Origin of the sequence: Streptomyces sp. NPDC057682 (genome assembly GCF_042799575.1) — a bacterium.
Classification (GTDB): domain Bacteria; phylum Actinomycetota; class Actinomycetes; order Streptomycetales; family Streptomycetaceae; genus Streptomyces.
The window spans coordinates 1-57,671 of record NZ_JBHVIN010000017.1; the positions used below are offsets into that span (position 1 = coordinate 1).

Genomic DNA, 57,671 nt, shown 5'->3' on the forward strand with positions numbered 1-57,671 from the left:
ATCCAGCACCGGGCCGGGATGCAGACCTCGAAGACGATCGTCGCGATCAACAAGGACGCCGAGGCGCCGATCTTCGAGCTCGTCGACTACGGCGTGGTGGGCGACCTCTTCGACGTCGTGCCCCAGCTCACCGAAGAGATCAACAGCCGCAAGGGCTGACACCCCACCCGGCAGACAGTGCGGGGCCGCACGGTGACACCCACCGCGCGGCCCCGCACGCGTGTCACCCCGCGTCGGTCCCCCGGCCGAGCATGCGCTCGATCAGGTCGGCGGCGCGGTGCGTTCCGCCTTCGGACCGGACCTCGGCGCGCAGGCGCCGCGATCGCGCGGCGACCTCCGGGTCGTCCACGAGCGCGGTCAGGGCCGTCCGCAGCGCGTCGGCGGTGGCGTCCTCGGTGTCGATGCGGCGGGCCACGCCCAGCTCCACCAGCCGGTCGGCGTTCATGAACTGGTCGGTGGCCTGCGGGACGGCGATCATCGGCGTGCCGGTGGAGAGCCCCTCGGAGCTGCCGCCCATGCCCGCGTGCGTGACGAAGGCGTCGGCCTGTTCCAGGATCGCCAACTGCGGGACCCAGGAGTGGACTTCTACGTTGTCCGGGATCGTGCCCAGCGACGCGCGGTCGGTGTGGCGGCCCACCTGGAGGACCACGTGCCAGCCCGGCAGCCCGCCGAACGCTGCCAGGCACCGGCGGTAGAACTTCGGACGGTCGGTGTACGCCGAGCCCAGCGAGACGAGCAGGACCCGCTCGGCGCCGGCCGGACGGGTCCAGTCCTGTCCTTCGGTACGCCCGCCGAAGCAGGGTCCGACGAACGTCACCGTGTCCGTGTCGACGTCGTCCCCGTGCGGCTGCATCGCGCGCGGGATCAGCGCCAGGGTGTCCGCGGGCCGGCCGCAGAACGCGTCCATGGCGGTGGTCGTCGCACCGCACCGGGCCAGCCAGCCGGTGAACCGCTCCCGGTAGGCGTCGGCGCCCGGCAGCGCCCACAGATGTGCGGCGACCTGTTCCTCGTACCCCTCCCAGCCGACGAAGGTCGGGGACAGCTGCATCAGGGGGCGCTTCTGCGATTCGGCCAGGACGCGCCCGGCGTACGCCCCGATGTCGTAGAGATAGAGGTCGGCCGGGTCCTCGTCGTAGAAGGCGCGCAGTTGGGGCAGCGCCTGGACGGCGTCGTCGAGGAAGAGGCCCATGGCGGCGATCGGGTCGTCGGGCCAGTTGTTGTCGGCGACCGGCAGGACCGAGCGGTACGGGACGAGCGTGGCGCCGGTGGTTTCGATGCGGTCGGCCACCTGGGGGCCGTTGGCACAGGTCACGCGGTGGCCCCGGGCCACCAGTTCGCGGACGACTTCGAGGCTGGGCAGGACGTGGCTGACGGCCGGGATGCCGATCACGGCGATATGGGCACGGCGTCGTGACATGGAGGATCACTCGATTCAGGTCTACGGCGGGAGGGAAGGGCGGAGCGGCGCGTCGCCACCCGTGGGATGCGGGTCAGGGGCGCGCGCGGTTCCGCCGGACGGGGTCGGGGCGTTGCCCCTGCCGCGTCAGCCGTAGAGCTGAAAGAGGTTCATGGCGGGCACCCTAACGGGTGCCCGGTTCCGCCGCACGGGGATTTCGGCGGAACGCGCACCGCCGGGCGGCCCCCGAGGGGTCCGCCCGGCGGTGCGGGAAGGGTGCCGGTCAGGGCTGGATCGGCATCGTCCAGCAGTTGGACGAGGCGCCGCGGCCGGACAGCCGGTCGGTCAGCCAGGAGATGGCGTCGCCCTGGTCGGTGATCAGCGGGACCATGTGGTTGGTCAGCAGCTTGTCGCCGAGGTTGGGCAGGATGATCGCGTCGTAGGTGACGTTCGCGCCCTTGCGGCACCAGTCGACGGCCAGTTGGCGCGCCTGGGCGTGGGGCACGATGTCGTCCTGCACCCCGGTGGCCAGGCGCACCGGGCCGGAGGGCTTCAGGTTGCCGATGCGCTGGCGGTCGAGGGCGGCCTTGGCGCGGGGTTCGGCGGCTATGACGTCACCGAGGGAGGCACCGCTGTTGGTCCACTTGGTGCTCTTGGTGAAGCCGTAACCGAGGATCGCGTCGCCGACGCACATGGTGGAGGCGTCGTTCAGCGCGGCCCGGCCGGCCGCGTTGACGTTGGCCTCGACGACGGCCCGCAGATCGGGGTCGGACTGGGCGAATCCGTTGATCGCCCAGGCCAGGGCCCCGGCGAGGGCGCTTCCGTCGATGCCCTTCATGACGGCGGTCAGATCGGCGGGCGGGGCGCCGACGTAGGTGCCGGAGAGCGTGACCTCGGGTGCGTAGGACGGCTGGAGTTCGGCCGCGGAGGCGCTGGCGCCGCCGCCCTGGCTGTAGCCGTACAGGCCGGTGCGCGAGTCGGCGGTGACGGACGCGCCGGGCACCTGGCGGGCGGCTCGGACGGCGTCCAGCAGCGCGTGCCCCTGGTCGACGCGGTTGACGTAGGTGTGCAGCCGGTCCGTCGTGCCCAGGCCGACGTAGTCGGTGACCACGACGGCGACACCGGCGGACAGCAGCCGGTAGATCGACAGGGTCTCGTAGCCGATCGAGACGGTCTCCGGGGTCACGGCCAGCGGGTGCTGGAGGCTCAGGGAGGGGGCGCACTGGTCGCCCTGGCCCACCGTTCCGGAGGCGAGCGCCACGAGCGGGCGTGCGCCGGAGCCCTTCCACGCGGCGGAGGGTTCGATGTAGGCGCCGGTGACCGCGACGGGCTGCCCCGCCGCGTCGGTGGAGCGGTACATCAGCCGGGTCGCGGTGCCCGGCATCGGGCGGCCGTCCAGTCCGGGCAGGCTCAGCCCGAGGGGCAGCGGTTCGTGCCGGATGACCTGGCCGTTGACGGCGGGCAGATCGGCGGGCGGGTTGTAGAAGTCCGGGACGGTGACCCCCCTGGACACCACGGGCTCCGTTCCGCCGGCCGCGTTCGCCGGTACGGCGTACGCCGTCAGACAGGCCGCCGCGGTGACGGCGACGGCCACCGCGCGCACACCGCCGGACCGGGTCCGGCGGGTGGGGGGCTCCTGGGGGGACCTCGTGGGGAAGGGGATCGGCGAACGGGTGCTCGTGCGGCTCACAGCTCACTCCTCGCTCTGCTCCGAATAGCGGGTGAGCGCAAGCTAGCAGCGCGACTTACCGAAGGTAACCCATGAGTAAGTTACGCTCTGGTAACTCCCTTGCGCGGCATCCCTGCCCCCGAACGCCCCGGCACGGAAACCCTCTTCGACCGTTGACAGCGGGGTTCCGCCATGCGAGCGTCGAAGCGCTTCGACGATTGTGGTGGCGCGCCCTTCCCTCCGCACCGCCACCCGCACCACCTGGGACGGACATGGCGCTCTTCGACAACCCCGTGATACCCGGCTTCAGTCCGGACCCGAGCATCTGCCGGGCGGGCGACGACTACTACGTGGCGACGTCCAGCTTCGAGTACGTGCCCGGGGTGCCGATCCGGCACAGCCGCGACCTGGTGCACTGGCGGCTGATCGGGCACGCGCTGGACCGCCCGGGGCAGTTGGAGCTCGCGGACACCGTGCCGGCCTCCTGCGGGGTGTACGCGCCGACGCTGCGGTACCACGACGGCCGGTTCTGGATGATCACCACCGTGGTGGACGGCATCGGCAGTCTGCTGGTGACCGCGAAGGACCCCGCCGGACCGTGGTCCGACCCGGTCCCCGTCGGCATCCCCGGCATCGATCCCGATCTGGCCTGGGACGAGGACGGCACCTGCTGGTGCGTGTTCTCCGACGACGGGATCCGGGGGGTGCGGCTGAACCCCGAAACCGGCGAACTGCTGGGCGAACCGGTGTCCTTGTGGTCGGGCAGCGGGCTCCAGTACCCCGAGGGGCCACATCTGTACCGGATCGGTGAATGGTGGTACCTGCTGCTCTCGGAGGGCGGCACCGAACGCGGCCACGCGATGTCCGTGGCCCGCGCCCGCACCCTGCCCGGACCCTTCGAACCGCACCCCGACAACCCCGTGCTCTCCCACCGCAGCACCGGCCACCCCGTGCAGAACATCGGCCACGGCGACCTGGTCCGGGCGCACGACGACAGCTGGTGGATGGTGCTGCTGGGCACCCGGCCCCGGGGCGACACGCCCAAGTTCCACGGCCTCGGCCGGGAGACCTTCCTCGCGCCGGTGCGCTGGGAGGACGGCTGGCCGCTGCCCGGGCCGGTCGAACTGCGCGCCGAGGCACCGGCGCTGGAGCCGCACCCCTGGCCCGGCGAACCGGAACGCGACGACTTCGACGCCGAGGCGCTCGCCCCGTTCTGGGTGGCCGTCCGGCGGTGGCAGCCGGAGACCGTCCGGCTGGACGAGCGGCCGGGGCACCTGGTGCTGCACGCCCGCGCGGACTCCCTCGACGCCACCGGCGCGGTCTTCGTGGGACGCCGGCAGCGCGACCCGGACTGCTCCGCCCGCACCCGGGTCGAGGTCGCCCCGGGAGGTCTGGGCGGACTCGCCGTACGGATCGACGAGGCACACCACTACCGGGTGGAGACGGACGGCGCCGGTACCGTCCGGATCGCCGCCCGGATCGGCCCGCTGGGCCACACCGTGGCCGAACGCGCCGTGCCGCCCGGTCCGTTGACGCTGCGGATCGACGTCACCTCGTCCGTCGTCCTGCCGCCCTCCGTCACCGCGCCCGACGCGGCCGTCCCGCCGGGACTGCGCGTCGGCGCCCCCGACACCCTGCACCTGGGGTACGAGACGGAGGACGGCGCCTTCGAGGTCCTGGCCGCGCTCGACGGCCGCTACCTCACCACCGAGGTCACCGGAGGCTTCACCGGCCGGGTCCTCGGCATGTACGCCACCCGGGGCAGTGCCGCGTTCGACTGGTTCGGACTGCGGTCCGCCTGACGGCCGGTCAGTAGACGTCCCTGACGTACCGCTTGTCGGCGGCGAGCTGTTTCACGTAGACGGCGGCCGCGTCCTCGTCGAGGCCGCCGTGCGTGACCGCGATGTCGCGCAGCGCCCGGTCGACGTCCTTGGCCATCCGGGAGGCGTCTCCGCAGACGTAGAAGTGGGCGCCGTCCCGGAGCCAGGACCAGAGCTGGGGACCGCGCTCGCGCATCCGGTCCTGGACGTAGACCTTGGCGCGCTGGTCGCGGGAGAAGGCGGTGTCGAGACGGGCGAGGCTGCCGTCGTCGAGGGCCCGGTGCAGTTCCCGTTCGTAGTAGAAGTCGCTCGCGCGGTGCTGTTCGCCGAAGAAGAGCCAGTTGGGCGCCCGGTGACCGCGCGCCCGGCGCTCCTCCAGGAAACCGACGAACGGGGCGACCCCGGTGCCCGGCCCGACCATGATCATGGGGGTGTCGGGGTCGGCCGGGGGCCGGAAGTGCGCGGAGCGCTGGACGAAGACCGGCACCGGGGTGTCCTCGGGCGCGTCCGCGAGGAAGGCCGAGCAGACGCCCGTGCGGGGGTGGCCCTTGAGGTTCTCGTAGCGGACGACGGAGACGGTCAGCGCCACCTCGTGGGGGGCGGTGAGCGGGCTCGACGCGATGGAGTACAGACGGGGCTGGAGCTTCTTCAGGACCCCCGCCCACTCCTCGGGGGTGGCCCGTACGGGGTGCTCGGTGAGGACATCCACAGCCTGCCGGCCCCAGGACCAGCGGGCGAGTTCGCCCTTGTTGTCGGGGCGCAGCAGTTTGCGCAGCTCGCGGTCGCCGGTGCGTTCGGCGACGAAGCCGAGCAGGGCCGGGGTGAGCCGGGTGATGTCCAGGTGCCCGCGCAGGGCCTCGGCGAGCGGAAGCGGTCCGCTGCCGGTGACCTCGACCGGGGCGGCGGGGTCGAGCCCGGTGACGGCGAGCCATTCGGTGACGAGTTCCGGGTCGTTGACGGGGTGGATGCCGAGGGCGTCCCCCGCCTCGTAGACGAGCGGAACGGCGCTGTCGCGGGTGTCGAAGGTGAAGCGGCGCACCTCCTTGCCGGAGCCGGGGCGGCTCAGCAGCAGATTGCCGGTGAGCCGGGCGGTGGCGGGGGCCGCCCGGCCGCCGGCGCGCGGGGCCGGCGCGGGGCGCGGGGCGACGACGGGCGCGGACGGCGCGGTGAGGCTGCCGAGGACCAGGTCGAGCCAGGCCTGCGCGGAGGGTTCGTAGTCGGGCTCGCAGTCGGTGCGCGGGGCGAGGCGGACCGCGCCCAGCTCGTCCAGACGCTGGTCGAGCCGGCGGCCGTGGCCGCAGAAGTCGTCGTACGAGGAGTCCCCGAAGGCGAGGACGGCGTACCGGCGGCCGTCCATGCGCGGGGTGTCGGCGGTGGTCAGGGCGGACCAGAAGCCGGCGCCGTTGTCGGGGGCGTCGCCGTCGCCGAAGGTGCTGGTGATCAGCAGCAGATCGGCTCCGGGCGGCAGCGAGCGGAGGTCGGTGTCGTCCATGCCGAGGAGGGCGGCGCGGTGTCCGGTGGCGGTGAGCCGGTCGGCGGCGGCCGCCGCGAACTCCTCGGCGGTGCCCGTCTGCGAGGCCCACAGGACGAGCACGTCGCGGCCGGGGGCGGGGGCATCGGCGGCGGGCGGCGTCTCGGGCCCGTGCGAGGCGCGCGAGTACATCCCGGCGAGCACCCCGTTGACCCAGCGGGCGTGCTCCTCGCTGAACGGGGCGCCGGCGGGCAGGACCGGGACACCGGGGGCGCCGCTCTCCAGTCCGGCCAGGAAGCCGACCAGGTACTGCCGTTCGTGCTCGGCGAGGACCGGGGGCGGGGTGCCGGCCACGCCGAGCGCGGTGGCCGCCGGGGAGGGGACGGCGGGGGCCGGCACGGTCGCGGGGAGGGCGGCCGGGGCGGCGACGGGTCCGGGGGCCGGGGCGAGCGGGGTGGCGGACTTCGCCAGGGTGACCGCGCAGACCTTGAATCCGGGCTGGAAGGAGATCGGGTCGACGGCGTCGTCGGTCACCGCGTTGACGCAGCGGTACTCCCCGAACAGGTCGTTCCAGTGGAACGGGGCGAAACAACAGCCGGGGCGCACCCGGTCGGTCAGCACGGCCGGCAGGACCGCCCGGCCGCGCCGGGAGGCGATCTCGACGGGGTCGCCCTCGGCGATGCCGAGCCGTGCGGCGTCCTCGGGGTGCACCTCGACGAAGGGGGCCGGGGCGAGCCGGTTGAGCTTGGCGACGCGGCCGGTCTTGGTGAGGGTGTGCCACTGGTGCTGGAGGCGCCCGGTGTTGAGGACGAACGGGTAGGCGTCATCGGGCATCTCGGCGGGGTCGATGTGCGGGCGGGCGAAGAAGACGGCCCGGCCGCTCGGCGTCGGGAAGAGCGGGGTGCCGTCGGCGGTCAGATAGCGGATCGGGTTACGGTCCGGTCCGCCGGCGGTGGGCGCGGGCCACTGGACGGGGGTGGCGCGCAGCCGTTCGTAGGTGACCCCGCGCAGGTCGTAGCCGGTCCTCGGGTTGGCGGCGCGCCTGATCTCCTCGAAGACCTCCTCGGCGCTCTCGTACGCGAAGGCGTCCTCGTACCCCATCGCGCGGGCGATCCCCACGATGAGCTGCCAGTCGGGAAGGGCCTGGCCGGGGGGTTCGACCGCCGGGCGGGCGAGGGTGAGGGAGCGTTCGCTGTTGACGAGGACGCCCTCGGTCTCGGTCCACAGGGCGGCGGGGAGCACCACATCGGCGTACGCGTTGGTCTCGGTGTCCGCGAAGACGTCCTGGGTGATGACGAGTTCGGCCCTCTCCAGGGCCTCGATCACGGTGCGGCGGTTGGCGACGGAGGCGACCGGGTTGGTGCAGATGATCCAGCAGGCCTTGATCTCTCCGTCGGCCATGCGGCGGAACAGGTCGACGGTCCCCTGTCCGGAACCGTCCTCGCGCAGGGTGCCGGGGACCAGCCCCCACAGTTCCTCGGTGAAGGCGCGGTCCTCGTCGACGAGGACCGAGCGCTGGCCGGGCAGTCCCGGTCCCATGTATCCCATCTCGCGGCCGCCCATGGCGTTGGGCTGCCCGGTGAGGGAGAACGGGCCGCTGCCGGGGCGGCATATCGCGCCGGTCGCCAGGTGGAGGTTGATCAGGGCGTTGGTGTTCCAGGTGCCGTGCGTGGACTGGTTGAGCCCCATGGTCCAGCAGCTCGTCCACTCCCCTGCCGCGCCGATCCACCCGGCGGCCCGGCGGATGTCCTCCTCGGGCAGCCCGGTGATCCCCGCGACGGTCCCGGGCGGGTAGTCGGCGAGGAACTCCGGCATCGCCTCCCAGCCCTCGGTGTGCCGGGCGATGAAGTCGGGGTCCGTGTGTCCGCCGGCGTGCAGCAGGTGCAGCAGGCCGTTGAGGAGGGCGAGGTCGGTGCCGGGGCGGATCGGGAGGTGGAGGTCCGCCTTCTCCGCGGTGGCGGTCCGGCGGGGGTCGACGACGATCAGTTTCGCCCCGCTCTTGACCCGCTCCATCATGCGCAGGAAGAGGATCGGGTGGCAGTCGGCCATGTTGGAGCCGATGACGAGGAAGACATCGGCCCTGTCGAGGTCGTCGTAGGAGCCGGGCGGCCCGTCGGCGCCGAGCGAGAGCTTGTAGCCGCTGCCCGCGCTGGCCATGCAGAGGCGGGAGTTGGACTCGATCCGGTTGGTGCCGATGAATCCCTTGGTGAGCTTGTTGGCCAGGTACTGCGCCTCCAGGCTCATCTGCCCCGACACATAGAGGGCGACGGCATCGGGCCCGTGCTCGTCGACGATCGCCCGCAGCCGCCGCGCGGTGTCGGTGATCGCCGTGTCCACGTCCACGGGTACCGGTTCCGCGCCGCGTTCGGGGCGGCGGAGCGCGGTGGTCAGTCGGCCGGGGGCGGCGAGGAGGTCGGCGGTGGTCGCGCCCTTGGTGCAGAGCCGGCCGGCGTTGGCGGGGTGCGCCCGGTCCCCGGACGCCTTGAGGACCGTACGACGGCCGTCGGGTCCGGCCCCGAGGTCGAGGACCAGCCCGCACCCCACTCCGCAGTACGAGCAGACGGTCCGCACCTGGGCGCTCGCCGCCCGGGACTCCTGTGTGGACACCGGGTGCCCTCTCTGTGGATCGGATCGTGCCCCCGACCGTACGAATTGCCCGTTACGCCGATGTGCCCCGGCCGATCATGGGCGGTAACGCCCTTCACACACCGGGCGGCTCGGCGCTGTGAGATCGGCCGCCGGGCGGGGGAGGGCGGCGCGAGGTGCCCGTTCGGCGCCAACAAGCCCTGAAGCACCGCGAATGCCCTGTATTTCCGGCGGTGGAAGGCGAAGATTTCCCGGGTCACATCAGGGGTCGGCGCGATATGCTGATGCAGAATGTGCAAGCGATTTGCAAAGAACGAGGAGGGTCATGGTTACTCGGGCGACCGATGCCGGGACGAACCAGAGCGTCGAACGAGCGGTCTCCGTGCTGCGCGCACTGGACTCGGGCCGCGCCGAGCTGCGTGTCTCCGATGTCGCCGAGATCACCGGACTCGGCTCGTCCACCACGTCCCGCCTGCTCTCCACCCTCGAACGGCTCGACATGGTGGAGCGCGACCCGGTCAGCAATCTCTACCGCCTCAGCCTGGGCATCCTGCCCCTCGCGGCCACCGCCACCAACCGCCACCCGGTCCACCGGGCCGCGCGCATGGTCCTCCAGGACCTCGCCACCCGCACCGGCCTCGGGGCCAATGTGGCCGTCCGGCGCGGCGACGAGCTGATGTTCCTGTGCAATTTCGAGGGCACCCGCACCCCGAAGTCGTACACCCAGGCCGGGCACACCGCCCCGCTGCACGCCACGAGCATCGGCAAGTGCCTGCTCGCCGGCCTCACGCCCAAGGAGCGGCGCACCCTGCTCCCGGAGCCGCTGGCGGCGCACACGGACTTCACCACGGTCAGCCACGACCTCCTGGACACGGAGATCGAGACGGTCCGCCGCACCGGCTACGCCGTCGAGGCCGAGGAGCGCGCCCTGGGCCGCGCCTCGCTGGCCGCGCCCGTCCGCGACGCCTCGGGGGACGTGGTGGCCGCGATCTCGCTGTGGGGCCCCACCTCGCTCCTCGGCGGCCACACCGAGAGCCAGCGGCAGGCCCTGACCCGTGACGTCATCGAGGCCGCCGACGCCATCAGCCAGGCGCTCGGGGCCATCTGAACCACCGCTGAAGCACCGCTGAAGGCCCGGTACGGGATCCCTCCCCCGTACCGGGCCTTCAGGCGTGCCCGGCGCCGGTGCCCCTTCGCACCGGCGCCGGAGTCCGGTTACGCCCCGAACGCCTTGAAGGCGCTCACATGGGCGTGCGGTGCGCCGTGGGTGGCCTCCACGACCAGCCGCAGCGCGGTGGTGCGCAGGGGGCCGCCGTCGGGGCCGGCCAGGGCGTGGACGCGGTGGCGGCGGCGGTTGCCGGTCACCGCGTGCAGGGTCCGCCAGGTGCCGTCCGGCTCCGCGGCCTCGATCCGGTAGTCGCGGACCAGCTCCGGCATGATCTCGAACGGGGTGCGGTGGCGGTGCAGGTTGTTGAGGTACTCGTCGACGTCGTCGTCGAAAACCACCCGCGCCTCGCCGAGCTCGCGCTCCTCGTCCCAGTCCAGGCGCAGCCACTCCCCGGCGGCATCCGGGTCCGCGAGCGGGGCGGAGGACCACATCTGCGGGCCCCCGTAGGGCCGCTGGTAGCCGCCCACGGCCCGCTCGGGCAGGAAGGCCGCGGTGTCCGGAGCGGCCCGGAAGGCGAAGGTGCGGCGGCGCAGACCGCGGGCCTGCCACTCCAGGACGAGCTGGCCGTCCTCCTCCGGGATGTCGTGGTCGACGGCCGCGTCGCCCTCGGCGCGGCTGCGCAGCGCGAGGACGCCGTCGGTGCGCTCGGGCACCAGGACCAGGGAGGTGCCGGGGCACGCCCGGACGATCAGGACGGCGTTGCCCGGGGTCTCCGGGCGGTGGCCGAGCGCGGCGGTGACCCAGTGGGGTCCGCCGGCCGGGACGGCGACCGTGGTGGTGAGCAGCCGGTCGGCCGGGACGGCGTTCTCGGGGCGGCCGGTGCCCCACAGCTCGACGGTCAGCTCGGCGGGCTCCTCGCCGCCGTGGACCAGGAGGTCCACGGTGTCGAGCGCCGGGTCGACGGGGAGCAGCAGGCCGAGGTCGCGGGTGAGCGGGTACGGCTCGCCGGGGGCGGCGTCGGAGGGCTCGGCCGCCAGGCGCTCCAGATGGGACGAGGCGGTGACGCGGGCGGCGCGGGCCAGGTTGTCGGGGTCGTCGTCGCTCAGCCCGATGACGGAGGCGTCCTGGCGCAGCAGGGCGCGGCGCACCAGCTCGGGGCGCTTGGCGGCCAGCTCGCGGGGGCGGACGCCCTCGGCGACGCACAGGGCGGCAGCGGTGCCCGCGGCCTCCCCGAGGGTGGCGCAGGTGGCCATGACCCGGGTGGCGCCGAAGGCGATGTGGGTGGCGGAGATGTTGCGCCCGGCGAACAGCAGGTTGGTGACGTTCGCCGAGTACAGGGAGCGCAGCGGGATGTGGAAGATGCCGTCGGCGTAGCGCTGGCGGGCGCCCGGCTCGTCGGCGTACATGCCCTGGACGGGGTGGAGGTCGACGGACCAGCCGCCGAAGGCGATCCGGTCGTCGAAGGGGCGCTGCTCCAGGATGTCCTGCTGGGTGAGGACGTAGTCGCCGAGGAAGCGGCGGTACTCGCGCTTGCCGGGGAGGCTGCCGACCCACTCCATGGTGAGGTTCTCGGCGTCCGGGAACTCGCCGGAGTTCTTGATGTGGTCCCAGATGCCCATGATCACGGCCTGGAGCTCGTCGCGGATGCGCTCGTTGTCGTGGACGGTGTCCAGCTCGCCGCCCCACTCGATCCACCAGTAGTCGCAGCCGTTGTCGCCGGTGCGCAGGACGCGGTTGCGCAGGATGGGCGTGGTGGAGAGGTCCTTGGCGTAGGCGGGCGGGACGAACTTGACGGGGTGGCCGAGGTCCTTGGTGTGGAACAGGATCGTGGAGCCGAGCAGCGCCTCGTCGGCCTCCTCGGGCGCCCAGGGCTCGCCGTACTCGCCGACGGCCTCGCGGCCGATGCGGTACGCGGCGCCCGCGAGGTGGCCGAGGAGGCCGTCGCCGGTGCAGTCCAGGAACTGCTGGGCGCGGAAGGTGATGCGGCGCTCCGAGCCCATCGTCCAGCCCGTGCAGGAGTGCAGCTCGCGGGCGTCCTCGGGGCCGCTCGCCTCGACCTCGCGGACATCGGTGTTCAGGTAGAGGTCGATGTTGGGCTCGGCCCGTACGGCGTCCAGGACGACCTGGTCCCAGTAGTACGGGTTGCCCTCGGGGTTGCGGAACTGGTTCTCGGTGTACAGCTCGCCCATGATGCCGGTCTCGCGGGCCCAGCGGTGCACCCCGTGGGCGGTGGCGCCGCAGACCCAGACGCGGACCTCGCTGCTGGCGTTGCCGCCGAGCACGGGCCGGTTGTTGACCAGGGCGACACGCCGGCCGAGCCGGGCAGCGGCGATGGCCGCGCAGGTCCCCGCCAGGCCCCCGCCGATGACGGCGATGTCGTAATGGACCTCTTCTTCCCGCACGGAGCGGCCTCCTTGGTGTGAAGCACGGATTCTCTCCGCCGAAGCGGAGCGGCCTCGAACGTACATCACATCCATATTGTGCAACCACTGTTCAGCCAGTGGGATCTGTTGTAAGTTTCCGGCGCAGCCGATGACACCGTCGCCGTGGGCCGAGAGCACTGCTCATGACGCATACGCCGACGTCACGGTCCCGCACAGAACCGGTGATTCACCGACCAAAAGGGTTGACGGCTTCGCACGATATGGAGAACGATCCCGCATGCTGCAACCTGCGTTCCATGGAGCATGCATGGCACCTGCCGGCACCCACCGGCACCGGGCTCAGCGCACCAGGCCCTGCATCACCGCTCCCGCACCGTTCGAGAGGACAGATCCATGAGTACGGCCGCACCTCCCCAGAAGGCCGCTCCCCGGCGTGAGCGGAACGGCGGACGGCTCTCGAACGGCGCGTTCGCACTGCTGCTCACCGCACCGGGGCTCGCCCTGTTCGCGACGATCATCATCTATCCGCTGGTGTCGGCCCTGATCACCGGCTTCTTCAAGCAGGACCTGCGGCTTCCGGGCCGGGAGTTCGTCGGGCTGGAGAACTTCACCTACTGGCTCGACGGCGACTTCCTCACGATCTTCAAGCAGACCCTGGTCTTCACCGTCGGTGCCACGGTCGTGCCCTTCGTGATCGGCTTCGCGCTGGCGCTGGCGCTGAACTCGGGGCTCAAGGGCAGCGGCTTCCTGCGCGGGCTCTTCCTGTTCCCGTGGGTGATCCCGGGCGTGGTGGTCTCCTTCCTCTGGATGTGGATCTTCAACGCGAACTACGGCGTGCTCAACGGCATCCTCATGGACCTCGGGATCATCGACGAGTCGGTGTCCTGGCTGGGCCAGCCCGGCACCGCGATGCTCGCCGTCATCATCACCAAGACCTGGGCGAGCTTCCCCTGGATGATGGTGATGCTCCTGGCCGGTCTGCAGACCGTGCCCAGGGAACTGCACGAGGCGGCCTCGATGGACGGGGCCGGCGCGATCCGCCGCTTCTTCGCCGTCACCTGGCCCCAGGTCCGCGGCGTGGCCTCCATCGTGCTGCTGCTGGAGTTCATCTGGAACTTCCAGCACTTCGACACCATCTACGTGCTCACCGGCGGCGGCCCGGCCGGCGCCACCGAGACCTTCGCGACCGCCGTGTACCAGACCGCCTTCAAGGGCTTCGACATCGGCCGGGCGACGGCACTGGGCGGCCTGTGGATGCTGCTCCTGCTCGTCCTGGTCGTCGTTTACCTCAGGATCACCGAGCGGAAGAGCGACGCCTGATGACCACCACGACCTCCACCCCGCTGACCGGCACCGACCGGCACCGCGCACCGGCCCGGCACGCCGGACGCACCACGCGGCGCAGGATCCGCAAGGACCTGCTGCGCTCGCGGATAGCGGCCTGGACCGCCGTCCTGGTCATCGGCGCCTTCGGCATGCTGCCGGTCTACTGGCTGCTGGCCACTGCCCTGAGCAGCCCCGACGCGGCGTTCCAGTTCCCGCCGAAGCTGATCCCCACCGAGATCACCTTCGACAACTTCACCGCGCTCGCCGACAACGACCAGCTGATCACCTACCTGGTGAACAGCCTGATCGTCGCCTCCATCACCGCCGTGCTGAGCGTCGTCGTCGCCACGTACATGGGCTATTCGTTCTCCAAGTTCCGCTACCGCGGCCGGCGCTCGCTGATGCACATGGTCCTGGCCTCGCAGATGTTCCCGCAGGCGCTGCTGCTGGTGACGCTGTACGCCGTGTTCTCCAGCTTCGGCCTGCTGAACACGTACACCGCGCTGGTGCTGTCCTTCACCACGTTCACGATGCCGCTGTGCGTGTGGATGCTGAAGGGCATCTTCGACACCATCCCGGACGCCCTGCTGGAGGCCGCCTCCATCGACGGCGCCTCGCGGTGGCGGACCCTGCACTCGATCGTGGCACCGCTGGCCGCCCCCGGGATGATCGCCGCCGGTCTGTTCGCCTTCGTCCGCGGCTGGAACGACTTCATCTTCGCGGTGACGCTGGCCGACAAGGAGAAGCAGACCCTGCCGCCCGGCCTCGTCTCGACCTACATCGGCGAGTTCCAGGCCGCCTGGCCGGAGCTGATGGCCGCCTCCCTGGTGGTGTCGATCCCGGTCGTCGTCGCCTTCATGTTCCTGCAGCGCTACCTCGTCGGCGGGATGACCGCCGGATCGGTCAAGTAGCCGCACCCGCGGGACGCGCCGGTCCGGGCACCACCGGGCCGGCGGGTCCCGTACGCACCCTCTTCCCCTTCCGTCCCATCCCTCTCCCACCCTCTCTGGAGACATCCATGACCTCCTCCGGCATCAGCCGCCGCGGCGCCCTGCGCATGTTCGGCATCGGCGCCCTCGGTGTGGCCGGCGTCGGCGCCCTCGGCGCCTGCGCCCCGTCGCCCGCCGGTTCCGGCTCCGGCTCGAACGGCGGCGACACCAAGTCGAAGGACTTCGACTTCACCTCCTGGTCGCTGAACGAGGAGGCCGCCAAGCCGTCGATCGAGAAGATCATCGCGGCCTGGGAGAAGGCCGAGGGCTCCAAGATCCGCGCCGTCTCGTACCCGTACAACGAGTACCTGAGCCAGCTCACGCTGAAGCTGGGCGGCGGCGAGACGACCGGCGCGGTGCACCTCGACATCGCGTGGCTGGCCGCGGTGGCGCAGATGGGCAAGCTCGCCGACCTGGGATCCGTGGCCATGAAGGGCGGCTACACGGAGGTCGCGCTGAACAGTGGCGTGTACGACGGCAAGCAGTACGGCCTGCCGTGGAACACCGGCTCCATCGGCGTGATAGCCAACTCCAAGCTCCTGACCAAGGCGGGCATCAAGAAGCACCCGACCACGATCGAGGAGTTCGAGGAGGCGCTGCGGGCGCTCAAGGGGCTCGGCGGCGGTGTGGTGCCCTACGCCGCGGCCACCAAGGTCGCGCAGCTGAAGGACATCTTCCCGTGGATGCAGACCTTCGGCTGCAGCCTCATGGAGGGTGACAAGGTCACCATCGGCGACGACGCCTCCGTCGACGCCGTCACCTGGTACAAGAAGCTGCACGACGAGAAGCTCATCGCCTCGGACGTGGACCGCTTCGACGCCCGCGCCCTCTTCAGCCAGGGCAAGGCGGCCTTCTACGACGACGCCATCATCGGCAAGGGCGTGACCTCCGCCCAGGCCAAGGACAAGACGCTGGCGGACGCCATGCAGCCGATGAAGCGTCCGGTGGTCAAGGCCGGCGACACCCCGCAGGCGCTGCTCTGGGGCGGCGTGATCGCCGTCGTCAAGGGCAAGGGCCAGGACGCGGCCTCGCAGTTCGCGCTGCACACCACCTCGGACGTGGCCACGACCACGGAGTACTTCGCCTCCCGCGCGCTGCCGCCGTCCACCTCGGCCGGTCTGGACGCCCCCGAGGTCGCGAAGGACACGTTCACCGCGGAGTGGACCGACAAGATCACCGCGACGGCGACCGGCAGCCCGTTCTGGCAGTTCGCGCAGAACGCCCAGATCGAGGAGGCCGTGGCCAAGCAGGTCCAGGCCGTCCTGGTCGGCAAGTCCAAGCCGAAGGACGCCATGAAGAAGGCGAACGAGGAGATCACGTCGCTGCTCAAGCGCTGATCACCGGCTGATCCCGCGCAGCGGGGCGCGTTCGGGGCCCATGGCCGGGGCCCGGTGGGAGGTTCACCCCTCACCGGGCCCTTCGCCATGCCCGCACACAGATCCCCTCTTGCGTATGTGGAATCCTCATTGTGCAAACTCTGTTCGCGATATGGGATCTGTTGTAGGTTTCCGGCGCAGTGAAGGCGCTGCCGGGCTCCGGGCCCCGCGGTGCCTCCCCCTCACGCCCTGCGAAGGAGCTCACCTTGCGACGTCCCACAGTCCGCGCCTGCGCCGCCTCGGTCGCGGCCCTGGCCGCTCTGCTCGTGCCCGCACCGGCGGCCCAGGCCGACGGCACGGCCGCCGCGGCGGCGACGGTGATCGAGAAGGTCCCGTACGCGATGGACACGTCGAACCAGGCCGCCTGGTGGTCCCCCGCGGCCACGTACAAGGGCCGGGGCCAGTACACGTACTTCGCGTTCAACGAGCCCGGCGCCACGGCCGCCACGCACCGCCCGGCCATCGCGCGGCGCGACCCGGACGGCGTCTGGAGCCGGCTGCCGCTGCTCGACGCCGACGGGCAGCAGGCCGAGTTCGCGGACGACAACGGCCACAACCAGCCGTCCGTGGCCCGCGACGGCAGCGGCCGACTGCATGTGTTCACCTCCATGCACGCCAACCCCTGGCGCTACTACCGCACCGACGCCCCCGGCGGCGCCGTCACCGACCACGCCGCCGAGATGCCCGACCAGGGCGTCGCCATCACCTATCCGGTCGTCACGACCGCGCCCAACGGCGACCTGTATCTGGCCGCCCGCGTGGGCGCCGGGTCCGACCAGCGCCCCGGGCGGCTGTACCGCTGGGACAACGCGGCCTCGACCTGGAGCACCGTCGCCACCTTCGCCGGGGCGCTGAACCGCTCGGTCTACCCCGACGACCTGGCCGTGGACGCGCAGGGCCGGGTCCATGTGCTGTTCGAGTGGGCGAAGGCCCCGGCGACCGGCTTCCGCCACCAGCTCTCCTACCTCGTGTACGACCCCGCCACCGGTGCCTTCGCGGACAGCTCGGGAGCGGCCGTCACCACGCCGGTCACCCCCGCCACCTCGGACGTGATCCAGGACCTCACCGAGGGCGAGGAGTGGAGCATCGACAACGCGTACACGGGCCCGGCGGTCCAGAGCGCCAAGCTCGCCCTGGACGGCTCCGCCCCGAAGATCGCCTACCGCTACCGCTCGGCGGACAGCAACGGCAACTTCCGCGTGTACTACGCCTACCCGAGCGGCAGCAGCTGGATCCGGCAGAGCGTCTACTCCGGCGTCCAGACCACGGCGGCCATCGGCATCACCTGGGACGCGGCGGCCGGCGGCAGCCGGGTGTACTACGTGACCGCCAGTGGCACCGACCGCGTCTTCGCCGCGACCCGCCCGGCCTCGACCTGGACCCCGGAGTCCGCTGCGCCCGGCATCACGGCGGACCGGCTGGCGGTCCGTCAGGACTCGGACGGCAAGGACGTGCTGTACCTCCCGGACACCGCGCACACCACGCTCTACTACGGACTGCGCTGACGCCCGGGGATCTCCCACGGGCCGCGCCGACGGCTCACACCGGGCGGGGAGGGAGGCTGCGGCCGGGTGCCAGGGCCGCCCTCCACGGCCGCAGCTTCTCGGGGTTGCGCACGGCCCAGAGATGGGTGATGCGCTCCCCCGCGAAGCCGAACGCGTAGACGGTGACGACGGTTCCGTCCTGTTCGGCGACCAGCCCGGGGCGGCCGTTGACGGCCCGTTCCCGCAGCACCAGCCCCGGCTGACGCTCCCTCAGCCACAGGAGTCCGCGCGCGAGGTCCCCGGCGCCCGTCACCGGGTGGGGCAGGGTGGGCGCCAGACCGCCACCGTCGCCGGTCGCCCGGACCTCCGGGTCGAGCAGCCCGACGAGGGCCCCGACGTCCTTGGCCTCCCAGGCGATCCTGAACTCCCGGACGACGGCGGCCTGTCCGGCCTCCGGGCGGCCGCCGGCCACCGGTGAGGCGCGGACCCGGGCGCGGGCCGAGACGGCGAGCTGCCGGCAGGCCGCCGGGGTGCGGCCGACGATCCGGGCGACCTCGGCGAAGGGGTAGCGGAAGACGTCGTGGAGCACGAGGACGACGCGTTCGGCCGGGGTCATCGATTCGAGGACGACGAGGAACGCCATGGTGACGGTCTCGTCGAGCGTGACCCGGTCGGCGGGATCCGCGGCCTCCACGGCCGGACCGCCGGGCCACCGCGCGGGGCCCGGAATCGGCTCGGGCAGCCACGCGCCGACGTAGTTCTCGCGCCGCGCGCGGGCCGAGCCCAGCACGTTGAGGCAGACGCGGCCGACGACCCGGGTCAGCCAGGCGGCGGGACGTTCGATCGCCCGTCGCTGCTGCGGGGTCATGGCGTACCAGCGGGCGTACGTCTCCTGGACGGCGTCCTCGGCCTCGGAGAGGGAACCCAGCAGCCGGTAGGCGATGTTGACGAGCTGCCGCCGTTCGCGCGCGAACGTGCTCGGCACCGGGGGGACGGGAAGCGGACCGGGCCCGGACGGGCGGTCCCTCTGCTCGATCGGGTCGGTCATGGCGGTCTCGGCTCCCTCGGTCGCGGGTCTCCTCACCCCTTTGACCGGACAGCGGTCCCGGATGTGACATCGCCCCGGGCGCGGGGCGGTCGCGGAGGGGGCTTCCTCCGGTCGGAGGCACGTGCGCTCCGGCCCCGGGCGCACGGTGATCGTGGCCCGGCCTCACATTCCGGGGTGCTGCGCGGTCGTAGGGACACGAACGTCCCGCAGCCGCCCGGCACGTCCCGGACCCCGGGCGGCCCGACCCGAGGGGAACACCCCATGACCCCGTCCACGCACACGACCACGGCCACGCACACCACCGCCTCCGACGACGGAGTGCGCTCGCGGCTGCCCGATCCCCGTGATCTCGTCCCCGACCTGGCGAAGCTCTCGGGTGCGCTGCGCGGCGCCCTGCGCGACGGCCCCGTACCGGAGACCACCCTGACGCTGATGCAGCTGCGCGCGGCGCAGATCGTCGGCAGCACCTATCACGCGCTGCCGCTGACGGAGGCCCTGCGCAGGTCCGGTGAGAGCGAACTGCGCATCACGGCCGTCGCGACCTGGCAGGACGCGCCCTGCTTCAGCGAGGGCGAACGGCTCGCCCTGGAACTGGTGGAGGCGGTCCTCACCCCGAACCCGGCCGGGGAGCGGGTGACCGACGCCCTCTTCGCGCGGGTGTCCGCGCTCTACGGCGACGAGGAGATCTGGACGCTCACCCTGGCGATCGGGCACTTCTGCCTGTTCGTGCCGGTCGCCCTGATCGGCAAGCCCATTCCGGGCCGGCCGCTCGGGAAGAACTACAGCAGGTAGCACCGGCACGGAGGTGCGAGGGAGGGGCCCGGCGGCCGGGCCCCTCCCGTTCCGTCCGCCCGGATCAGCGGCTGCGCAGCTCCGCGAGCGTCCGGTCGAGATCGGCCGCGCGGGGCCGGTTGTGCGGGAGCTTGGACAGTATCGCGGCCATGCCGCAGGTGTTGGTGAGGGCCGAGAAGACCAGTCCGGCCGCGATGCCCGCCGAGAGGATCTGGAAGGCGGGGTGCACGACCAGTCCGAGCAGGAGGCCGAGGAGCACGACGGTTCCGGCCGTGAGCCGGACCTGCCGCTCCATGCCCCAGACGGCGCGGGGCGCGCCCTGGGGGCGGTCCAGCGCGTGGCCGTCGGCGGCCCAGGCCCCGGTGCCGCCGGTGAGCGTGATGGTCTCTATGCCGTTCTCGGCCAGGATCCGGCAGGCGTTCTCCGAGCGGGCGCCGGAGGCGCAGACCACCAGGACGTCGCCGCGGCCCGCCGCGTGACGGATGTCGGGCAGCGCCCGCCGGACCTGGTCGAGCGGGATGTTGAGCGCGCCGGGAAGGTGCCCGCCCGCGTACTCACCGGGCGTACGGACGTCGATGACGGTCAACTCGTGCAGCCGGGAGCGGGCTTCGCCGGTGCCGAGGGCGGTGGGGGTGGTCATGGTGTGGATGCCATCCTTTTCTTTCGAGGGGTTCCGAGGGGGAGAGTAGATTACCCCTGGGGGTATCCCATCGGGTGTGGGACGTGAAACTGAAGGGGCGAGGGGCGACGTGATGGATCTCGAACTGGCGGGGGCGGAACTGAAGGCGGTCCTGAACCGGCTGCGCCGGGCCCAGGGGCAGATATCCGGGGTGATCCGGATGATCGAGGAGGGACGGGACTGCGAGGAGGTCGTCACCCAGCTGGCGGCCGCGTCCCGCGCGCTGGACCGGGCCGGTTTCGCGATCATCGCCACCGGTCTGCAGCACTGCCTGACCGGTACGCAGGACGGGCCCCGCACCCCGGAGGAGCGGGACGAGATGCGCGCGAGGCTGGAGAAGCTGTTCCTCTCCCTGGCCTGAACGGTCTCCGTCAGACGATCACGTCGACGAGCATGAATCCCGCCACGCCCAGCAGGACGAAGGCGAAGATCCGCTGCAGGGTGCCGCCCGCGAGCTTCGCGGCGAGCCGCTTCCCGTCCCAGGCGCCGAGGATCGCGGCGCCGGTGAACGGGGCGATCACCTCCCAGCGCAGATCCCCGCCGCCCGTCCGCGCGGTGAGCGCGGCCAGCGAGTTGACGGTGATGACCAGCAGGCTGGTGCCGACGGCCTGCCGCATCCGCAGTCCGAGGACGCTCACCAGGGCCGGCACCGCGAGGAAACCTCCGCCGACCCCGAGGAAGCCGGTCACCGCGCCGAGTCCCGCCCCGACGCCCGCCGCCTTTCCCGGACGGACCCGTTCCGGCGGCGCGGAGCGCGCGGGGCGCAGCATCCGCAGGGCGGCCAGCGCCGCGATGACCGAGAAGGCGGCGGTGAGCACCGCTGCGGGAATCCGCCCGGCGGCGGCCCCGGCGAGGTACGCGGGGACGATCCCCGCGGCGGCGAACAGCGCCCCGGTCCGCCAGGCGACGTTGCCGTCGCGGGCGTGGGCGTAGAGGGCGGTGGCCGAGGTCGCGGTGACGATGATCAGGCTGGCGGTGGTCGCCGAGGCCGGGGAGAACCCCAGCAGGTAGATCAGCGCGGGGACCGCGAGGACGCTGCCTCCGCCGCCGAGCGCGCCGAGGGCCAGTCCGATGACGGTGCCGGCGACCAGGGCGAGGATCAGGACGCTCACGCTATCGAGCCGGGGTTTCCGCGTCCGTCGACGACCGGGTGTCCGGCGGCGGCCCACGCGTTCATGCCGCCCTTGACGTCCACCGCGTCCGCGCCCCGTCCGAGGAGCAGCGCCGCGGCCCGCTGCGAGCGGTGGCCGCTGCGACAGATCACGACGAGGGGGCGGCCCTGGGCGGCGGCGGGCAGCGCGGCGCCCGCAGCCAGTCCGCTCAGCGGGGCGAGCACGGCGCCGGGGGCGTGCCCCGCGGTCCACTCCGGCTTCTCCCGCACATCCAGCAGAACGGCCTCGGGCCGCTCCCCCTCGGTGCGGGTACGTGCCTGGTCCACCCGCAGACGCGGTGCGGCCTTACGGAAGAGGGACATGGCTGACGGGACCTTTCGTTGTGCGTGTTCACTGGTCGCTCCGGGGAGCGGGACGGACGGACGGGTCCGGTCCAGGGGGGGTTCAGCCGGTGACGACCGGCAGTCCGGCGCCCTCTGCGGCGTCGAAGGAGTCGTCCACGGCGACGACCTCGCGGCCGGCCGCGTCGAGCACGGAAGCGGCGATGGCTGCACGCATGCCGCCCGCGCAGTGCACCCAGACCGTGCCCGCGGGCACCTCGGCGAGACGCCGGTGCACCTCGTGTACGGGGATGTGGACGGAACCGTCCACCCGGCCCCCGGCGCGCTCGGAGTCGCGGCGCACATCGAGGACGACGATGCCGTCACGGTCCTGCGCGGCCAGGTCGGCGAAGGTGGCGCGGCGGAAGGACGCGGGGCGCTCGCCGTCGCGCAGCCAGTCGGCCGGGCCGCCGGTCGCCGCGGCGGCCGGACGGTCGATGCCGACCCGGACCAGCTCCCGCTGGGCGGCGGCCAACTGCTCCGCCGACTCGGCGAGCAGGGTGACCGGGCGGCCCCACGGGATCATCCAGGCCAGGTACGTGGCGAGCTTGCCGTCCGCCTCGAAGTTGAACGAACCGGCGACGTGCCCGTCCGCGAAGGCGATCCGGTGGCGCAGGTCCACCACCCACTCCCCCGCCGCGAGCCGGGCGGCTATGCCGTCCGGGTCGGCCGGGGCGGGCGGGGTCAGGTCGACGGGGGCCGGACCGGCGGCGTTGGCCGGTGCCATGTGCGCGTAGTACGCGGGCACGTCCTCCAGACCCGCGAGCAGGTCCGCGACGAAGGTGTCGACATCGGCGGTGAGGGCCGTGTTGGCGGTCTTCTCCCTGCCGATGGTCGTGGCGTCGCCGTCGGCCTGCGCCGAGGAGCAGAAGCTCCCGAAGCCGTGGGTGGGCAGGACGGAGGTGTCGTCGGGCAGCGCGTCGGCGAGCCGGTGGGCCGAGGCGTGCTGGGCGCGGGCCAGTTCCTCGGTCAGCCTCGGCTCGACCAGGTCGGGGCGGCCCACCGTACCGATGAGCAGCGAGCCCCCGGTGAACGCGGCGACCGGCCGGCCGGCCTCGGCGAGCACGTACGCGGTGTGGTGCGGGGTGTGTCCGGGGGTGGCCACGGCGGTCAGGGACAGCGCGCCGTCGATGTCGACGGTGTCGCCGTCGGCGACGGCGACCCGGGCGTACGGGACGCGCGCACCTGCCGGCACGAGATAGGCGGCCCCGGTGATCCGCGCCAGCTCCAGACCGCCGGTCACGTAGTCGTTGTGCACATGGGTCTCCACCACATGGGAGATCCGCACACCGCGCCGGGCGGCGGCGGCGATCACCTGGTCGATGTCCCGGGGCGGGTCCACGGCCACCGCCGTGGACGTCCCGCCGGCGAGGTAGCTGCGATTGCCCAGGCCCTGGATCTCGATGGTCTCGACGAAGAACACGGATACTGCCTTTCGCGTGAAAATTACCCCCCGGGGTATGTCAATCACCTTAACACTCGTACCCCCGGGGGTATATTTCGCGCTGTGGTGACCGCCACACCCCCGCCACCGGACCGGGCCGAGGACGCGCCGGAGCTCCGGCCGCGCGGGAGCACGGGCCGGATCCCCGGCCGTACGGGAGAACGAGGTGGGAGAACATGGCATACGACCGCACCGTGACGCTGACGGCGCCGTTCGAGCGGGTGGAGCAGGACGTGCGGCGGGCCCTGGCCGATCAGGGCTTCGGGATCCTGACCGAGATCGACGTCCGTGCCACGCTGAAGGCCAAGCTCGACCACGACATGGAGCCGTATCTGATCCTCGGCGCCTGCAATCCGCCCCTGGCGAAGCGCGCCCTGGACGCGGACCGCTCCATCGGGCTGCTGCTCCCCTGCAATGTCGTGGTGCGCGCCGACGGCGACCGCGTCGTCGTCCAGGCCGTCGACCCGGGCACGATGGTGACGCTGACCGGGCTCGCCGCGATGGTGCCCGTGGCCGAGGAGGCCACGCGCCGTCTGGACACGGCCCTCGCCGCCCTCCGGGACGCGTACGCCTGACGACGCACCGCCCCGGCGACGGCACCCCTTCCGGCCGGGGCGGCCGGGGCCCGGAAGCCCGGGGCGGCCGCGATCGGGGGCGGTCAGGCCGCGGCCGGTGCCGCCGTCGCGGCCCAGGCGCCGTAGCCGCCCAGGACGTCGGAGACGTCCGCGAAGCCGTGGTGGCGCAGCAGGCTGGCGGCGATGGAGGAGCGGTGGCCGCCGGCGCAGTGCACGACGACCGGACGGTCCCGGTCGATCTCGGCCATCCGGGAGGGAAGCTCCCCGAGCGGGATGTGCAGGGCGGCGTCGATGGTGCCGTTCTCGCTGCGCTCACCACAGCCGCGCACATCGACGACCAGCGGCGCCGCCTCGCCGTCCAGCGCCTCGCGGAGCTGCGCCGCGGTGAGCCGGCTCGCGGGAGCGACCTCGTCCCCGGCCGCGGCCAGGGCGTCGTCCGGGGAGCGGAGGTAGCCGCCGACGCGGTCGAAGCCGATGCGGGCCAGGCGCGTGACGATCTCCTCCTCGCGGTTCTGCGGGGCGACCACGAGGAGCCGGTCGGTCGGGGCGAGCACCGTACCGGCCTGCTCGGCGAACCGGCCGTCCGCCGGCACGTTGACCGCGCCGCGCAGATGGCCGGCGCCGAACTCCTGCGGATCGCGCGCGTCCACGACGACGGCGCCCTCGGCCCGGCGGGCCAGGAACTCCTCGGCCCCGAGGGGGCGCGGCGCGGACGCCGGGTCGTGCAGCGGCCGCTCCCGCCGGTTGAGGTCGGCGTCGTAGGCGAAGTAGCCGGGGGCGGCGGACTGGCCGGCGGTGACGAGGGCGACGAAGTCCTCGCGGCTCATCGGCGCGCAGGCGTAGTTGGTGGCCCGCTGCTGCCCGATCGTCGACTGCTTCTCGGACGAGAGGTTCTTGCCGCAGGCAGAGCCCGCGCCATGGGCGGGGAAGACGCGCACCTCGTCGGGGAGGCCCATGAGCCGGCCCTGCACGCTGTCGTACAGCATCGAGCCGAGCTCCTGCGCCGTGACGCCCGAGGAGGCGAGCAGATCCGGGCGGCCGACGTCACCGATGAAGAGCGCGTCGCCGGTGAGCACGCCGTACGGGACCTCGTCATCGGCGTCGCCGCGGACGAGCACGCTGACCGACTCGGGCGTGTGGCCCGGGGTCTCCATGATCTCCAGGCTCACGTCGCCCAGCCGGATCACCTCGCCGTCGGCGAGGTGGCGCACCGGGTACTCGGTCTCGGCGCGGCGGCCGTAGCCGATCCAGGCGCCGGTCCGGGCGGCCATCTCCAGGTGCCCGGCGACGAAGTCCGCGTGGAAGTGCGTGTTGATCACACCGACGACGGTGAACCCGTGGGCCTCCGCGTCCGCCAGGTATTCGCTGACGTCACGCCGGGGGTCCACGACGACGGCCTGACCACTGACCTCGTCGGCGATCATGTACGACGCCTGGGACAGGCAGTCCAGGTAGTACTGGGCGAAGAACACCGAAACCTCCGAAACGACCGACGGGCGCACACCGACCCGCGGCCGGCACCGGCACCGCCGTGAGCCATATACCCACTGGGGTATGTCCCCGACACCGTAACCAGACGGGCCGACGCCGGTCAAATACCCCCCTGGGTATCCCCTTCACCACTCTCGTTCACTCGGCGGAGTGGAGTCCGGGCCCCTGCGCGGCCTCCACGGCCTCGCGTGCTTCGGCCCCGCGACGGCCTGCCCAACGATGAGGCGCATGTCATCCCACAGCCTGCGCTCGCTGGCCCGCCGCGCCCTTCCCACGCTGCTGGCCGCCCAAGCCGTCCTGCTCCCCCTCCAGATCTCCCCCGCCACCGCCGCGCAGCCCTCCCGCGCGTGCGCCGCGCCCGCCGGCTGCGGCTCGGTCGTCGTCGCCCCGCTCTCCCAGGCCGCGCCGGACGACGGCCCGTGCACCAGCCCCGAACCGGTCGTGTGCCAGATCCGGCGCGAGACCCCCGAGGAGCGCGAGGTCGCCCGCGAACAGCGGATGCGCTACCACCAGCTCCTGGAGGACATGGAGCGCACCGAGTGCGCGATGCGCGCCGAGGGCCGCCCGGAGGAGGACATCGCCCGCGCCCTGGTCCGGATGCGCAACGACGCCAAGGACATCGTCCGCGCGGGCATGACCCCGGAACAGGTCGCCGAGCTGGAGGCCCGCAACGAAAAAAAGTACGGCAACCCGCTCGGCCCGACGGCCGACCAGCTCTATCTGAAGTACGGCTCCTGGGAGAAGGTCTCCGACGCGGCGACGCGGTCGAGTTCGGCGGTGGACCATGAACTCGGCCTGGAGTTCCGGCACTGCTCGTGCGAGGTGCTGCTCACGGCGTGAGCCCGGCTCACGCCCGTCCTGGGCCGTCGCCCGGGGACGGCCGGTCGGCGGTCCAGGACGCCAGGATGCGCAGCCCGTCGTACGCGGGCGTACCGGCCTCGGCGGTCCAGACGACAAGGCGCTGCGCCGGGTCGCCGACGGCGGTGAGGACCTCCTGGTCCAGGGCGAGTTCGCCCGCCACCGGATGCCGGAGGACCACGGCGCCCCCAGCGGGTGCCACGAGGTGCCCGTCCGCCCACCACTGCCTGAAGTCGGCGTCCCGGACGGACAGTTCACCCACGAGGGCGGCGAGCCGGCGGTCGTCCGGATGCGTCACGGCCGCCGTCCGCAGCTGCGCGACGGCGGCACGGGCCGCCCCCGGCCAGTCGGCGTGGAGTGTGCGCAGGGCGGGATCGGTGAAGAGCAGGCGCACGTAATTGCGCCGCTTTTCCGGAACGGCCCCGAAATCCGTGACGAGTGCCGCGGCCAGCGCGTTCCAGGCCAGGACATCCATACGCCTCCCCAGGACGACGGCCGGGGAGAAGAGAAGATCGGCGAGAATTCTCCGCAGGGGCGGCCGCACCGTGTCCCGGGCCCGGCGGCGCGGCCGGACGGTGTCCTTGCCCGCCAGGCGGAAGAGATGGCGGCGCTGTTCCTCGTCCAGCCGCAGCACGTCGGCGACCGCCGCGAGCACCGGCCCGGAGGCCGGTATCCGCCCCTGCTCCATCCGGGTGTAGTAGTCGGTGGAGATCGCCGCGAGCCGGGCGACCTCCTTCCGCCGCAGTCCGCCCGCGCGACGCGGTCCGTCACGGTCGGGCAGCCCCACCGCCCCCGGGCTCAGCTCGGCCCGGCGCGCCTTGAGGAATTCCCCCAGCTCATTGAGGTGCGGTGCCTGACTCATGGTTCCAGTCTGGGCGGCGGAAGGGGTGCGGGGCGAGCCGGGGAACGTCAGGAGAAAATGGACAGAATGGTCCACACGACGGACCTCGACGAGCAGCTGTCGACCAGCCGGTGGGAACGCGGCGCATAGGTTCCCGAGAGATTCGCCATGCTGTTGACGGCATTGCACCCGGTGCGCTGCGCCATTCGGCGCCGGTCTTTCCCGGCGGGCGAGAAATCCTTGCCCCGGAAGAATTCCACGTCCCGGAGTTTCCGGTCCTGGGAGAGATTGTTGTAGCCGGACCGGACAGGGTGGTCGAGGGCCCAGGCGCACGCCTCGTCGCCCGAAAGCCAGTCGTCGTCGTTCCCCTTCCAGCTGCACATCTCCCCGTGTCCGAACCGCTCGCTGAAGAAGCAGACGGAGTCCGTGGGGCAGCGGTCGTATCCGTAGACGATCTTGCCGGTCGCGTCGGTGGGGACCGGGGCGTCGGGGCCGAGCGCTCTGAACACCGGCACCCCCTCGTCGTCCTGGTTGATGTAGACGTGGACGCCGATCGGCAGCCCCATGATCGTCGCGAGGACGAGGGCGGCGGCCGAGGCGAGCACCGGATGGCGGCGCCAGAACCGGGGGCGCAGCCTCGGCAACCGGTCCGAGGCGGTGACACCCGCCGCCCGCTCCACGCGGGGCAGCAGGGACGCCGTGCTGTGCCGTGCCCGTTCCTTGTGCGTACGCCCCAGACAGTCGGTGATGATCTCGCGCCAGCCGTCGGGGAGTTCGGGCGAGAGCCGCAGTTCCTCGTGACCGCGTGCGTAGCGCACGGCCGCTTCGGAGCGGGCTTCCGGCGAGTTGCCGGGCAGGGGGTGGACACCGGTCAGGACGAGGTGCGCGAGGACGCCGAACGCCCACACGTCCGTGGTGGGCCGCACGCGGACACCCCGTTCGTGCGTCTCCGGCCAGAGCAGTTCGGGCGGTGTGGAGTCCGGGGTGAAGAAGGCGTGCGTGTACGCGTGGGTGCCCTCCATCTCGGCCGCCATGTTGAAGTCGGCGAGCCGGGCGGAACCGTCCTCCATGAGCAGGATGTTGGCGGCCTTCAGATCGCCGTGCACCCAGCCGGCGTGGTGGAGCTGGTGCAGTCCCTCGCAGACGTGCGCCATGATCGCCGGCCCCGACGGCGGCACGGTCGTACGGCTCAGCAGATCGTCGAGCGAGAACATCGCCTGCTCCAGGACCAGCACCGTGACCCCGTCGAGCTCGGGCCGCTCGGGGTCGTCGACGGTCAGGACCTCGTACAGCCGCACCAGCCGGGGCGTGCGCAACCGGCTGAGCAGGGCGATCTCCTGCTCGGCCAGCTCCCGGAGGTAGCGCAGCCGGCGGGGCGTTCCGGTGGGCAGGAACTTCAACGCGGCACGGGCGGGAAGCGGTTCGGACCCCGCCCCGGTCCGGGAGCCGGGGGCGGGCTTCTGGGAACCGGGGGCTGTCCGCGAGCCGGGGGCGGGCCTTCTGCGGGCCGCGTAGACCGTGGCGAACGCGCCGGAGCCGAGCGGTTCGCGTACTTCCCAGTCCCCGACCCGGTATCCCGCCGGGACGGGAACGACCTGCGTCCCCGCGGTCATCTCCCCACCCGGCTGCCAGCGGGGGCGAGCACGACCAGATCGTCCTCGCGCACCAGGTCGAAACGGAGGGCCAGGGAGGCGAGGGACTCCTTCTTGCCGTGTGCGCGCTGCTTCTCGTCCGCCGTGTCGGCCTCGCGGCGCATCCCCAGCTTGACGGCGAGGTAGTCGATGTTCCACGCCACGGACGACCGGCTGACCGCGGGCCAGCACGGCCGGAGCCGTTGCACCATCTGGTCGATCGTCGGCAGCGGCGCGTGGGGGACCGATCGCAGTCGCGGTTCGCACAGGGCCGCCAGAACGGCGAAGTAGCGCGTCGTCCGGTCGAGACTGAACGCGGGTGCGGTGACGGCGGCCCCGGGAGCGCCCCGTCGCACGCCGTGGACGTGCCGCGGCGCCCAGACGTCGAAGCTGAGCAGATCGCCCGCGGCCGGCAGCACGACCCGGGAGAACTCGAAGGGGACGGGCGCGTCGAGACGCCCCGGCGCGATCTTGACGTGCTCCCCCGCCCCCTCCGGGTTCTCCACGACGTAGGTCTGTTCCGGGCTGTGGTTGCTGATGGTCCAGAACGTGCCCTGGGCGGCGATCTCCCCGGCCGACCGGGACACCCCCTCGTGCGCGAGGACGAGATGGCTCTCCGGCACCTCCCTGCCGAAGACGATCCGCTCCCCCGGCGCGATCCTGAGCTGATCCTGCGGCCCCGCGTTCCCGGGCGGCACGATGATGATCGATTCCACGCTGGTCCCCTCCCCCGTCAGGATGAATCAGCGTACGGGCCGGGCCCCGGCGCTTCCCAGTCGTGTCCAGCAGGCGTGTCGCCGCTCGCCCCCTCCCCCCAACCCCCGTTACCCCACGGGTAATCGACGGCATCCTCCCCTGCGGGCACCGTGGTGCACGTACACCCCGTCCAGCACACCGCCCCGCCCCGAGGAGCCCTCATGACGACCGACTCCCCCACCCCCGGCACCCCGACCGCCGCCGAGAACACGCGCCGCACCGTCGAGGAGTTCCTCGGCGCCCGAGCCGACGCCGACACCGCCCGGCTCGTCGCCCTCTTCGCCGACGAGGTCGACTGGCTGCTCGCCGAGAACCCGGCCGTCCCCTGGATCCGGCCGCGCTCCACCGGCCCCGAATGCGCCGCCCAGTTCGAGGAGTTGGCCGCCCACACGGTCCCCGAGGACGCCCGCGCCTCCGTCGACACCTTCCTGGTCGACGGCAACGACGCCGTCCTGATGGGACACCTCGCGGGGACCGTACGGGCGACGGGCAAGTCCTTCGAGGGCCCCTTCGCCCTCCGCCTCACCGTCGAGGACGGCCGGATCACCCGCCTCCACCTGTACGAGAACAGCGTGTCCATCGCGGAGGCGTGCACGGGTCCCTGAGCCCGGACGACGCACCCCCGGGTCGAAAGCGGCTGGTCGCGACACCGGGGCCCGTGCTTCCATGCCCGGGTGAACACCGAGAACTCCGAGGTGAAGGATGAAGGGCCGGACCGCTGGGTCCGCCGGAGGACCGCCGCCGATGTCGAGGAGTGCGTACACATCCTCGCGGAGGTCCACACACGCGACGGCTATCCGGTGAACTGGCCGGACCGGCCCGGCGATTGGCTGTCCCACGGCCCCCTGCTCGACTCCTGGGTGGCCGGACTCGACGACCGCCTCGCCGGGCACGTCAGCCTCTCGCGAGGCGGGGAAGGCGATCTGGCCCCGGCCTTGTGGAGCGAGCGCAACGGCACGCCGCGGGAGGCGACCGCCGTACTCAGCAGACTGTTCGTCGCCCCCCGGGCCAGAGGACACCGGATCGGCGCCCTCCTCATCGACCGCGCCACGGAGGAGGCCCGGCGGCACGGCCTCCATCCGGTGCTCGACGTCGTCGCCTCCGACACGGCGGCGGCGGCCCTGTACGAACGGCTGGGCTGGGAGCGGATGGCCACGGTCGAACAGCGCTGGAGTGAGCGGCAGACGGTGTCCGTCCACTGCTATACGGCGCCGGCGCGATGACGGGGCGCGACCGGGATGCACTACGGCGTGCGGCCCTGCGAGGGTCGGTGATCCCGCGAGAATGCGCGGGCCTGTGATCCGGTGGGTCTGTGATCCTGCGGCACCTCAGCCGCGTGCGCGTTGCTCGGCAGCGTCGAAGGCGGGAACGAGCGGGTCCAGCGCCGCACGGAGCCGGTCGGCGAGGCCACCCGAGGGCACGAGGAGCCCGTGGCCGACGAGGGCTGTGGCAGCACCCGTATCACCGGCCTCTCCGACTTCCCCGACTCCTCCGACCTCTCCGGCCCCTGCGACTTCCCCGGCCCCTCCTGTCCCGGCCGGCCGGAGCCAGCCGTCCAGCGCGATGCGTACGGCGGCGGCGACACCGGCGGCGAGGACCCGGGCGGTGTACGCGTCGTCCGAACCGTCGAGACGCTCGGCGAGGACAGCGGCCAGGGGCGGTTCGATGTCCGCGGTGGCGGCGAGGAAGGCGTCGCGCAACCCGGACTGGGTGGTGACGAGCAACAGCGCTTTCGCCTCCCGCTCACTCGCGGTCGTGTACTGCTCGATCACCGCCTGAGTGACGGCATCCGCGAGACGCGCACCGGCGGGCCGGGCGGCGACCGCCGCCGCGAGACGCAGGTCCCGGTCGGCGGTGACGGCCGAGACGATCGCCTGCTCACGGCTCGCGAAGTAGTTGTTGTACGTACGCGGCGAGACTCCGGCCGCCTCGGCGATGTCCTCGACACGGACCCCGTCCGGCCCGCGCTCCTCGGCCAACCGCAGGGCCGCCTCACGCAGCGCCTGACGCGTGGCCTGCTTCTTCCGCTCCCGCAGCCCCGAGGGCGGCGCCGGTGGTGTGGTCACGGGTCCAGCGTTCCACAGGCCACGGCGCGCACGCAAAGTTGCGCGCACGAAAACCTACGTGCGTGAAAACTTGCGCGTACGCAATATTCTCTGCGAGTCTCACATCATCACAACACCCGGACAGCCCCACACGGGACAGCCAGGGCAGGCGGGTCAGACAGGTCAGACAGGAAGGCACCATGCGCGCACGAGGAATGACCTACGACACCGGCTTCGTCGTCGACGGCCGGACGTCCCACGACCGCTTCGACCCCACCGTGGTCCGTCGCGAGCTGGCCATCATCCGCGACGACCTGCACGGCAACGCGGTCCAGATCATCGGCGGCGACCCCGCCCGCCTGGAGACGGCCGCCGAAGCCGCCGCCGATCTGGGCCTGGAGGTCTGGTTCTCCCCCTACCCCCTGGAGCTGGAACCCGGACAGATCCTCACCCTGTTCCGCGACTGCGCCCAGCGGGCGGAACGCCTCCGCCGGAGGGGCGCCTCCGTGGTCTTCGTCGCGGGCGTCGAGCTGAGTGTGATGAATCGGGGCTTCCTGACCGGTGACACCCCCGAGGAGCGCGTGGCCCACCTGATGAACCCCCCGGAACGGCGCCCCGAAGCGATCCGCGACCTGGGCGTACGCATGAACGCCTTCCTCCACGAGGCCGCCGCCACCGTCCGCGAGCACTTCCACGGCCGGCTCACCTACGCCGCCATCCAGTTCGAACAGGTCGACTGGACCCCCTTCGACATCGTCACCTACGAACTCATCCGATCCGCCGAGATCGCCCCCCACTTCCGCACCGCCGTACGCACTCTCGCCCAGAACCCCAAGCCGCTCGCCATCACCGGTTTCGGCACCGCCGCCTACCGGGGCGCCGGAGACCGCGGCGGCCGCGTACTCGAAGTGGTCGAACACGATCCGGTCACCAAGGCCCCCCTCCGCCTCGACGCCCCTCACCCACGCGACGAACCCGGCCAGGCCGCCTACCTCGACGAACTCCTCGACATCTTCGACACCGAGGGCGTCGACAGCGCCTTCGTCTTCCTCTTCGCCCTCCCCGGCTACCCCCACCGCCCCGACGGCGACCCCCGCGACGACCTCGACCGCGCCTCCCTCGGCATCGTCAAACTCCTCGAAACCCGCCGGGGCCTCACCTACCCCGACCTGGACTGGGAGCCGAAGGCCGCCTTCACCGCGGTGGCCGAGCGGTACGCCGGAATCCGGAACCGAGACGAAGGCTGACCCGAGACCCGAGACCCGCCCCCTCAGTGCGGCGTATGCGCGGTGCGCTCCCCGCTCCGGCACCCGGCCCCGCCGATGTAGTAGGCGTTGAGATAGTTCGGCCCCGCCCCCGGAAGCTGCGTCCGCCCCGGACTCACGCACAGGTGGTAGTCGTTCCCGCTCCCACCCCCCTGAACGTCCACGTGCAGCCGCACCGTCGTCGTACCGCAGTGGTTGTACGCGGCGAACTGCGACTCCCGAACGCTGTACCGGAAGAAGCCGCACGGAACAGCGGAACCCGCCCCCGCCCGCAGCACCTCCGGCCCCCGCTCGGGCCCGGCGTGAGCCGGACCGGGAAAGACCATCATGAACAGCGCGGCACCGGACACCGCCGCCAGGGCGACCCGAACCGGGCGAAGGAAAGGCTTCACGGACACTCCTCGGTGAGTCACGACGATGGACGAGCAGCCGCTCGGCTCTACCTGACGCCACACGTCACGCCACGTGTCGTGCGTCGCGCACGCATCAACGCAACGACACTACGTCAGGCACATATCACCACGTGTTAGCAAACCGCCCAAGGGTGTCCCTTCTGGCGACGGCCTACGCGAGGAACACCGCCTCCTGGACATCGCGCAGGTCGAGGATCTGCTGAAGCGACCCCGTGCAAGCCACACCTGACGGAGGGAGTCCCCCGCAGCCCGCGGCAAGCTACCGCTGTGCGTTGCCCGGGCGGCGCCAGAGCTCGATGTCCTTCTTCCAGGCCTTGTTGCCACCACCCGTCGGGCACCGGCTGTTGTAGCAGCGCCAGCACCAGTTCTCCTTCGCACCGCGCCTGATCTCGATGTCGTCCTGCCCGCACCGGGGGCACTTCGGTGGGCGGGCGAAGATCTCGGCATGCTCGTGAGTGAGGATCTTGCGGGCGAAGTAGGCACCGCGCATCGTGACCATCACCTCACGGGTCCAGCTCTGCGACAGAGCGTTGAGGCTGCCGAGCATCACGGTCTTCTCGTCCACGACGACGATCTTCTGGTGCATGACGTGCATCGGGACGACCGTGTGGACGACCGCACGCAGGTCCTCGACGAGAGACCGGTTGGCCGGCTTCTTCTGGAGATGGTCGCTGGGGTCACGGACGAAGGCGATCACCCGCACACCCCGGTCGACCGCCGCGCGCAGCTCCGGGAGAATCATCCGGACGCGCCTGGCCACCCAGGGAGTCCACAGCCACAGGGATGTCCGCGCGCTTCGGATGGCGGCGACGAAGGATGCGTAGAACGTCGTCTCGTCGTCGACGTCACTGACCTCCACGTGCCGTGACAGGACCTCCGCCAGACGGTCGCCGAACTCCCCTCGTGGCACGTTCAGTTCGGGCGGCGTGATCAGGGACTTGGCGGGAAGGACCCGCACTCCGGACGAGCCGATGAGGGCGTCCAGCTGTCCGAACGGGGAGTCCGGCGCCTTCCGTGCCACGTCCTGGATGCGCGTGCCGCTCGCGATGACGTACACGCGAGTCCGGACACGGGTCATGGCCACGTTGAACAGCCGAATCCCGCTGCGCATCCAGTCGCTCGCCTCCGGCGCACGCGACGCCTTCGCCATCCACAGCGGGCGGCTGTGTTCGCCCTCGACGGTGTCGCAGACGACGATGGGGAACTCCCGGCCCTGGAAACGGTGCACGGTGCCGACCTCGGCGCTGGGACCGTCGTCCCGTTCGATGTCGCGAAGGGCCTCCAGCGTGGCCTCGGCCTGGTCTCCGTACGGGGTCACGACGCCGGTGGTCTCGCCGTCCCCGCCGTGCAGATCGATCAGGGCCCGGGAGATGAGCGGGCCCGCCGGCCACCAGCCCTTGCTCGGGCCCGTGAGATGGACATGGGCGAGTTCATGGAGCCCGTCGGTGTCGATGAGGACGATCTCCGGGTCCTCGGGACTCCTGGAGACCGGTACGACGGGGCCGGCGCGGAGCACACCGCCGTAGGCCAGACCGTTCACGAGGCCCATCACCGCGCGGCCGAACCGGTTCTGGGTCACCAGAGTCGTACAGGCGGGATGTGCCCGCGCCGACTCCGGGTCGGTGATGCCGCAGTGCTGGAACACGTCCGGAACCAGCCAGCGCTGGATGTCGGGGCGCCGTTTGTCCTCCCTCAGCGCCCGGGGGACGACCGCGCCCAGCTGCATGAAGTCACCCAGGAGCACGGCCGCCTGCCCGGCGTGGGCGACGGCGAGCAGGACCTCGGGCAGGGAGGCGGCGCCGACCTCGTCGATGAGGACCACGTCGTAGTGACCGGAGAAGACATGCCGGTTGGTACGGAAGCGGGCCAGGGTCGTGGCGACGAGACGCGCGTTCTTGATGATCTCGCCCTGGGCGTCGCGGGCGAGGCGCTCGTACTCCTCCTGAATCCGTTTGTACCGTTCCTCCAGTGATTCCCGCCGCTCCGCTTCGGAGGCGACGACGGGACGCAGGGCCATGGCCTTCTCGTGCCGGGCCGGCCAGCCCTGTTCCTCGGCGTCGGCGATGAGCGTCTCGGCGAGGTGCGCGCGCCCGGCCTCGTCCTCGGCCTCGGCGAGAGCCGCGCGCAGCCCGCCCAGCGACCGGGTCAGGGTCCGGTGGTGGGCGGCGGCGTCGCGCGCTGCCTTGTCCCGGCGGTCGATCCCGGCGCGGGAGACCGGGATGGCCCGCGTCATCCCCTCGATCCGGACATCGATCCGGGCCCGGCGACGATCCGCGATGTCGCGGGCTTTGAGGGCCTGATCGTGCGCCTTTCGGTACTGGACCCCCGCCTCACCCACCGCGGCCCCGGCCTCGGTCCGGTCCGCCCGTGAACGCAGCCTGGCGATCCCTGTCCGGCTCTCGACGTCGCGCAGGACTCCCTGCGCCACGCGCAGCCGCTCCTGGCTCTGGAGAGCGGCGGACTCGGCTGCCGTGGCGGCGTCCTCCACCCCGCCGGCCTCGTCGAGCAGGGCGTCGACCTGCTTCCATAGGTGGCGGGAGTCCTCGGCGTCCTCCCGGTCCTTCAGCGCCCTGTTCAGATCCTGCTCGGCGGTAGCCAGGGTCCGGCCGGCCTCCCGGGCGGCCTTCTTCAGTTCGCTCACCCGTGCGTCGCGCGAGGCCGCGTCACCGAACGGCTCGGACACCAGTCCCCTGGCCCGGGCGTAGGCCTCCGCGTCGAACCGTACGAGGCCCGCCTCCAGCTCCGCCAGATCCTCCGCACGGCTCCGGATCCCCAGCAGCTCCGCCGACACCCCGGCGCGCCGGCGCTCCACGTCGGCCAGCCGGGCCCGGACCATGAGGGGCAGGGACACGTGCGGGTCGTCGGCGATCTCCTTCAGCTGCGGCGGCCCTACGCGGACGATGTCTCCGCCGGTGTGGCGCTGCCCCCTCAGGACCCCCTTCAGGGCGTTGTCGACGGCGATGTTGGTCGCGGAAACGAGCAGGACCCTCTTGCCCGCGGCGATCAGATCGCCGATGGCGAGTGTGAGCACCAGCGTCTTCCCGGTGCCGGGCGGCCCCCACACAAGGCGTACGCCGGTTCCCAGGCAGGCCCGGTAGGCCTCCTCCTGCTCGGGGAAGAGGCCGGCCGGCGCCTCGGTCCGGGCGGGATTTCCGGCGGGGCTTCCGGAGGCGAGCAAGCTGCCGAGCGGAGTCTCCCCCAATCCGGCGATGCCGTCCCTCAGGGATTCCAGCAGAAAGGTGGGGGGCTGTTGCAGCACCCAGAGGAAGGGATCGGCCGGGTCCGCGAACTCGGCGACCTGGACGGTCAGCGACGAACCGCTCTGCATGGTCTCCGTGACGGCGAAGCCGGCTTCCACACCCGATTCCTCGGACCCGGCGAGGCGCAGGCTTTCGAGCTGGTCGGGGTTGAGTTCGGTGCCGCGCAGATCCACTGCGTAACGGCCCGGATCACCGGCCCGGGCCGCGCGGCCGATCCGTCGCCACCGCGGGCGCTGGCCTGCTCCCCCTTCCACGGCGATCCATGCGTCGACCGCCGTGGTGATCTCCTCGCGCCAGCCCAAAGCTCCCCCTCATCGGCTCGCGCATGGTAAATCGTGCCGAGGTCCCGGCACCTCCCATTACGTGAAAGCCGCGGCCTCCACGGCGGGAAGGGAAAGGTTCCGGACTCGGACCGGTTCCGCTTCGGCCATGCCACGCCGGTCGGCCCCGGGATCCGGTCGTCCACCTGACACACCCCGCCCGGAGCCGCCCGGCCGCTCTGCGGCGGCGGACGACTCCGGACGGGGTGTGTCGGGCGGACGCGTCCGGCCCCGCAGGGCCGGACGCACCGGACCTAGCGGTTCTGCAGGGACTTCACGTTGTTGCCGAAGGACCAGCCCTTCGAGCCGTCCCAGTTGAGGGACCACGTCATGAGGCCCTTGAGGGAGCCGTTGAAGGTGTTCCAGGCCTGGCTGACCTGGCTGGGGGCCATGTAGCCGCCGCCGGCGCCGGGCTGGGCGGGGAGGCCGGGGACCTGCTTGTCGTAGGGGACCTTGATGGTGGTGCCCTGGATGGTGAGGCCGTTGTTGAGGCAGGTGGTCTGGGCGGCGAAGCCCTCGACCGTGCCGGCGGAGTAGGAGTCGCCGGAGCAGCCGTACATGCTGCCGTTGTAGTACTGCATGTTGAGCCACCACAGACGGCCGTTGTCGACGTACTTCTTGATGATCGGCAGGTACGCGCCCCAGATGGACCCGTAGGTGACGCTGCCGCCGGTGACGTACGCGGTCTCGGGCGCCATCGTCAGGCCGAAGCCCGCGGGCATCTTGGCCAGCACGCCGTCGATGATGCGGATGAGGTTGGACTGGGAGGCGGAGAGCGTGTTGATGTTGCCGCTGCCGGAGAGACCCGTCTCGATGTCGATGTCGATGCCGTCGAAGTTGTACTTCTTGAGGATCGGGACGACGGTGTCCACGAAGCGGTCGGCGACCGTGCTCGACGAGAGGTCGATGCCCGCGGCCGCGCCGCCGATGGACATGAGGAGCGTGGCGCCCTTCGCCTTGGCCTCACACATCTCGGCCGGGGTGGAGACCTTCACACCCGCGTCCATGCCGTCCTCCCACAGGACGGTTCCGTCCGAGAGGATCACCGGGAAGGCGGCGTTGATGACGTTGTAGCCGTGCTGGGCGATCCGGCTGTCGGTGATGGGGACCCAGCCCATGCCGGGGTGGACGCCGTTCGAGGCGCCGTCCCAGTTCTCCCAGTACCCCTGGAGCACCTTGCCGGCCGGCTTCGGCTTCGTGGCGCAGGTGGCGTCGCCCGGCGGGTCGGTGGGCGGCGGCGTGGTGGGCGGGTCGGTGGGCGGCGGCGTGGTCGGCGGGTCGGTGGGCGGCGGCGTGGTCGGCGGGGGCGTGCTGCCACCGGGGCCGGTGAGGGAGATGTCGTCCGCGAGGTACGCGGGCGTCCCGTACCAGCCGTGCAGGTAGACCGTGATCGAGGTGGTGTTGGCGCCGGTGGTGAAGTCCACGCTCAGCCGGCTGTACGACGAGGAGCTGGGCGTCCAGGTCTGCGGCTCGGCGGCGGCCCCGGTGCCGCTGGCGCCGAGGTAGACGTAGCTGCCCTGGACGAAGGCGCTCAGCGTGTACTTCGCGTTGGGCTGCACGCTGACCGTCTGGCTGCACTGGGCATTGCCCAGGCCGGACGGCGTGGCCTTCAGCGCGGACGAGCCGGAATGGGCCGGGCTGCTGGTGACCTCGCCGGAACCGTTGGCGCAGGTCCAGCCGGAAAGGCCGCTCTCGAAGCCGGAGTTGGTCACGAGGTTGTCGGCGTCGGCGGCACCGGCCGATCCGGAACCGACCAGGGTGACACAGGCGCCGATGACGGCGGCGGCGCTCACCCCGGCGATCGTACGGGTGAGGGCGGTCGAACCGCGCCGGGTCCGGACGGCGGTGGAATGCCCGTCGTCCGCCTCGGACAGCGTACGGATTCTCCGACGGAACATGCTGTGCTCCATTCTCGCCACGTGCCGTGGGCGTGAGCGTGCGTGGGGGGGGGCGTGGGGCGTGGACGCGCGGCCCCGGATGAACTGGAGAAATGCGGTGCGGGGATCGACCGGATCGTAGAAGGGGCGACCAGGCCCGTCAATAGGTCTGGACCAAAGGCGAGCGACTACTTCCGGTTCCACTTGCCGGAACTTGACAGACCCGGCATCACCCGGCGAATCGCTTGAACGGAAGCCCGGTCCAGTGTGAGGGTGCGGCCTGTCCGGCAGCACGGCATGCCGTTCGGGTGGGTGGGGGTTCGACAACTCCGCCTACCCATACGGACGTTGGGTTTGTCATAACCATGACAAACCTTGTGATGGTTTCCATCACCTCTCACAAGGAGCCCTGATGTTGAAGAAGTTGGCGGTGGCCGGAGCATCCCTGGCCCTGACCCTGGGGGTGGTGTCGCCGATACCCCTCGCCGCGGCCTCCCCCGCCACCTCGCCCCCGGCGAACACGTCCAAAACCGATCCGGTCGCGGCGGCGGTGGCCGCCGCGGACCGCGCAACGGGCAGCGGCCTGGACGCACTGGCCAAGGGACCGGCCGAGCGCTACGACCGGCGCCAGGTCATCCCCTGGGCCGACAACCTGTACGCGGTCGCCTACGAACGCACCTACAACGGTCTGCCGGTCGTGGGCGGGGACGCCGTGGTGCTGGCCGACGGCGACGGCACCGTGCGCTCGGTGCAGTCCGCGACCACGGCCCGGATCTCCGTACCGACCACGGCCCGGATCACCGCGAAGCAGGCCGCCGCGACCAGCCGCTCCCGGCTGGCGAAGGTCACGAAGGCCGACGCCCCGCGCCTCGTGGTCCGGGTCGAGAACGACCACCCCGTCCTCGTCTGGGAAACCGTGCTGACGGGCCGGTCGAAGCAGGACGCGCCCAGCAGGCTGCATGTCTTCGTCGACGCGGTGACCGGCGCGTTCGTCGACTCCTACGACGACGTCCGGGCCGGCACCGGCCACAGCGAGTGGAACGGGCCGAACCCGCTCACCATCGACACCTCCCGCTCGGGCACTCAGTACGTCCTGCGCGACACCACCCGGCCCGGTCTGCAGTGCTCGGACTACAGCGGCGGGCTGTTCACCAAGTCCACCGACGACTGGGGCACCGGCAACGCGTCGAGCCGTGAGACCGGCTGTGTCGACGTCATGTACGCGGCGCAGAAGCAGTCGGACATGCTCAAGGAGTGGCTCGGCCGCAACGGGCACAACGGCAACGGCGGCAGCTGGCCGACCCGCGTGGGCCTCAACGAACTGAACGCCTACTGGGACGGCTCCACCGTCACCATCGGCCACAACAGCGCCGGCAAGTGGATCGCCGGCATGGACGTCGTCGCCCACGAGTACGGGCACGGGATCGACTCGAACACGCCCGGCGGCGCCAACCACGAGAGCGGTCTGGGCGAGGGCACCGGCGACATCATGGGCGCCCTCACCGAGGCGTACGCCAACCAGCCCTCCGGCTACGACACCCCCGACTACACCGTCGGCGAGATGATCAACCTCCAGGGCCGCGGTCCCATCCGCAACATGTACAACCCGGGTGCGCTCGGCGACCCCGCCTGCTACTCCGCCTCGATCCCCAACACGGAGGAGCACGCGGCGGCGGGCCCGCTCAACCACTGGTTCTACCTGCTGGCCGAGGGCTCCAACCCGGGCGGCGGCAAGCCCTCCAGCTCCACCTGCGACGGCTCCAGCGTCACGGGCGTCGGCATCAAGGACGCCGGCCGGATCTTCTACGGCGGCATGCTGCTGAAGACCAGCGGCATGACGTACAAGCGCTACCGGACCGCCACCCTGACCGCGGCGAAGAACCTCGACGCGAGCTGCGCCCTGTTCGACCGGACCAAGGCCGCCTGGACCGCGATCAGCGTGCCCGCCCAGGCCGGTGACCCGACCTGTACCGGCGTCCAGACCGACTTCTCCCTGGCACTGAGCCCCGCGTCGGGTGATGTGCAGCCCGGTGCCGCGGCCCGCACCACGGTGTCCACCAGCACCGTGTCCGGCGGCGCCCAGCAGATCGCGCTGACCGCCTCCGGCGCACCGTCCGGGGTGAGCGTCTCCTTCAGCCCGTCGACGGTCACCTCGGGCAGCAGCTCCACCATGACCGTCACCACCGCGTCCGGCACGGCCGCCGGCTCGTACATCCTCACCGTCACGGGCCGCAGCGGGGACAAGACGCACACCGCGCAGTACACCCTGCGGGTCGGTGGCGGCGGCAACCCGTCCACCCCGCCGGACATCGACGTGACGAAGGTACAGGCCCACCTCTCCCAGCTGTACACCATCGCCCAGTCCAACGGCGGCAACCGCCGGTCCACCGGCAGCGGCTACCAGGCCTCGCTGGCCTACGTCAAGGGCAAGCTCCAGGCGGCCGGTTACACGGTCACCGAGCAGACCTGCACCTCCGGCTGCTCGGCCGGAGCGGGCAACAACCTGATCGCGGAATGGCCGAAGGGTGACGCGAACAGCGTCTACATGTTCGGTGCCCACCTCGACGGCGTGTCCGCTGGCCCCGGCATCAACGACAACGGCTCCGGCTCCGCCGCCCTCCTCGAAACCGCCCTCAGTCTGGCGCAGAACGACCCGACCATGAAGAACCGGGTCCGTTTCGCCTGGTGGACGGACGAGGAGCAGGGCCTGAACGGCTCCGACTTCTACGCCAGGACGCTGTCCGGCACGGAGCGCGCGAAGATCAAGGCGTACTACAACTTCGACATGGTCGCGTCGACCAACGCCGGCTACTTCGTCAACAACCTGAACTCGGCCGCCTCGGCGCCGATGAAGGCGTACTGGGACTCCCTGGGCCTCGCCCCGCAGGAGAACGTCGAGGGCCAGGGCCGCTCGGACGACTACTCGTTCCAGCTGGTCGGCATCCCCACCTCCGGTTACGCCACCGGCGCCTCGGCGACGAAGTCGTCGGCGGAGGCCACCAAGTGGGGCGGCACGGCCGGCCGTTCGTACGACCCCTGCTACCACTCCTCCTGCGACACCACCAGCAACATCAACGCCACCGCGCTGAACCGCAGCGCGGACGGCATCGCCTACACGATCTGGAAGACCGCCGTCGGGGAGCAGACCACCCCGGCCAACGACTTCTCGATCAGCGCCAACCCGTCGGCCGGTACGGTCGGTCCCGGCTCCTCGGCCACGGTCTCCGTCTCCACGGCCACCACCAGCGGCTCCGCCCAGACCGTGAACCTCTCGGCCTCGGGCCTGCCCACCGGTGTGACCGTCGGCTTCAGCCCGTCCTCGGTCACCTCGGGACAGACGTCCACGGCGACCGTACGAGTGGCGGACGGTACCCCCGGCGGGACCTACACCCTGACCCTGACCGGCTCGGGTGAGGCCACGCACACCACCACCTACACCCTCACGGTGTCCGGCGGCGGCACGGGCGACACCACCTGGCAGCTCGGCGCGACCTACGCCGCGGGCGACATCGTCACCTACGACGGCGTCCGCTACCGCTGCCTCCAGGGCCACACGGCCTACCCCGGCTGGGACCCCCCGAACGTCCCGGCCCTGTGGGAACGCCTCTGATCCCATGAAACAGTCCGGAGCCCGGCCGGCCTCCTCGTGGGGGCGGGCCGGGCTCCGGCATGCCGTACGGGGACCAACGGCGGTGCGCCGCCGGCCCCGACCGTGCCGACCGCTTCGTCACCCGCCGTGCGCGACTACTCGCGCGAGAGGCCCGCATAGCGGTGGGCGACGCCACCGGGGAGCAGGTACTCGGCCGGCAGGTTCCGGGCGCGGCGGGAGCGCAGGCCCATGTCGTGCAGGAGTTCGTCCGCGCAGTGGATGTCGTAGGGCCCGAAGTCGTAGCCTCCGGAGCCCGGCAGCACCCGCTCCTGCCAGGCCAGGCGGGCATCGACGGCCTCGTACATCTCCTGCTCGCCCGGGGCGGTGCGCAGCGTGGACAGGAAGTGGCGGGTGAGCCAGTGCGCGGTGAGCTCCGCACCCATGATGTTGTTGAAGACCTGCCGGAACCCGACGAACGCCAGCCGATCGGCGCCGGGGGGCACGATGCCCCGGTAGAGCCTCAGCCGCCCCGCCTCGTCGTGCACACGTACGCCCGGGTCGAGGAACGGGAACACCTTGTGGTGTCCGGTGGCGAACACGACGACGTCCGCGGGCAGTTCCTCGCCCGTCGCCAGGAGCAGCCCCGTGCCGGTGTACGCCTGGACGGCGCCGATCCTGGGGGTGATCGAGCCGCGGCGGACGGCCCGCGCGTACCCGCGGGGCATCACTCCCGCATGGGCCAGGTGGAAGGGCAGCGCGTGGGCGGGCCGCAGGTGCTTCGGCAGCCGGTACAGCCCGGTCGAGAGGAGCATGTCCCGCGTGATGAGCCACCACAGCGCCCGTTTGACGCGCGCGTCGACGCGGTCGATCGGAGGGACGCAGGCGGGGTCGTGGTAGCGGGGCAGCAGTGCCTCGCCGAGCCGGGTGAACAGGATCCACTTGTAGCCGACGAGTCCGAGCAGAAGCCGCTCGGGGATCATCCAGTTCACCTTGCGCTGCACGAGCGTGGCCGAAGCGGCCTCGCGTGCGGCCCGGGTGACCAGGTCGAGCGCGGATTTGCCGCCGCCCACGACCACCACACGCCGGCCGGTGAACGTCCCGGCGCGCACCTCGTTGGAATGCAGCACGGTCCCGCGAAAGGCCTCCCGTCCGGGCAGCTCGGGCATCCGTGCGTGGTGATGGGCACCGCTGGCGATGACCACGTAATCGAAGTCCTCGCTGCGGATCCGCGCCGAGGCGTCCCCGGCCGGCCGGGAGTCGACCGTCCAGCCGGAGGCACCGACCCGCCCGGGACCGGCGACGGGCCGGACGGAGACGGCCTCGGTGCCGGGCCGGACGCGGTCGAGCACCCCGAAGGTCCTGGCGTACTCCTCCAGATACCGTTGCGTGTCCGCCGCGCCGGCGAAGTGGAGACGGTTGGGCAGGTCGGCGAACTCGAAGATGCGACGAGCGGACTGATTGGCCAGCCCGTCGTAGCAGCCTCCTGCCGACCAGACCCCGCCCACCTGCTGGTACTTGTCGAGAACGGTGACGTCGAAGCCGTTCTCCAGCAGCACTTTGGCGGTGACGATCCCCCCGGGCCCCGCCCCGACGACACAGACTCTCATCAGCAGCCTTCCCCTGGGCGATCGGCGCGGCCGGTCCCCTCATCATCGCGGAAGAGTGCCGCCGTGCCCATACCGCCGCCGGCGGAACAGCACCTCGCCGGCGAGGGCCTGGGCGACGGCGTCACGCTGACGCGGGTTCAGCCGGAGTTGCGGCCGGTTCGCCACCCGTTGTCCCGGGTTCCCGGCGCGGCCCGTGCGCGGGTGCCGCGTCCGAGCGGCCGGGCCGCGTGGTCCGCGTCGACGGGACTGGCCTGACCGCCGACCGCCTCCGGGCGTTCCGCCGGCACGGGCAGGGGCTCGTGACGGTTGCGTGGGCGCATACGGTTCCGTGGGTACCTACGGTTGTGTGGGCGACGGGGAATCTCAGTGACCTTCCGGCGATTCGGGGGACCAGCGCGGGCTCCGGCCGAGAAGGGACAGGGTCTCCGTCAGGGGTGTCACCCGGGCGGGCATCGACCGGACCGGGGCGAAGAAGGCGTCGGGCCCGCGCATCTGCTCGTCCGTCGGTACGCGGCGCGCCACGTGCACAGCCGACTCCCATATGCCGCACGGAAGTCGGACATCCGCTCCGAGGGTGCGGGCGAGGTCCCAGGCGTGCACCGCGAGGTCGAGGAAGTGGAACGCGACGGCCACGCGTCCGGGAAGCACGCGCCCCGGTTCGGGCAGGACGAACTCCCGCTCACCGCCGCCCGCCTCGGTGAACGGCACGACGATCGCGGCCACGGACATGGCGTAGGCGTGCGCCGGATCGACGGCGATGTCCGGCACCCTCCAGTGCGCGGGCAGCCCGCCCTCTCCCCGGGCGGCTGCCGCGAACCCGTGGTTCTGCGCCGTCATGTGGCCCAGGAGGTCGAGCAGGTTCCAGTCGGCGCAGGGGGTCGGCCGCCTCCAGGTCTCCCCTCCGTCGCGTCCGGCCGCGGCAGCCGCAGCGCGAACGAGACGTAGCGTCTCCAGGGCGGTGACGCGGTCCAGTTCGACGAAGTCCGTCACGCGTCCTCCAGGCGTACGGGGCCCTGCGGCCAGGGAGTCGTACCGGTGAGCAGGGCGCGGGCCCGATCCCACACGGCATCCGGATCGAAGTCCTCGGCCTCCCAGGTGGCGGCCCGCATGGTGCCTCGCCCCCGGTGGGCCCGGACGACGGCGACATGGTCGGTACGGCCCACGAACGCCTCCAGCGCGGCCGCGTCGCGCCACACGCTCACCGAGCCCGAACGGCTGCCCGCCACATCGGCCCAGAGCCACATCCCCAGGGCGCCAGGAGTCCGGGACCAGGTGCGGCGGAGGCGCAGGCCCGCGATTGCGATCGCCCCGGCCTGCGGACGGCTCGTCGCGGTGAAGTCGGTAACGCTCACGACGACGGGACACAAGGCCAGCGGCACGGGTCCGGAGCGCCAATGGGTGCGCAGCAGCCGGGAGTTCACGGGTTGAGTGGTCATGATGACGAGCATAAAACTAAACGACCGGTCGTGCTATTTCTTTCTGAGACGCCAACGAAGACGAACAACCGTCCATATCAGGTGATGTGGGGCACCAGTGCAGGATCCGTCGCCGTCGCACGCAGCCTGGAGGTGATGCCCGTCCGCGCACGGTCGTAGGCGAGCATCTGCGCGGTCAGGAGCGAGTGGGCGTTGGCCGTCTCCATCAGCGCCACCAGCTCGAAGGCCAGTTGCGCCGTATCCGTGTCGCCACGGAGCTCGCCGCACGCCCGCGCGTCCACCGCGCACCCCTCCACGTACGCCATCCACGTCGCCAGCGACTGCACGAGCGCGTCGCGCACGGGGCCCTGCCGGGCGTCGAACTCGGCCATCACCGCGGAGAAGAAGCAGCCCCCGGGAAACACCCGGCGCTGCGAATACGCGAGCCAGCTCCCACAGAGGCGCGCCAGCCGGCCCACTCCGACGGGGACGTCCGCCACCGGCTCCAGCACCTCGTCGGCGAAGATCCTCGACGCGGCCCGGACCGTGGCCAGTTGCAGCTCCTCCTTGGAGCCGAACAACGCGAAAACCCCACTCTTGCTCAGGCCGAGCTCGGTCGCGAGCCGTCCCACCGACAGGGCTTCGAGCCCCTCGACGGATGCGATGTCGACGGTCCTGCGCAGCACCAGCCGCCGCGTACGGTTGCCCCTCTCGACCCGCCCGTCGGCCTTGGCGGAACTCACGACCCCACCACCGGACGACCGGCGACACCCGCGCGACCCTCGTACCGCAACGGGCTGCCGGTCCCGCGCTTGGGGCCGTCCACCCGGGCGTCGGTGTCATCGCTGCTACTCACCCGCCCCAGTCTGCCGCACCAGGGGGACAACCGGGGGCCGCGGGGTCCTTGCCACCCCGCCCCGATCACATCAGCAGCGGCGCCTCTCATCGGACGACCGCAAGCGGATGTGGGAGCTCAGGCGGGAGCGGGTTCCGAGCCGGCCTCGTCAAAGGGCGGATAGCTCTCGCCGCCTGTTCGCTCGGCCGCATCGATGTAGGCGGCAAGAGCGTCGCGGGATTGGGCGAGGCCGGCCATCCGATCGTTCAGTCGCTGCAGCCGTGACCGCATCGCCGCCAGCAACTCGGGACACCCGGGCAGTTCCGGGGCCTCTCCGAGCGCACATGGCAGCACGTACGCGATGTCCTCGGAGGACAGACCAGCACCGAGCAGGTGCCGGATCTGCTTCACCCGCAGTACGGCCTTTTCGTCGTAGTCGCGATACCCATTGGCGCCACGGTCGGCCTCCAGCAGCCCCTGGGCTCCGTAGTAGCGCAACTGATGAGTGCGGACTCCCGTCCGACGACTCAGTTCCCCGATCCGCATCGCAACCTCGCTTGACCTTCACACCGGTATCAACGTTGACGATGCTGTCATGAACAACAGCACCGAAACACCCGTAACCATCATCGGACTCGGCCTCATGGGCCGGGCACTCGCCGGCGCGTTCCTGAAAGCCGGGCATCCCACCACCGTGTGGAATCGCACGTCCTCCAAAGCCGACCGACTGGTCGCCGAGGGAGCACGGCTGGCGCCGACCGTTGGCGACGCGCTTGAGGCAGGTTCGCTCACGATCATCTGCGTCACCGACTACCCGGCCCTGTACGAGCTGTTCGGGGCGAACGATGTCGAGCTGGGCGGTAGGTTGTTGATCAACCTGACCTCGGGCAGTTCCGCCCAGGCCAGGGAAGCCGCCCGATGGGCCGAGCAGCGTGGTGCCCGCTACCTGGACGGCGCCATCATGGCCATTCCTTCGGCCGTCGGCACCGCCGACGCGGCGATTCTGCACAGCGGGCCGCGTGCGGACTTCGAGACGCACGAGTCGACACTCGGCGCGCTCGGCACCGTCTCCTACCTGGGCGCAGACCATGGGCTGGCGTCGCTGTACGACGTGGCCGGCCTGGCCATGATGTGGAGCGTCCTGAACGCGTGGCTCCAAGGCACCGCCATGCTCAGGACGGCCGGCGTCGACGCCGCGACGTATGCACCGTTCGCTCAGCAGATCGCCACCGGTGTGGCCGCATGGCTGCCTGGATACGCCGAGCAGATCGACCACGGCTCCTTCCCGGCCGAGGTGTCGGCCCTGGAGACCGACGCGCGGGCGATGGAGCACCTGATCGAGGAGAGCACGGCGGTGGGGGTGAACGCCGAACTGCCGAAGTTGCTCAAGACCATGGCCGACCGGGCGATCGCCGCCGGACACGGCGGAGAGCAGTATCCCGTGCTGATCGAGGAGTTCGGCAAGCTCCGCAACGACTGACCGACCCCGGCACCGGGATCCGGCCAGCTCATGGAGGCGCGATCCGCCCCGGGCCGCCCGTGCCATCACGACCGCCGTCGCCCCCTGAACAGATACCCCCGGCCTTGGCATCTTCGGCCCGCCGCCGCGCCTGGACAGAGGGCGCGGTGCCGGTCAAGCGTGTGTACGTCCGCGGCTGCGGACATCCACACGCAGGAGCCGTGACGCAGAGCAGCTGGACGAAGGGCACGTCGCCGCGCGTCTGGGTTCTTCGCATGCCGACGAGGTCGAGCCTCGGGCGGGAGACTTCATCGGCGCCTTGCGGTTCGAGTGGCCGGCATGTGCGGAGCGCGTGTGCGGGGGCGGCACGTGTGTGTATGCCGCCCCCGCCGTTGGGTGCCGGGATTCAGTTGAGGGTCAGGAAACTGCCCGCCCCGTTGCCGTACTCGATCCAGGCGCCGGACCGGGTGTCCGCCGGGACGCCGGACCACGTGGCGGTCAGGTCGGCCGGCTTGCCGGGGGTGACGTGGGCCCGCTCGGGCGTGACGGTGACCCTGCCGGTGGCGGGGCTGTCCGCGGTGATGTGGTTCACCTGATAGGTGTAGGGAGTGACGGTCTCGCTGTCCGCCCCCATGGCGACCAGGGACACGAGGAGAGCGTCGGCCGTGAGACGCGGCACGGTGAGGGTGATCGTTCCGTCACTGTCGGGGACGGCGACTTGGACGTCCTGGAGGACCCCGTCGACCTTGTTGCCCCAGAGGAGGCCCGCGATCGTGTCGTCCGCCGCGTCGAAGTGGACCGTGATCTGCGATGCCTTGGTGCCGGACGGAATCTCGGTGTCGTAGGAGATCTCCTGCATCTGGGTCAGGGTGCCCCTGGTGACGGACGAGGAGACCGGTCCGTAGGCGGTGGCCGTCAGGGTGCTGGTGGCCGGGGTGACCGAGAATCCGGTCGAGCCGCTGGAGCCGGAGCCCCTGATCTCGGTGGGGGCGCGGACGATCTGCGGGGTCACGACGATCGGACTGCGGGCGGCGGTGCGGCCCGAGGTCCAGGTGAGGGATCCGGTGGTGGGGCGTCCCACGGTCGCGGTGGTCACGTCCAGGGTGACGGTGAAGGTGCGCTTCTGGCCGGGGTGGCTGAAGTGCAGTACGGACGGGCTCACCGTGGCCTTGACGCCGGGGACGCTCGCCCGGGCGCGGTAGGTGCCGGCCGCGGTCGCGGTGACGGTGCGGGTGATGGTCTGCTTGCCGAACAGGTCACCGATGGCTATGGACGGGTAGTTGAGGTCGCTCGGGTCGATGGCCTTGACGCCGGTTCCGGTGTCCACGCCGGAGCCTTCGAGGTACGCGAGCCAGTCCCGCTCGCCCGAGTCGTAGACGAGTCCGGGGCGCAGCATGGCCCGTGCGTCCACCTCGCCGGAGCCCTGCGCGAAGGCGTCGTCGCTGTTCTTGCCGTCCGCGGTCTTCGTCGGCGTGGCGGTGGTCATCATGGCCGACTTGATGCTCATCGGGGACCAGGTGGGGTGCTCCGTGAGGTAGAGCGCCGCCAGCCCGGCGATGTGCGGGGTGGCCATGGAGGTGCCGGAGTAGTAGTCGAAGTCACGGCCGTGGTTACCGTCGGAGGACACGGCGGCGAGGATCGTGGCGCCGGGCGCGGTGATGTCGGGCTTGAGCAGGTCGCCGTTGCCGACGAGCGAGGGACCGCGCGAGGAGAAGCCGGCCACCTGCGGGTAGACGCCCGAGGCGCCTCCCTCGGTGAGGGTGGCGGTGGCTCCGCTCGTGGCGGCGTAGGTGCGCACGGGCGCCGCTTCCGTTTTGTCGAGGTGGACGGCCGGCACGCTGTGCAGGTCGCCGTCCGTGCTCTCGTCGCCGGAGTTCACCAGCACAAGGCCGATGCCGCCGGCCCGCTCGACCTCGACGGACTTGTCGGCGCGCCCGTTGACGCCCCGTTCACAGACGACGATCTTCCCGGCCGTGCGGGCGGGGTCGAGGGAGTCCGGCATGCAGTAGTCCGCGTAGATGTCCACGGTGTCCGCGACCCGGACAGCCGAGCCCAGGACGAGCGGGGCGGGGCCGACCTGCCGGTGGACGGTGGTGCTGATGCCGGTGTGGCTCGCGCCGTTGCCGAGGGTCACCGTTCCGGTGTGCGACTTGATGGTGCCGGCGGCGACCGTGGTGGTCCAGGGCGCGGTGTTGGTGAGGCTGGACGCCCCCGGGCCGGAGTTGCCCGCGGCGGTGGCGACGAAGACTCCGGCCGCGGCGGCGTTGCGGAGCGCGACCTGCGCCGGATCGTTGTACGCGCTCTCGAACGCGGCGCCGAGCGAGTAGTTGATGACGTCCACGCCGTCGGCGACGGCCTGGTCGATGGCGGCGACGAGGTCGCTGGTCAGACCGCCGTCCTGCTGGCCGTCCTTGCTCTGCCAGAGGGCTTTGTAGACGGCGATGGTGGCCGCCGGTGCCACGCCGGAGACAGTCCCGAGGTCCTCGCCGTAGGCCGTGGCGCGGACGTCGGCGTTGCCGGCCGCGGTGGATGCCGTGTGGGTGCCGTGGCCCTGGCTGTCGCGCGGGGAGACGTATCCGGCCCGGTTGGACTCCGGAACGGCGTCCAACCAGCCCTCGCCGAAGTAGCGGGCGCCGATGACCTTCTCGTTGCAGGCGGCTGCGGTGAAGCTGTCGCCGGTCTGGCAGGTGCCCTTGAAGGTGCCGCCGTCCGCCTTGTGCATGAGGGTGGTGGCGCCGCTGCGGTAGGGGCGGTGGCGGTCCTTCTCGCCGGGCTTGCGAGAGGTGAGGGCCGGGGCGTCGAAGGAGGGGTTCTCGGGCCAGATGCCCGTGTCGATGTCGCCGATGACGATGCCCTTGCCGGCCTCGGCGGTCCCGCCGAGGGCCTTCCACAGCCCCTTGCTGCCGGACAGTCCGAGGAAGTCGGTGGAGTTCCGGTCGTCGGTGGCCTGGTGGAACCGGTCGGGGGCGATGTGCACGACGCTGCCGGTGTGGGCGAGGCGCACCAGTTGGCGGGCGTCGAGCCGGGCGCTGAAGGTGTTGGTGGTGACGGCGTAGTGCTGCCGGACACTGGCGCCGACCTTCTTGGCGACGCGGTCCTGCTGGTCGGTCAGGTGGCTGCGGTACCGCTTGGCGGCGGCCGATGCGACGTCGAACGTGCCGCCGTGGGCGGGCTTGGTGGCAGGGAGGTCGCCGACCCCGCCGTCGTAGGTGACCAGCGGCTCGTCGGCGAGGGTGACCAGATAGGTGCCGGTGGCGGATTCGGCGACCGGAGCGCCGGCGGGGACGGCGGTGGCGGTCGTGGCGAGGGGAAGGCTCAGCGCGGTGAGGCCGGTGGTGAGCATGGCGGCGAGGGCGGCTCGCCAGGTGCGCGACGTTCGTCGCGGCAGGAGTGGCACGGACTCTCCTCATCGGTTTCCACGCATGCCGGGGAGGCGAGCGTGTGCTGCTCGCGTGCGGCGTGCGCCAGGGGCGGGGATCTCCGAATCGCCTCTCATCAGCGGTGGCTGACGGGCGGTCCGAGACGGGTGAACGCAATCTCCTCCCCTACGCGGCGATTTGACCTTCCGGGGAGACATTCACGACCAAAGCTGTCCTGCACGGGGCGGATAGGCAGCTGGTGGTTGGTCACACTGGACAACCCGCTGAGCGGGAACCGGGCCGCCCCGTGCTTGCGGTGGCACCTGCGGCCGGAGCACCCGACAGGGGCTCCGGCCGCGGGAGTGCGCGGGGTGAGGGGGCCGGTCAGCCGATGGCGATGCCGTCGAGCAGGAAGATGGTCGCCAGGTAGGTGTCTTCGGTGCCGGCGAACTCCAGCTTCACCGACTGGCCCTTGAAGGCGGACAGGTCGACGGTCTTCTGGACGTATCCGGAGCTCACGTTGGCGTTGGAGTAGGTGGCCAGCGTGGTGCCGTTGACCTTGACCTTGAGGGTGTCGTAGGCGGCGTAGCCGGACTCCTGGGTGGAGACCTTCAGCCAGAACGTGAGCTTGGGGGCGCCGGTGGCGGGCACCGCGACGTTCGACTGGGACACGGACTCGACGGCGTCAGCGCCGTAGCCCATCATCCAGGCGTACCAGGACCCGTCGCGCGCCGGCTGCAGGGACGAGTTGGTGATGATGTTGTCGCTCTGGGTCCAGCCGCTGGTGCCCTGCTCGAAGCTGCCGTTGGTCAGCGCGTTTCCGCTGGGGGGATCGGTCGGATCGGTCGGATCGGGGGTGGGGGTGCCGTTGCCGGGGTCGGGCAGCGCGGCGCCGACGCTGACGGCCGCCCACGCCTTGGAGACGAGGTACCGCTCCTGGGAGTTGGTGCCGTACAGGTCGGCGGCGGCCTGCAGGGTGGCGGTGCGGGCGCCGGCGTAGTTGGTGGTGGAGGTCATGTAGGTGGACAGGGCGCGGTACCAGACGGCGGCGGCCTTGTCCTTGCCGATGCCGCTGAAGGTGTCGTTGTTGCAGGTGGTTCCGTTGTGCGCGCGTCCGCCGATGGTCTTCGCGCCGGTGCCTTCGCCCGCCAGGTAGAAGAAGTGGTTGGCGATGCCGGAGGAGTAGTGGACGTCCACCGAGCCCGCGCCCGAGTTCCAGCAGGAGAGCGAGTTCCCGTCGGCGGAGGGGTTGTCCATCCGGCGCAGGTAGCCGCTGGACATGTTGAGCTTCTCGCCGATGTAGTAGTCGCCCGGATCGGCGGCGTTGTTGGCGTAGAACTCGACCATGGTGCCGAAGATGTCGCTGGTGGCCTCGTTGAGGCCGCCGGACTCGCCGGAGTAGGTGAGGTTGGCGGTGGAGGCGGTGACGCCGTGGCTCATCTCGTGGCCGGCCACGTCGACCGCGGTCACCGGCGTGTTGCCGTTCTGCGAGGAGCCGTCGCCGAAGTACATGCAGAAGCAGTTGTCGTCGTAGAAGGCGTTGACCAGGCTGTTGTCGACGTGGACGTAGGCGGGGGCGCCGCGGCCGTCGTTGCGGATGCCGGAGCGGTTGAAGGAGGACTTGTAGTAGTCCCAGGTCTTCGCCAGGCCGTAGGAGGCGTCCACCGCGGCGCTCTCGCGGCTGGACGCGGTGCCGTTGCCCCAGGTGTTGGAGGCCTTGGAGAAGGCCCTGGCGTTCTGTCTCGGATTCGACTGGGGGCTGTTGTAGGAGTCGTAGACGATCGTGCCGCCGTGCGCCGCGTCGGTGAGGGTGTAGCCGCTGCCGGTCTGGGTGGTCTCGATGGAGACCTGGCCGACGGTGACGCCGTTGCCGGTGCCCGTGACGGTCTGGTGCAGTTCGTACTGCTCCAGCAGTGCGCCGCTCGCGGCGTCCACGATCACCGCCTCGCGCGAGGCCGGACCGGTCTCGCCCGCGCCGGTGACGGTCGAGCGGTAGGCGAGGACGGGGATCTTGCCCGCCGCGTACACCACCAGGGTGCTGTCCTTGCTGCCGGCCTTCGCCTTCTTCACGTGCTTGGCGTGCTTCACGGCCTTGGCCGAGGCGTCGGCCGCCGTCAGCTTCGGGGTGGTGCGGGCGACCTCGATGGCGCCCTGGTGCGCCAGGTCCGAGCCGGTGATCTCACCGTTCTTGGCCAGGTGGACGACCAGGTCGCCGCCGATCACGTCCATGCCCTTGTAGGTGCGGTCGTAGCGCACGTGCCGGGCGCCGTCGGTGTCGATCAGCACGTCCTTGGCCACCAGGCGCTCGTCGGGGCCGAGGCCGAGCGCACGGGCGGTCGCGGACGCGTTCCGGCCGGCCTCGCGTATCGCCTCGACGCGTGTGTCGGCCGTCATCGCCCGGAAGCCGGCACCGGGCTGAGCGGCGGAGGTACCGGCGGCGGCGGACTGGGGGACGGCGGTGGACTGGGTGGCCACCATGGTCACGGAGCCCAGTGCGAGGGCTGCCGCGACACCGGCAGCCAGGGCGTTCTTGCGGTACATGACAATCCTTCCGCCGGGCCTCGTCGGGGAAATGCCGCAGAACGTCACCTGGGGTGCGGGGGGTGTTCGGCGGCAGTTGGCCCGGCTGTGGCCCTGAGGCTAGAGACGAGGGGGACTGCCGACATCGGGGAAACCCCTTGACCTGGACGGGGAGCCCCGGCGGGCGCACCATGGCCCGATGCCAGACTCTGCGATGTGGACGAACGCGTCCCACGAGACCGGCCCGTTGCTGCCGGAGGTGTCTGAAAACGGACACGGTACGCGCCGGGTGGTCCTGTTCGGGCCGCCCGGAAGCGGCAAGACCACCGCGGCCGGTGTCCTGGGACGGCAGTCGGGCCTTCCGGTCCTGCGGCTGGCCCCGGGCCCCCGGGACGCCCTGGTCGCCTGTGCCGGGCTGCTCGAACTCGCGCTGGCGCTACCGGCCTCGACCGCCGCGCGGGAGCTGACGGCGGCACTCGACGAGACCGCCGGCCGGTCCGGTGCTCCGGACGATGCCGGCCGGGAACTGCGGCTGCGCCGCCTGACCGCTGCTCTGCTGCGGGAGGCACCACCGATGACGCTGGTGGTGGACAACGCCCAGTGGCTGGACCACACCAGTGCGGCGGTCCTCGGCTGGGCGCTGCGCCTGGCCCCGGACCTTCCCGTCATCGCGGCCGAGCGCGTCTGGCGCCCGGGAGCCGCGGGCCACTGGTGCGGTGAGGACACGCACGTGGTACGCATCCCGCCTCTGACGGCACCTCAGATCGCGGCCCTGCTGTCCTCGTACCGGCTCGCTCCCCGCGAGGTCACGCGCGTCCACGCCCACAGTGGCGGGAACCCTGCCCTGGCCCTGGCGCTGGCCGACGCCCCGCGGCCGCTCGCGGACCGGGAGGGTGAGAGCGAGCCGGCCCTGCCGCCGGCGGCCCGCCGGCTGGTGGGTGAGTGGCTGGGCGAAGTACCGGCCCAGGTGCGGGAACTGCTGACGTTCGCCGCGCTGGACGACCGGCCCGACCTGGAACTGCTCGGCCGCCTCGTCGGCCCGGCGGCCGAGGCCCTGCTCACCCAGGCCGAGGCAGCGGGACTGCTCGACATCGGACGGGTGGACGGGAGCGTGCGGTTCACCGCCTCCGCGATCGGCACGGAACTCACGACGCGGCTGCCCGACGACGCTCGCAGACTCCTGCACGCCCGCCTGGTCGAGGCCAGCCACGACAGCGTCCGCCGCGACCGGCACACCGTACTGGCGGCCGACGACACCGACCCGCGGTCGGCCCAGCGCGCCGCCCGCGCCGCCGTACGCGCCCGGCAGCGCGGTGACCACGCACTCGCCGCGGAACTCTCCTTCCTCGCTGCCCAGCGCACCTCGCACGACGACAGCGAACTGCTCACCGAACGGGCCCTGACCGCCGTGCGCGACGCCGCCCACTACGGCGACCTTCCCCGCGGCCGGGCCGCCGCCCGCCTCGTCCTGGGCCACGACACCACCCCCGAACAGCGCGTCGACACTCTCATCGCCCTGATCGACGCGAGCGGCCGGCACCTGCACGGTGCGGACGAACTGTTCGCCGACGCACTCCACACGGCGGCCGGACGCCCCGGCCTCACCGCGCAGATCCTCATCCGCCAGTCCATCTGGGCCAACGTCAACGAGGGGGACGCCCGCCGGGCGTGTGACCTGGCCGGCCAGGCCACCGTCCTCGCCGAGACCGCCGGCGACACCACCGCCACCGTCATGGCCCTCACGATGCGGGCCCGTCTTCAACGCGTCCTCGGCCATGCCGACGCCGAGACCACGCTCGGCCGCGCCCTGTCCTTGCCGCGGGCCGCCGCCATCCCGGCCAACGGCACACCCCAGCACCTCGCCGCCCGGCACGCCCTCTTCGACGACCGCCCCGACGAGGCCCGCACCGTGCTGCTCCCGCTGCTCGTCGAAGCCGAGCGGGCGGGTGACGCCGAGGCGACCGTGGACATCCTCCGCAGCCTCGCCGAGGCCGAACTCCGCGCCGGACGCTGCGCCAGAGCGCTCCACCACGCCGACCGTGCCCAGGCGCTGACCGACGGGACCGCGCTGTCGGCCGCACCGGCCTGCTACACCTCCGCCCTCGTCGCGGGCACCGCCCGGCGCGCCGACCTCGCCCTCGTCCACGCACGCCGCGGAGTCGACACCGCCCGGCAGGAGGACAACATGGTCTTCCTCTCCCGCAACCTCTTCGCCCTCGGCCACCTCCTCCTGGCCACCGGCCGCCCCAAGGAAGCCCTGGAGGTCCTGGAAGAGGTCCGCTCACTGGAAGAGCTCCAGCAGGTCGGCGACCCGTCGGTCCTGCGCTGGCACCCCGAACTCGCCGAGACCTTCGTCGCCCTCGGCCACCTCGACCAGGCACAGAGCCTCCTGGACGACACCCGCCGCACCGCGACCGACCTCGGCAGGGACGCGGTCCTCCCGCCGCTCGAACGCGCCCAGGCACTCCTGGACGCCGCCCGCGGCCACTACGACACCGCGGCCCGACGCCTCACCGACGCGGCCGACCGCCTTCGCCACCTCCCCCTCGAACGCGGCAGGACCCTCCTGGCGCTCAGCCACGCCGAACGGCGCGGACGCCGCCGCGCCAGCGCCCGCGCCGCCGCGCAGAGCGCCGCCGACCTCTTCACCGCCCACCAGGCACACCCGTGGGCCGAAGCCGCCGCACACACCCTCCGCCGGCTGGAAGCCGTCCCCACGGGTGGAGACGCCCACCCCCGCCTCACCTCCGCCGAGCAGCGCTGCGCCGAACTCGCCGCCGCCGGAGCGAGCAACCGCGAGATCGCCACCACGCTCACCGTCAGCGTCAAGACGGTCGAAGCGACCCTCACCCGCGTCTACCGGAAACTCGGCCTGCACTCACGCTTCCAACTGGCACACACCGTCACACCAACACGGGAGTGACCCGCCCGCCAGCCCGGCACCCACCGGGTTCAGTCATGTACCGGGCGACGACGTCGGGCCCGCACCACGGATCGAGTCCGCGGTCGGCGGACGAACGACCTCCGGCCACAGCACGACGTCGTTCCGGGATTACGGGGTACCGGCCTGTTCGGTCGCGCGGGTCCAGGTGTTCATGATGATGAAGGTCCTGGTGCCCTCCACCATGCCGGTCCGGCGTACGGCGTTGATCACCTGCTGAAGATGCTTCACATCCCGGACCCGGAGCCTGAGCAGGGCGTCGGAGGTACCGGCGATGCTGTGGCTCTCCTCGATCTCCGGGATGCTCTCGGCGATGCCCTGGATCTCGTCGCTGTCGGTCGCGCCGAGCAGGCGGATCTCGATGAACGCCTGAAGCGTGCCCACCCGGCTGTCCTCGATGACCGCCGTGTAGCCGCGGATCACGCCCTCCCTCTCCATGCGCTCGATGCGGCGGGCGCACGGCGCCGCCGAGAGTCCCACAGCACGCGCGATCTCGGACACGGGCGCTCGCCCGTCCTTGCGGAGGATGTTCAGAATGTGACGGTCGATCGCGTCCACGGCCAACTCCCCAAATCATGCGCGCCACGCATGAGTAGTGCGTCGAGAGCTCCCCTGCTCCTTGCAGGTCGAGTGAACCACGCTCGACATGTGCGTGATGATGCCCGGCCTGTCGCCTGGGGACCGTCGCCCTGTCATCGTCGTGGTGTCCGGGTGATCCCCGACAGGAGGCCCGCACCGGCCAACCCCTACGGCGCGGACTCCGACCAGGTGACAGGTGCGCGGGTATCCCCAGCACCCCGCGGTCGGCCCCACATCCTGGGGCCGACCGGGTACCGAGCCAGCCCCACCAGCAGCGATCACCGCGCGGGGACCCGCCCGTTCCGCCTCCCCGCGTCGCGGCGAGCTCGCTGTGGACCCGGGGGAGCTGACCGAGGCCGTCCGCACACGCCCACCAAATCCCACCAAAACCGAGCCCCACGCATCATCCAGGCCCTCATCATCGCCACCGAATCACAAGGCCATAAGGCAGCACTCGGAACCACGCAAGGCGCTCCCCCACCCCACCGTCGCCGCAGCGCACCACCGCACTCCACCGTCACCACCCAAGGCGAAAGCGTCGGATTCCTCGTCCTTCAAGAACAGGACCGCAGCGAACACATCCCCACCGACAAGGAACTCGCCGACACCCAGAAACACTCATGTAAAAAAGGAACCCCCGTCAAGCCGTACTCAACACACCGTCACCTGCAGAAACGTGTACCTGACAGCTCATCAGAACGCGCGTCGAATATGCGTCAAGATGTCGCCCGTGACGCTCACAGCGCACCTCATGCACACTCGGCGAAATCGCAGGTCAGGCGCCCTTCTCGGCAGGCTCAAGGATCGCCACGCACTCCACGTGATGCGTCATCGGGAACAGATCGAACGCCCGCAGCGTCCGCACCTTGTAGCCGCCCTCCGCGAAGTACGCCAGGTCCCGCGCCAGCGCCGCCGGGTCGCAGGCCACGTAGGCGATTCGGCGCGCTCCCAGGCCCACCAGGTGCCGGACG

General features: G+C 71.7%; 41 protein-coding genes and 3 pseudogenes (1 of these 44 running past the window's edge). 17 read left to right on the top strand and 27 right to left on the bottom strand.

Going from position 1 to position 57,671, the window contains the following annotated elements; all coding sequences use genetic code 11:
* Window positions 1–159, top strand: a pseudogene (locus ACFVDM_RS28210) (electron transfer flavoprotein subunit alpha/FixB family protein); the annotation flags it as partial.
* Window positions 160–223: 64 nt separating this feature from the next.
* Here ACFVDM_RS28210 and ACFVDM_RS28215 read toward each other — a convergent pair.
* Both ACFVDM_RS28215 and ACFVDM_RS28220 read right to left on the bottom strand, forming a co-directional pair.
* Window positions 224–1,417, bottom strand: a complete 1,194-nt coding sequence (locus ACFVDM_RS28215; RefSeq protein WP_383646169.1) for a macrolide family glycosyltransferase — start codon at window positions 1,415–1,417, stop codon at window positions 224–226.
* Between the two features lie 262 nt (window positions 1,418–1,679).
* Window positions 1,680–3,086, bottom strand: a complete 1,407-nt coding sequence (locus ACFVDM_RS28220; protein ID WP_383646173.1) for a lipase family protein — start codon at window positions 3,084–3,086, stop codon at window positions 1,680–1,682.
* 251 nt (window positions 3,087–3,337) lie between these two features.
* Between ACFVDM_RS28220 and ACFVDM_RS28225 the strand changes: the two genes are divergently transcribed.
* Window positions 3,338–4,867 (top strand): glycoside hydrolase family 43 protein, encoded by a 1,530-nt coding sequence (locus ACFVDM_RS28225; protein WP_383646175.1) that lies wholly within the window; start codon window positions 3,338–3,340, stop codon window positions 4,865–4,867.
* Between the two features lie 7 nt (window positions 4,868–4,874).
* On the opposite strand, the gene ACFVDM_RS28230 is transcribed toward ACFVDM_RS28225, so the two are convergent.
* On the bottom strand, window positions 4,875–8,888 hold the full coding sequence (locus tag ACFVDM_RS28230; RefSeq protein ID WP_383646656.1) for a molybdopterin-dependent oxidoreductase: 4,014 nt from the start codon (window positions 8,886–8,888) through the stop codon (window positions 4,875–4,877).
* A gap of 379 nt (window positions 8,889–9,267) precedes the next feature.
* Between ACFVDM_RS28230 and ACFVDM_RS28235 the strand changes: the two genes are divergently transcribed.
* The gene (locus ACFVDM_RS28235) at window positions 9,268–10,050 is read left to right on the top strand and encodes an IclR family transcriptional regulator (RefSeq protein WP_383646178.1); all 783 of its coding nucleotides are present in this window, start codon (window positions 9,268–9,270) and stop codon (window positions 10,048–10,050) included.
* A 107-nt stretch (window positions 10,051–10,157) separates the two neighbouring features.
* Here the strand turns inward: ACFVDM_RS28235 and ACFVDM_RS28240 are convergent, their stop codons facing one another.
* The gene (locus ACFVDM_RS28240) at window positions 10,158–12,452 is read right to left on the bottom strand and encodes an FAD-dependent oxidoreductase (RefSeq protein ID WP_383646180.1); all 2,295 of its coding nucleotides are present in this window, start codon (window positions 12,450–12,452) and stop codon (window positions 10,158–10,160) included.
* Window positions 12,453–12,827: 375 nt separating this feature from the next.
* Between ACFVDM_RS28240 and ACFVDM_RS28245 the strand changes: the two genes are divergently transcribed.
* The 4 genes from ACFVDM_RS28245 to ACFVDM_RS28260 all read left to right on the top strand — a co-directional run bounded on the left by ACFVDM_RS28245 (window position 12,828) and on the right by ACFVDM_RS28260 (window position 17,630).
* The gene (locus ACFVDM_RS28245; protein ID WP_383646182.1) at window positions 12,828–13,754 is read left to right on the top strand and encodes a carbohydrate ABC transporter permease; all 927 of its coding nucleotides are present in this window, start codon (window positions 12,828–12,830) and stop codon (window positions 13,752–13,754) included.
* Window positions 13,754–14,671, top strand: a complete 918-nt coding sequence (locus ACFVDM_RS28250; RefSeq protein ID WP_383646185.1) for a carbohydrate ABC transporter permease — start codon at window positions 13,754–13,756, stop codon at window positions 14,669–14,671. Before ACFVDM_RS28245 ends, ACFVDM_RS28250 begins: the two co-directional genes overlap by 1 nt.
* A gap of 107 nt (window positions 14,672–14,778) precedes the next feature.
* Window positions 14,779–16,086, top strand: a complete 1,308-nt coding sequence (locus ACFVDM_RS28255; RefSeq protein ID WP_383646188.1) for an extracellular solute-binding protein — start codon at window positions 14,779–14,781, stop codon at window positions 16,084–16,086.
* A 245-nt stretch (window positions 16,087–16,331) separates the two neighbouring features.
* Window positions 16,332–17,630: a BNR-4 repeat-containing protein gene (locus ACFVDM_RS28260; protein ID WP_383646191.1), complete on the top strand. Its 1,299-nt coding sequence runs from the start codon at window positions 16,332–16,334 to the stop codon at window positions 17,628–17,630.
* Window positions 17,631–17,664: 34 nt separating this feature from the next.
* Here the strand turns inward: ACFVDM_RS28260 and sigJ are convergent, their stop codons facing one another.
* Window positions 17,665–18,657 carry an RNA polymerase sigma factor SigJ gene (sigJ, locus tag ACFVDM_RS28265; protein ID WP_383646194.1) on the bottom strand — a complete coding sequence of 331 codons (993 nt, stop codon included), beginning with the start codon at window positions 18,655–18,657 and terminating at the stop codon, window positions 17,665–17,667.
* Window positions 18,658–18,918: 261 nt separating this feature from the next.
* Between sigJ and ACFVDM_RS28270 the strand changes: the two genes are divergently transcribed.
* Window positions 18,919–19,449, top strand: coding sequence for a carboxymuconolactone decarboxylase family protein (locus tag ACFVDM_RS28270; protein ID WP_383646196.1), 531 nt, complete (start codon window positions 18,919–18,921; stop codon window positions 19,447–19,449).
* A 64-nt stretch (window positions 19,450–19,513) separates the two neighbouring features.
* Here ACFVDM_RS28270 and ACFVDM_RS28275 read toward each other — a convergent pair whose 3' ends face one another.
* Window positions 19,514–20,089: a rhodanese-like domain-containing protein gene (locus tag ACFVDM_RS28275; protein WP_383646199.1), complete on the bottom strand. Its 576-nt coding sequence runs from the start codon at window positions 20,087–20,089 to the stop codon at window positions 19,514–19,516.
* Window positions 20,090–20,201: 112 nt separating this feature from the next.
* Here ACFVDM_RS28275 and ACFVDM_RS28280 point away from each other — a divergent pair, with 112 nt between their 5' ends.
* Complete coding sequence (locus ACFVDM_RS28280; protein WP_383646202.1) at window positions 20,202–20,489, top strand: metal-sensitive transcriptional regulator; 288 nt, start codon at window positions 20,202–20,204, stop codon at window positions 20,487–20,489.
* A gap of 10 nt (window positions 20,490–20,499) precedes the next feature.
* Here ACFVDM_RS28280 and ACFVDM_RS28285 read toward each other — a convergent pair whose 3' ends face one another.
* From ACFVDM_RS28285 to ACFVDM_RS28295, 3 genes are all read right to left on the bottom strand, one after another.
* Complete coding sequence (locus ACFVDM_RS28285) at window positions 20,500–21,240, bottom strand: sulfite exporter TauE/SafE family protein (protein WP_383646205.1); 741 nt, start codon at window positions 21,238–21,240, stop codon at window positions 20,500–20,502.
* Window positions 21,237–21,602 carry a rhodanese-like domain-containing protein gene (locus tag ACFVDM_RS28290; protein ID WP_383646208.1) on the bottom strand — a complete coding sequence of 122 codons (366 nt, stop codon included), beginning with the start codon at window positions 21,600–21,602 and terminating at the stop codon, window positions 21,237–21,239. The genes ACFVDM_RS28285 and ACFVDM_RS28290 overlap by 4 nt, the downstream gene beginning before the upstream one ends.
* An 82-nt stretch (window positions 21,603–21,684) precedes the next feature.
* On the bottom strand, window positions 21,685–23,043 hold the full coding sequence (locus tag ACFVDM_RS28295; RefSeq protein WP_383646210.1) for a rhodanese-like domain-containing protein: 1,359 nt from the start codon (window positions 23,041–23,043) through the stop codon (window positions 21,685–21,687).
* A 197-nt stretch (window positions 23,044–23,240) separates the two neighbouring features.
* Here ACFVDM_RS28295 and ACFVDM_RS28300 point away from each other — a divergent pair, with 197 nt between their 5' ends.
* Window positions 23,241–23,639, top strand: coding sequence for a DUF302 domain-containing protein (locus ACFVDM_RS28300; RefSeq protein WP_383646213.1), 399 nt, complete (start codon window positions 23,241–23,243; stop codon window positions 23,637–23,639).
* Window positions 23,640–23,722: 83 nt separating this feature from the next.
* Here ACFVDM_RS28300 and ACFVDM_RS28305 read toward each other — a convergent pair whose 3' ends face one another.
* Complete coding sequence (locus tag ACFVDM_RS28305; RefSeq protein WP_383646216.1) at window positions 23,723–25,111, bottom strand: rhodanese-like domain-containing protein; 1,389 nt, start codon at window positions 25,109–25,111, stop codon at window positions 23,723–23,725.
* Between the two features lie 247 nt (window positions 25,112–25,358).
* Here ACFVDM_RS28305 and ACFVDM_RS28310 point away from each other — a divergent pair, with 247 nt between their 5' ends.
* Window positions 25,359–25,970: a hypothetical protein gene (locus tag ACFVDM_RS28310; RefSeq protein ID WP_383646219.1), complete on the top strand. Its 612-nt coding sequence runs from the start codon at window positions 25,359–25,361 to the stop codon at window positions 25,968–25,970.
* A 7-nt stretch (window positions 25,971–25,977) separates the two neighbouring features.
* Here the strand turns inward: ACFVDM_RS28310 and ACFVDM_RS28315 are convergent, their stop codons facing one another.
* The 3 genes from ACFVDM_RS28315 to ACFVDM_RS28325 are packed head-to-tail and all read right to left on the bottom strand — an operon-like array spanning window position 25,978 to window position 29,176.
* The gene (locus ACFVDM_RS28315) at window positions 25,978–26,850 is read right to left on the bottom strand and encodes a helix-turn-helix domain-containing protein (RefSeq protein WP_383646222.1); all 873 of its coding nucleotides are present in this window, start codon (window positions 26,848–26,850) and stop codon (window positions 25,978–25,980) included.
* Between the two features lie 47 nt (window positions 26,851–26,897).
* Entirely contained in the window at window positions 26,898–28,442 is a 1,545-nt protein-coding gene (locus tag ACFVDM_RS28320) for a protein kinase (protein WP_383646224.1), read from the bottom strand.
* Window positions 28,439–29,176, bottom strand: a complete 738-nt coding sequence (locus ACFVDM_RS28325; RefSeq protein WP_383646227.1) for an FHA domain-containing protein — start codon at window positions 29,174–29,176, stop codon at window positions 28,439–28,441. The genes ACFVDM_RS28320 and ACFVDM_RS28325 overlap by 4 nt, the downstream gene beginning before the upstream one ends.
* A 201-nt stretch (window positions 29,177–29,377) precedes the next feature.
* Here ACFVDM_RS28325 and ACFVDM_RS28330 point away from each other — a divergent pair, with 201 nt between their 5' ends.
* Window positions 29,378–29,821, top strand: coding sequence for a nuclear transport factor 2 family protein (locus ACFVDM_RS28330; protein ID WP_383646231.1), 444 nt, complete (start codon window positions 29,378–29,380; stop codon window positions 29,819–29,821).
* A gap of 69 nt (window positions 29,822–29,890) precedes the next feature.
* Window positions 29,891–30,439 carry a GNAT family N-acetyltransferase gene (locus ACFVDM_RS28335; protein WP_383646235.1) on the top strand — a complete coding sequence of 183 codons (549 nt, stop codon included), beginning with the start codon at window positions 29,891–29,893 and terminating at the stop codon, window positions 30,437–30,439.
* 105 nt (window positions 30,440–30,544) lie between these two features.
* On the opposite strand, the gene ACFVDM_RS28340 is transcribed toward ACFVDM_RS28335, so the two are convergent.
* A complete protein-coding gene (locus tag ACFVDM_RS28340) occupies window positions 30,545–31,282 on the bottom strand; it encodes a TetR/AcrR family transcriptional regulator (protein ID WP_383646238.1) in 738 nt (245 codons plus the stop codon).
* A 179-nt stretch (window positions 31,283–31,461) separates the two neighbouring features.
* Here ACFVDM_RS28340 and ACFVDM_RS28345 point away from each other — a divergent pair, with 179 nt between their 5' ends.
* On the top strand, window positions 31,462–32,508 hold the full coding sequence (locus ACFVDM_RS28345) for a hypothetical protein (protein WP_383646241.1): 1,047 nt from the start codon (window positions 31,462–31,464) through the stop codon (window positions 32,506–32,508).
* Window positions 32,509–32,531: 23 nt separating this feature from the next.
* On the opposite strand, the gene ACFVDM_RS28350 is transcribed toward ACFVDM_RS28345, so the two are convergent.
* From ACFVDM_RS28350 to ACFVDM_RS28365, 4 genes and pseudogenes are all read right to left on the bottom strand, one after another.
* A complete protein-coding gene (locus ACFVDM_RS28350; protein WP_383646243.1) occupies window positions 32,532–32,918 on the bottom strand; it encodes a DUF6355 family natural product biosynthesis protein in 387 nt (128 codons plus the stop codon).
* A gap of 280 nt (window positions 32,919–33,198) precedes the next feature.
* Window positions 33,199–36,501, bottom strand: coding sequence for an AAA domain-containing protein (locus tag ACFVDM_RS28355; RefSeq protein ID WP_383646246.1), 3,303 nt, complete (start codon window positions 36,499–36,501; stop codon window positions 33,199–33,201).
* A 272-nt stretch (window positions 36,502–36,773) separates the two neighbouring features.
* Window positions 36,774–37,730: pseudogene (locus tag ACFVDM_RS28360) on the bottom strand (chitinase); the annotation flags it as partial.
* A 168-nt stretch (window positions 37,731–37,898) separates the two neighbouring features.
* Window positions 37,899–38,429: pseudogene (locus ACFVDM_RS28365) on the bottom strand (carbohydrate binding domain-containing protein); the annotation flags it as partial.
* A 379-nt stretch (window positions 38,430–38,808) separates the two neighbouring features.
* Here ACFVDM_RS28365 and ACFVDM_RS28370 point away from each other — a divergent pair.
* Window positions 38,809–42,006 carry a M20/M25/M40 family metallo-hydrolase gene (locus ACFVDM_RS28370; protein ID WP_383646249.1) on the top strand — a complete coding sequence of 1,066 codons (3,198 nt, stop codon included), beginning with the start codon at window positions 38,809–38,811 and terminating at the stop codon, window positions 42,004–42,006.
* A 134-nt stretch (window positions 42,007–42,140) separates the two neighbouring features.
* Here the strand turns inward: ACFVDM_RS28370 and ACFVDM_RS28375 are convergent, their stop codons facing one another.
* The 5 genes from ACFVDM_RS28375 to ACFVDM_RS28395 all read right to left on the bottom strand — a co-directional run bounded on the left by ACFVDM_RS28375 (window position 42,141) and on the right by ACFVDM_RS28395 (window position 46,388).
* Window positions 42,141–43,592, bottom strand: a complete 1,452-nt coding sequence (locus ACFVDM_RS28375; RefSeq protein WP_383646251.1) for a flavin-containing monooxygenase — start codon at window positions 43,590–43,592, stop codon at window positions 42,141–42,143.
* A gap of 363 nt (window positions 43,593–43,955) precedes the next feature.
* A complete protein-coding gene (locus tag ACFVDM_RS28380) occupies window positions 43,956–44,582 on the bottom strand; it encodes a TIGR03086 family metal-binding protein (protein WP_383646254.1) in 627 nt (208 codons plus the stop codon).
* Window positions 44,579–45,028: a hypothetical protein gene (locus tag ACFVDM_RS28385; protein ID WP_383646257.1), complete on the bottom strand. Its 450-nt coding sequence runs from the start codon at window positions 45,026–45,028 to the stop codon at window positions 44,579–44,581. Before ACFVDM_RS28385 ends, ACFVDM_RS28380 begins: the two co-directional genes overlap by 4 nt.
* Window positions 45,029–45,105: 77 nt before the next feature.
* The gene (locus ACFVDM_RS28390; RefSeq protein WP_383646260.1) at window positions 45,106–45,750 is read right to left on the bottom strand and encodes a TetR/AcrR family transcriptional regulator; all 645 of its coding nucleotides are present in this window, start codon (window positions 45,748–45,750) and stop codon (window positions 45,106–45,108) included.
* Window positions 45,751–45,980: 230 nt separating this feature from the next.
* Window positions 45,981–46,388: a MerR family transcriptional regulator gene (locus ACFVDM_RS28395; RefSeq protein ID WP_383646263.1), complete on the bottom strand. Its 408-nt coding sequence runs from the start codon at window positions 46,386–46,388 to the stop codon at window positions 45,981–45,983.
* A 49-nt stretch (window positions 46,389–46,437) separates the two neighbouring features.
* On the opposite strand from ACFVDM_RS28395, the gene ACFVDM_RS28400 reads away from it, so the two are divergent.
* A complete protein-coding gene (locus ACFVDM_RS28400; protein WP_383646266.1) occupies window positions 46,438–47,322 on the top strand; it encodes an NAD(P)-dependent oxidoreductase in 885 nt (294 codons plus the stop codon).
* Between the two features lie 385 nt (window positions 47,323–47,707).
* On the opposite strand, the gene ACFVDM_RS28405 is transcribed toward ACFVDM_RS28400, so the two are convergent.
* Together ACFVDM_RS28405 and ACFVDM_RS28410 are read right to left on the bottom strand one after the other, a co-directional pair.
* A complete protein-coding gene (locus tag ACFVDM_RS28405) occupies window positions 47,708–50,698 on the bottom strand; it encodes a S8 family serine peptidase (RefSeq protein ID WP_383646269.1) in 2,991 nt (996 codons plus the stop codon).
* A gap of 346 nt (window positions 50,699–51,044) precedes the next feature.
* On the bottom strand, window positions 51,045–53,201 hold the full coding sequence (locus tag ACFVDM_RS28410) for a M4 family metallopeptidase (protein ID WP_383646271.1): 2,157 nt from the start codon (window positions 53,199–53,201) through the stop codon (window positions 51,045–51,047).
* A 178-nt stretch (window positions 53,202–53,379) separates the two neighbouring features.
* On the opposite strand from ACFVDM_RS28410, the gene ACFVDM_RS28415 reads away from it, so the two are divergent.
* Window positions 53,380–56,103 carry a LuxR C-terminal-related transcriptional regulator gene (locus ACFVDM_RS28415; RefSeq protein ID WP_383646274.1) on the top strand — a complete coding sequence of 908 codons (2,724 nt, stop codon included), beginning with the start codon at window positions 53,380–53,382 and terminating at the stop codon, window positions 56,101–56,103.
* A gap of 129 nt (window positions 56,104–56,232) precedes the next feature.
* On the opposite strand, the gene ACFVDM_RS28420 is transcribed toward ACFVDM_RS28415, so the two are convergent.
* Complete coding sequence (locus ACFVDM_RS28420; protein WP_383646277.1) at window positions 56,233–56,679, bottom strand: Lrp/AsnC family transcriptional regulator; 447 nt, start codon at window positions 56,677–56,679, stop codon at window positions 56,233–56,235.
* Window positions 56,680–57,475: 796 nt separating this feature from the next.
* Window positions 57,476–57,671: the 3' end of a class I SAM-dependent RNA methyltransferase gene (locus ACFVDM_RS28425; RefSeq protein WP_383646279.1), read on the bottom strand. It continues 1,160 nt past the right edge of the window; only the last 196 of its 1,356 coding nucleotides appear in the window; the start codon falls outside the window, past its right edge; it ends in the stop codon at window positions 57,476–57,478.

Bases quoted from the DNA above. Each gene is read 5' to 3' on its own strand.
- ACFVDM_RS28215 (WP_383646169.1), bottom strand. From the start codon at position 1,417: ATGTCACGACGCCGTGCCCATATCGCCGTGATCGGCATCCCGGCCGTC.
- ACFVDM_RS28225 (WP_383646175.1), top strand. From the start codon at position 3,338: ATGGCGCTCTTCGACAACCCCGTGATACCCGGCTTCAGTCCGGACCCG.
- ACFVDM_RS28235 (WP_383646178.1), top strand. From the start codon at position 9,268: ATGGTTACTCGGGCGACCGATGCCGGGACGAACCAGAGCGTCGAACGA.
- ACFVDM_RS28245 (WP_383646182.1), top strand. From the start codon at position 12,828: ATGAGTACGGCCGCACCTCCCCAGAAGGCCGCTCCCCGGCGTGAGCGG.
- ACFVDM_RS28250 (WP_383646185.1), top strand. From the start codon at position 13,754: ATGACCACCACGACCTCCACCCCGCTGACCGGCACCGACCGGCACCGC.
- ACFVDM_RS28255 (WP_383646188.1), top strand. From the start codon at position 14,779: ATGACCTCCTCCGGCATCAGCCGCCGCGGCGCCCTGCGCATGTTCGGC.
- sigJ (WP_383646194.1), bottom strand. From the start codon at position 18,657: ATGACCGACCCGATCGAGCAGAGGGACCGCCCGTCCGGGCCCGGTCCG.
- ACFVDM_RS28270 (WP_383646196.1), top strand. From the start codon at position 18,919: ATGACCCCGTCCACGCACACGACCACGGCCACGCACACCACCGCCTCC.
- ACFVDM_RS28275 (WP_383646199.1), bottom strand. From the start codon at position 20,089: ATGACCACCCCCACCGCCCTCGGCACCGGCGAAGCCCGCTCCCGGCTG.
- ACFVDM_RS28280 (WP_383646202.1), top strand. From the start codon at position 20,202: ATGGATCTCGAACTGGCGGGGGCGGAACTGAAGGCGGTCCTGAACCGG.
- ACFVDM_RS28290 (WP_383646208.1), bottom strand. From the start codon at position 21,602: ATGTCCCTCTTCCGTAAGGCCGCACCGCGTCTGCGGGTGGACCAGGCA.
- ACFVDM_RS28300 (WP_383646213.1), top strand. From the start codon at position 23,241: ATGGCATACGACCGCACCGTGACGCTGACGGCGCCGTTCGAGCGGGTG.
- ACFVDM_RS28310 (WP_383646219.1), top strand. From the start codon at position 25,359: ATGTCATCCCACAGCCTGCGCTCGCTGGCCCGCCGCGCCCTTCCCACG.
- ACFVDM_RS28315 (WP_383646222.1), bottom strand. From the start codon at position 26,850: ATGAGTCAGGCACCGCACCTCAATGAGCTGGGGGAATTCCTCAAGGCG.
- ACFVDM_RS28320 (WP_383646224.1), bottom strand. From the start codon at position 28,442: ATGACCGCGGGGACGCAGGTCGTTCCCGTCCCGGCGGGATACCGGGTC.
- ACFVDM_RS28330 (WP_383646231.1), top strand. From the start codon at position 29,378: ATGACGACCGACTCCCCCACCCCCGGCACCCCGACCGCCGCCGAGAAC.
- ACFVDM_RS28345 (WP_383646241.1), top strand. From the start codon at position 31,462: ATGCGCGCACGAGGAATGACCTACGACACCGGCTTCGTCGTCGACGGC.
- ACFVDM_RS28370 (WP_383646249.1), top strand. From the start codon at position 38,809: ATGTTGAAGAAGTTGGCGGTGGCCGGAGCATCCCTGGCCCTGACCCTG.
- ACFVDM_RS28375 (WP_383646251.1), bottom strand. From the start codon at position 43,592: ATGAGAGTCTGTGTCGTCGGGGCGGGGCCCGGGGGGATCGTCACCGCC.
- ACFVDM_RS28385 (WP_383646257.1), bottom strand. From the start codon at position 45,028: ATGACCACTCAACCCGTGAACTCCCGGCTGCTGCGCACCCATTGGCGC.
- ACFVDM_RS28395 (WP_383646263.1), bottom strand. From the start codon at position 46,388: ATGCGGATCGGGGAACTGAGTCGTCGGACGGGAGTCCGCACTCATCAG.
- ACFVDM_RS28400 (WP_383646266.1), top strand. From the start codon at position 46,438: ATGAACAACAGCACCGAAACACCCGTAACCATCATCGGACTCGGCCTC.
- ACFVDM_RS28410 (WP_383646271.1), bottom strand. From the start codon at position 53,201: ATGTACCGCAAGAACGCCCTGGCTGCCGGTGTCGCGGCAGCCCTCGCA.
- ACFVDM_RS28415 (WP_383646274.1), top strand. From the start codon at position 53,380: ATGCCAGACTCTGCGATGTGGACGAACGCGTCCCACGAGACCGGCCCG.